Source organism: Methylibium sp., from assembly GCF_031393925.1.
Lineage (GTDB): Bacteria > Pseudomonadota > Gammaproteobacteria > Burkholderiales > Burkholderiaceae_C > Methylibium.
Window position 1 is genome coordinate 1 of record NZ_JANMWL010000293.1, and the last position, 51871, is coordinate 51871.

The window sequence follows — 51871 nt, forward strand, 5'->3', positions numbered from 1 at the left end:
GCATCGGCCATCAGCAGCGCGGCCTCCAGCTCCTCGTAAAGCGCATCGTCGATGCGCGTGCCGGTAAACACCTGGGTGATGCCGGCGCCGGTGCGGCGCAGCCCCAACTTCAAGCGGTCGAGCCAGGGGCGGCGCGCCGGGGCGACCTCCTCGGGCGGCGGTGCGCTGAACGCGGGCGTGGCACTGACCGGCGCGGGCCGGGGCGGCGCCGTTGCAGCGGGAGGCACAGGCTGCGGCGGGGGCAGCGCGATCGACGGGGATGGCGTGAACTGCGGCGCGGGCGCGGCGGGAAGGACCGGGGGCAGCGCGGATGCGAAGTCACGCAGATCGGGTGCGGTGGGCGTGGCGGGAGACGGCGCCTTCTTCTTGAAGAAACTGAACATGAGGCGCGGATTCTAGGGACAGCCCCGAGGCACCCCGCCGACGGCCGCACACGCGACGGCACCCGTCAAGCGGCCGTCCCTAGAATCGCGCGATGGCAGCCCCCATCCGACCCGGTCCCGACCCCCGAGCGCAAGGCAGCGTGCGCTTGATCGGCGGGCAATGGAAGCGCAGCAAGCTGCCGGTGCTCGAAGCCGCCGGCCTGCGACCGACGCCCGACCGGGTGCGGGAAACGCTGTTCAACTGGCTCGGCAATGACCTCGCCGGCTGGCGCTGCCTCGACGCCTTTGCGGGCAGCGGCGCACTCGGCTTCGAGGCCGCCTCGCGCGGCGCGGCGGAGGTGCTCTTGCTGGAGCAAGATGCCCGGCTGGTGGCCAACCTCAGAGCCGTGCAACTGCGGCTCGACGCGCGGCAGGTGCGGGTCGAGGCGGCCGATGCGTTGCGCTGGATGTCGCACCATCGCACAGGCGCGTTTGACCTGGTCCTGCTCGACCCGCCTTTCGACGCCGGCTTGGCCGAACCCGCGCTTGCTGCCGCAGTGCCGCTGCTCGCGCAGGGCGGTCTGCTCTATCTGGAAGCGCGTGCGGCGCTCGACACCGCCACGATCGACGCGCAGGGACTGAGCCTGCACCGGCACACGCGCGCCGGCCACGTGCATGCGCATTTGTTCAGGCGCTCGGACACTGCGGCCAGCGCGGCATAAACTGCCCGCCGAACCGCTCAGCGAGGACCGTGCCGTGACCGCAAACACCCTCCTCACCGCCGTCTATCCGGGGACTTTCGATCCGATGACCCTCGGGCACGAGGATCTCGTGCGCCGCGCCAGCACGCTGTTCGAGCGGCTCATCGTGGCCGTCGCTGCGGGCCACCACAAGCGCACCATGTTCACCATTGCCGAGCGGCTCGAAATTGCCCAGGAATTGGCTGCGCCCTACGCCAACGTACAAGTGATCGCGTTCAGCGGCCTGCTGCGCGACTTCGTGGTCGGCCACGGCGGCAAGGTCGTGGTGCGTGGCCTGCGCGCCGTGAGCGACTTCGAGTACGAGTTCCAGATGGCCGGCATGAACCGCCAGCTCATGCCCGAGGTGGAAACCGTGTTCCTCACGCCGAGCGACCAGTACCAGTTCGTGAGCGGCACCTTCGTGCGCGAAATTGCCACCTTGGGCGGCGATGTCTCCAAGTTCGTGGCACCGTCCGTACTCCAGCGCTTGAAGGCGCGCGTGAGCCAGGCGACCCGAGATGAATCCCCGCAATAAGCCGACACCGATCTACGCTCCGGGAGTCTTCATGGCACTCATGATCACCGACACACAGCGCGGGAGTCCGCAACGCATGCGTTGCGCCGCGCTGTGCCGTCTTCGCATGCAGGCGAAGGCGGTGTTCGTCGCCGAGCAGGAGGGCCCATGGCACTCATGATCACCGACGAATGCATCAACTGCGATGTCTGCGAGCCCGAGTGCCCTAACCAAGCCATCTCGCTCGGCCCGGAAATCTACGTGATCGATCCGGCCCGCTGCACCGAATGCGTGGGGCACTTCGACGAACCGCAGTGCGTACAGGTTTGCCCGGTTGCCTGCATTCCGGTCGACCCGGCACGCGCGGAGAGCAAGCCGCAGTTGTGGGCCAAGTTTCGCGCCTTGGTCGGCGATGCTGCCGATGCCGTGCCACCGCGCGGCGCAGCCGGCGACTGACAGCGCTTCAGTGCGCCGCCGCGACGGCGGCGGGTTTGCGCTGCTTGCGGCGCCCGGGTTCGGCCGGCTCGACCGCCCGGAAGTCGGTTGACGCATCCTTCGCCCGCGCTCCAGTGCGCTTGGGCGCTTTGCTGGCCGATGCCGCCGCGCTCGGCGGCGTTGCACTCAGGCTCGTGGCCGGCGCCGCCACCGCACGCTCGCGTTGCTGGCGTTCGCGTTGCAGCGCCGCTGCTACCCGGGCGTCGCGCCGCACGGCCGCTTGAGTCTGGGCCTGCTGCTCGGGGCTGCGCGCGTCGCCCGCATCGATCACGCGGCCCTGCGGGCACGGCTGCTGCGAATAGACCGCGCCCTCGGTGCCGCATCGGTAGACGGTCTGCGCGCCACACAGGCCGGCACCGCACGCCAGGCAGACCGAAATCACCACATCGCGCAGAGTCATACCGTGTCCTTTCGCACCACCGCGGACGAGGCCGCTTCGGTGGTCGTCGTGAGTGCCACCAATGGCCGCGGCGGCTTGGGCCGCGGCGGCTTGCTCGTGTGCAAGCGCAGTGTGGCCTTGGCCATGTCGCCCGCGAGCAATGCATCGAGCGCGTCGAGCGAACGGGCGATGCAGGCTTCGATCGCCTCGCGATGCTCGGCCATCGGCCGGCCCAACACGTAATCGGCAACCTCCGTCTTGACGCCCGGGTGACCAATGCCCAGGCGCAGGCGCCAGTAGTCGGGCGAGCCGAGCTGCGCATGAATGTCGCGCAGCCCGTTGTGCCCGGCATGGCCACCGCTGAACTTGAGTTTCATCTCGCCCGGCGGCAGGTCCAGCTCGTCGTGCGCCACGATGATTTCGCCGGGTTCGATCTTGTAGAAACGCGCCAGCGCAGCGACCGCCTTGCCCGAGAGATTCATGTAAGTCTGCGGCGCGAGCAACCACACCGCGTTGCCCTGCACGTTCGCGCGCGCCACGCGCCCGTGGTAGCCGCGCTCGGGCTGCAACGTGGCCTTCAGGCGCACCGCCACGGCGTCGAGCCACCAGAAGCCCGCGTTGTGCCGGGTGGCCTCGTATTCGGAGCCCGGGTTTCCCAGGCCGACCAGCAGTCGAATCATGATGGGGCGGATTATCGCGACGGCGCACGAAAAAAAGCCCCGCCGAGGCGGGGCTGGCTCGACCGACCTCGGGGTCGACTTATTTCTTGTTCTGCTTCTCGGTCTTCTTGGCCTTGGTGGCAGCGGCCGGCGCCGCGACGACCACCGCTTCCGCAGGCGCTTCTTCCGCCGCTTGCGACACCACGGTGGCGATCACCGGATTCTTCTTGCCACGCAGCACCACCTTGATGCCGGCGCCGAGCTTCAAGTCGTTGACGTGCAACGACTGGCCCTTGGCCAGCTCGCCCAGATCGACCTCGAAGAACTCGGGCAACTGCGAGGCCAGGCATTGAATCTCCAGCTCGTTCATGACGTGGGACATCACGCCTGAATCGACCTTCACGCCCGGCGCGTTTTCTTCGTTGATGAAGTGCAGCGGCACTTTCTTCTGGACGCGCGTGGTGGCGTCCACGCGCTGGAAGTCCACGTGCAGCACGATCTGACGAAACGCGTGCATCTGCAGGTCGCGCAGCAGGACCTGCTGCGTCTGGCCTTGCAAATCCATGTCGAGGATCGACGAATGGAATGCTTCTTTCTTGATCGCGTGGTACAGCGCGTTGTGGTCGAGCTCGATCTTCACCGGCTCACCGCCGCCGTAGACGATGCCCGGCACCTTGCCGGAAATACGCAGGCGGCGGCTCGCTCCGGTCCCCTGCAGTTCGCGCGGGAATGCGACGAATTTCATGTGTTTTCTCCGTTAAGGAAGGTGCCCGCGACCAGGCACCTTTGATGACGGCGCGCACGCCCCATGCGAGCGCACCGGTTGATGCCGGATCAGAAGTTGTTGTTCTGTTCCGAGAAAAGAGAAGTGACCGATTCGCCGTCCGAAATGCGGCGGATGGTTTCGGCAAACAGGAAGGCCACCGACAGCTGGCGAATCTTCGGCGTGGCCTTGGCGTGCGCATGCAAAGGAATGGTGTTGGTGATCACCACCTCGTCGATCTGCGAGTTCTTGATGCGCTCGATCGCCGGCCCGGAGAACACCGGGTGCGTGCAGTAGGCGAACACGCTCTTGGCACCGCGCTCCTTCAGCACCTCGGCCGCCTTCACCAGCGTGCCGGCGGTGTCGATCATGTCGTCCATGATCACGCAGTTGCGACCGTCGATCTCGCCGATGACGTGCATCACTTCGGACACATTGGCCGCGGGGCGCCGCTTGTCGATGATGGCGAGGTCGCAATTGAGCTGCTTGGCCAGCGCGCGCGCGCGCACCACGCCGCCGACGTCGGGCGAAACCACGATGAGATCGTCGTAGCGCTTGCCCTTGAGGTCCGACAGCAGCACCGGCGAAGCGTAGATGTTGTCCACTGGAATGTCGAAGAAGCCCTGGATCTGGTCGGCATGCAGGTCCATCGTCAACAAGCGGTTGACGCCCACCGCTTCGAGCATGTTGGCCACGACCTTGGCGGAGATCGGCACGCGGGTCGAGCGCGGCCGGCGGTCTTGCCGCGCATAGCCGTAATACGGAATCACCGCGGTGATGCGCCCGGCCGACGCGCGCTTGAGCGCATCGACCATGATGAAAAGCTCCATCAGGTGTTCGTTGGTCGGCAAGCAGGTCGGCTGCAGCACGAAGATGTCGCGCGCGCGCACGTTCTGCTGAATCTCGACGGTGACTTCGCCATCGGTGAACCGCCCGACCATCGCCTGGCCGAGTTCGATGCCGAGCGAGCTGGCGATCTCCTGCGCGAGCGCCGGATTTGCATTGCCGGTGAAGAGCACGGTGTTGGCGAGCATCACGCCTCCGCAATGGGAGCTGTTGGGACCATCATTCAAACGACACGGCGCCCGCTGCGGGCGCCGTGCGTTCACACACCTTGGCAGGGGAGGAAGGACTCGAACCCTCGCATGTCGGAATCAAAATCCGATGCCTTGACCAACTTGGCGACTCCCCTACACGGGACGCGGCTCGCGCCGCGACCTCGAAAACGCCTGCCGCCGATTCCACACCTCAGGTCGCCCACTGCGCCAGCGGATGCCCAGGCAGACCGCGGCACATGCGCCCCACCCACGACGGCGCAAGCTCCTGGGCTTGCAGCATCGCGATGCTCGGCGAGTCACCGCTGCCCGCATCGGCAAACACCGCGCTGCCTGAGCCCGACATGCGACTGGCACCGAAGCGGCCGTGCAGCAGCGCCAGGGCTTCGGCCACCTCGCCGCAGTAAGCAATGGCGCCTGCCTGCAGATCGTTGCGGCCAAACCAGAGAGGGTTTGCAGCGAAGTCCGGGAGTGTAGCAGCGGCGGTGTTGCGGGCCAAGGTCGGGCTGCCAAAGATCGCTGCGGTCGGCACCACGGCCGCAGGCTTGAGCACGGCCCACCAACGCGGCGCCAGCTCGATCGGCGTGAGGCGCTCGCCGATGCCTTCGACCCAGGCGTTGCTGCCGGCGACGAAAAACGGCACGTCGGCCCCGAGCCGCAATGCCAGGGCGAGCAACCGCTCGCGCGACCAGTGCAGCTCCCACAGTCGGTTCAGGGCCAGCAACGTGGTCGCGGCGTCGGAGCTGCCGCCGCCCAGGCCGGCACCCCAGGGCACCTGCTTGTCGATGGTGATGTCGACACCGTGGCGGCTACCGCTCTCGGCCTGAAGCAAGCGCGCCGCCCGCAGGCACAGATCGTCGGCCGGCAGCGCCGCGGCACTGTCATGGCGCGCCAGCCGAGCGTCCTGGCGACGCTCGAAATGGAGCGTGTCACACCAGTCGATCAGCGCGAACACCGATTGCAACAGGTGGTAGCCGTCTTCTCGCCGACCGATCAGGTGCAGGAACAGGTTCAGCTTGGCTGGCGCCGGAACATCGTAGAGGGCCGCGATCATCGCGCCGCAGTCTCGCCCGGTGCGTCGAGCTTGGCGCGCACGCTGATCACCGGCGCGGCCAGCCGCTCGGCCACCACCCAGCCGTCGACGTGCCGGGACAGGTCGACCTGCCAGCCGAGTTGCTCGAAACCCCCGGGCCGTGCGCGGCTGGAGGCGCCGGGCCAGGGGCGCCCGCGCAACCAGTCGACCAGGGCCGCCAGGGGAATGCGCTCGCCAAACGCATCGCCGGCGAGGCTCTCGAGGTCAGGATAGCTGCGCTCGCCCTCGCGCGAACGCAGCGTCACCTGCTGCGGCGACCACTCGGCCCGCGCGAGCTGCGTGCCCAGCGGTGTGGCAAGCACCAGCCGCCCGCGCTCGGCCGAGCCTTCAAGCTCGAAGGCTGCGTTGAACGACCGCGCGGAATCGCCTTGAACGCTTACCGACAAGCGCCCTGCCAGCACGTCGACGGCCGGTCGGGACACGAGCCCCGCGCAGCCGGCAAGGAGCGCGGACGCGATCACCACAGCGGCGACCGCGCGGGCCGTCACAACTCGACCTTCAGGCGCGCGAGCGTCTCCTTGAGCACATCATTGCCGGCGTCGCGGGCGCGCGCCTCGGCCCAGACACGCCGCGCCTCGTCGCGCTCGCCTGCCACCCAGAGCACCTCGCCGAGATGGGCCGCGATCTCGGCGTCGGGACGCGCACGGTAGGCCTGGCGCAGCCAGCGCAAGGCCTGCTCGCTGCTGCCCAGGCGGTACTCGACCCAGCCGAGGCTGTCGAGCAGGAAGGGGTCGCCCGGCGCGAGTTCGACCGCCTTGGCGATCAGCTGCCGCGCCTCGGACAGGCGCTGGTTGCGATCGGCCAGGGAATAGCCCAGCGCGTTGTAGGCCTGCGCCTGTTGCGGCTTGAGCGCGATCACGCGGCGCAGCAACTGCTCCATGTCGGCCAGCCGGTCGAGTTTCTCGGCCATCATCGCCTGCTCGTACAGCAGGTCGCTGTCGTCACGATAGCGCTGGTTGGCATCGGCGAGCACGCGCAGGGCAGCGTCCCATTGCTTATGGTCACGCAGCAGTTGCGCTTCGGCGAGCAACTTGCCGCGCGCGTCGTCGGGTGTGCGCTCGGGGAGCTTGCGGATCAGCGCTCGCCCTTCGTCGAGCTTGCCCTGCTGCGCGAGCAGCGAGGCGCGACGCGACTGCACCGCCAGGGCTTGCGGACTCTCGACCTTGGACAACCAATCTTCCGCGGTCTTGAAGTCGCGCCGCTGCTCGGCTGCCTGGGCCAACAGCAAATAGGCCTGCGTCTTGCGCTGCGTCGGCGTCACGGCGTCTTCGTCTTGCAACTCGGCGGCCGCGGCGGGCTCGCCGGCTGATTCGATGCGCGTCAAGTATTCGCGCAGTGCGACCTCGGCCTCGGCAGGCCGCTTGAGCTCGAGCCGCAACGCGCCCAGGGTCAGCCACGCGTCGATGAACTGCGGCGCGTCGCGCGTGACGGCCTCGAGCTGCGGCGCCGCATCCGCATAGCGCTGGCCAACCGCCAGCGCACGGGCGTAGACCAGTCGCACGGCGCTGCGCGTCGTCGCGCTGCCAGCGGGCGCTGCGGCGAGGTAGGTGGTGACCACCTCTTCGGCTTGCGCCTGCACGGGCATCAACTCGATGGCCAGCAACGCCACGGCCTCGCCGTTGACGCCACTCGCTTGGGCTCGACGCGCGGCGTCAAGCGCACGCTGCGGTTCACCGGCGGCAAGCCGGCTTCTACCCAACGCGACCCATGCGGCAACTGCGGACGCCGAGGGCTCGTCGACGACACGTCCTTCGGCGTAAGGCAGCAGCACCTGCTCGAGCGCCTGCGCGGTCGCCTTGCGATCGGTGCTGCGTGCGAAATGGGCTGGCAGGGAGGCGATCGCCGCGGCGCGCTGCGACGGCAGCACCGAACCGAGCGTTGCGCGCAGCGGCTCCACCGTCTCGGCGCCGCGGCCCAGCGCCACGAGCAGCTTCACTTCGTAGAGTTGCGCATCGATCGATGACGGCACGGCCACGCGCCAGGCGCGCACCGCGGCCAACGCCTGCTCGCCGGCCTGGGCTTGCAAGGCCACGTCGGTGGCACGCCGAAACAGCCGCTCGTCGCGCGTCTTGCGCGCCGCGTCGAGCAGCACCTGGTAGCTGCTGCCGGCCTCGCCCTGGCCGAGCTCGATCTCGCCGACGAGCAATTGATAGAACAACTGCGCATCGATGCTCGAGTTGTCGACCGGCTCGGCGCTGCGCACCTCCGGCGGTGTCTGCGGCATCAAGGAAGGCGGCACCGGGACAGTCTGGGCGTGCGCGCAAACGGCAAGCGAACCGCCGGCCAGCAGGGTCAACGCGGCGAGTCGGTAATCGGGCATTTCGACAACTCCGGAATCGAAATCCATTCTATGCACCCCAACATAATCTCCCTCATGCCCGAGTTGCCTGAAGTGGAGGTCACCCGCCTGAGTCTGGTCGAACGCCTGCGCGGTGCAAGGATCGGTGAGGTGCGGCTTGGCAAGCCCCTGCGCTGGCCGTTGGGGGTCGACTCACAAAGTCTCATCGGTCGACGCGTGCTCGACGTGACGCGGCGCGCGAAGTACCTGTGGTTTGCGCTGGGCGGCCCCAACGCCGCCGAGGCAGCCCCTGCCGGCGGCCTGCTCGTGCACCTGGGCATGTCGGGCTCGCTCAGCCTGTCGGTGTCGGCGCAGATCGCGTCGCCCGGACCCTGGGACCACTTCGATCTGCTCACCGACCGCGGCTTGCTGCGGCTGACCGATCCGCGTCGCTTCGGCGCCGTCGTGTGGGCACCGTCGCCCACCGAAGGCACCGCAGGCAAGCTCCTGGCCGGCCTGGGGATCGAGCCTTTCGATGCGGGCTTCACACCCGCATTCCTGCACCAGCGCCTGCGCGGAAGGCGCGTGGCGATCAAGCAAGCGCTGCTGGCCGGCGACATCGTCGTCGGCGTGGGCAATATCTATGTCTGCGAGGCGCTGTTCCTGGCGGGCATCGACCCGCGGTTGCGCAGCGAGCGGCTGAGCCTGGCGCGCTGTGCGAGGCTCGTCGACGCCGTCAAGCAAGTGCTGTCGCGAGCGCTCGAACTCGGCGGCTCGACCTTGCGCGACTTCCGCGACGCGCACGGCGCCGACGGTCGCTTCCAGCTTGAAGCCGGCGTTTATGGGCGCGAGCATCGGCCGTGCCCGGCGTGCGCCCAACCCGTGCGTCGCGTCGCACAAGCCCAGCGCTCGACTTACTTCTGCGCGACGTGCCAACGTCGCTGATCCCGCACGAGTCCACAAGAGCGCGCACCGACACAATTGCACACGCCTGAAGCGGCCCAAAGCGTGGCGCCTGACACGCACACGTCGCGCGGCGCGAAGGCCTTGCGCTACCATGAATTTCCCTCGATTCGAGAACCATTCGGTCACGTATGTCTGTCTCGTTTGCCCACAGCGTCGACGCCCTCGGCAACTGGCGTAGCGCGCTTGAATCGAGGGTGCGCGAGCTGACGCGCTTCCTGCGCGAGCACGAACTGCTCGACCAGCCCAACGCCGACCTGCTGGAGTCCCTGCGCCACCGGCTCGCTGGTGAAAAGCTGGTCGTCGCCTTCGTCGCCGAGTTCTCGCGCGGCAAGTCGGAGTTGATCAACGCCATCTTCTTTGCCGACACGGGTCGACGCATCCTGCCGGCCACGCCCGGGCGCACGACGATGTGCCCGGTGGAGATCGGCTACGAGGCCGATGAGCCGATCGGCCTGTCGCTGCTGCCGATCGAAACACGGCTGCAGAGCCAGTCGCTGGCCGAACTGCGCCACCAGCCACGCGCCTGGACGCGCACGCCGCTCGACATGGACGACACCGAAGGCCTGGCCGAGGCGTTGACGCAAGTGATGCAAACGCGCCAGGTCAGCATCGCCGCCGCTCGCGACCTGGGGTTCTGGAGCGACGACGCGCCCGACGACAACCCGCCGCTCGACGAGCAGGGCCGCGTCGAGGTGCCGGCTTGGCGCCACGCGCTCATCAATCTGCCGCATCCGCTGCTCGAACGGGGCCTGGTGGTGCTCGACACGCCGGGGCTCAACGCGATCGGCGCCGAGCCCGAGTTGACGCTCGGTTTGCTGCCTTCAGCGCACGCGACCGTGTTCGTGCTGGGCGCGGACACCGGCGTGACGAAGTCCGACCTCGCCATCTGGCGCGACCATCTCGCGGCGCAAGGCGTAAGCCGTTACGTGGTGCTCAACAAGATCGACACGCTCGCCGACCCCTTGAGCTCACGCGCACAGACCGACGCGCAGATCGAACGGCAGCGCGTCGACGTCGCGCGCACGCTGCAGCTGCCGCTGGCGCGCGTGTACCCGCTGTCGGCCAAGCAGGCGCTGGCCGCGCGCGTGGCCGGCGACGCCGCCGGGCTGGCGCTAAGCCGCCTGCCCGAGCTCGAGGCGGCGTTGACCGAGCGCTTGCTCCCGGCGCGCCGCCATGTGCTCGCGCAGGTGGGCGTCGACGGTATCGCACAGGTCGAGCTGCAGGTCGGCCGGCGACTCACCGACCGGCGCCGCCAGCTGGCCGAGCAAATGCTCGAGCTGCGCGGCCTGCGTGGCAAGAATGCGGCCAAGGTGCGGATCATGCTCGGCCGCGTCGACGCCGAATCCAATGAGTTCGAGCAGTGCATCGCACGCCTGCAGGCGATGCGCGCAGTACACGGCCGCATGCTCAAGGACGCCATGCTCGACCTCGCCAGCGACCGGCTGCGCGAACACGTCGACGAAATGCAAGACGGCATCCGCAGCTCGCTGCTGCAGCTCGGCGCCAAGAAGGCCTTTCTCACGCTGTGCGCCCGGCTGCGCGAGCGCATGACCAAGTCACAGGCGCGCAGCACCGAAATCCACGCCATGCTCGGCGCGTCGTTCGAGATGCTCAACACCGACTTCGGCTTCAGCCTCATGATCGCGCCCGCGCCCAACCTTGGTCGCTTCACCGCCGACCTCGATCTCATCGAACGCAACTACGTTCAGTACCTCGGTCTCACGCAGTCCTTGAAGTTGTCGCAGGCACGCTTTCTGGAACAGTTCCGCCGCATGCTCGTGTCGCGCTTGCGCGTGGTATTCGAGAGCGCCAGCGTCGAGCTCGAACTTTGGAACAAGACCGCGTCGGCGCAGATCGATACCCAGCTGCGCGATCGTCGCCGGGGCTTCAAGCGCCGCCGCGAAGCGCTCGAGCGCATCCGCTCGGCAGCCGGCGAACTTGAATTGCGGCTCACCGAGTTGGAGGCGCAGGACGGGCAGCTGCAGCTGCTGCAACACCGCGTCTCCGAGTTGGCGCTGGCGGCCCGCACTCAGGCCGATCCGCAGGCGGCCATTGCGCCGCCGGTGACCGCGACACCGGGCAGGTTGATCGACGCGATCGACCTGCTGCTCGATCTCGAGCCGGTGCAGGCGCGCGCTTGAGTCGCGTGGCGCCCGCGGCGCCGGTGCCGGGCGCCGTGCCCGATTTCGCGGCGCGCGTGGTGGCCTGGCAGCGTCACGCCGGCCGCCACGGTCTGCCCTGGCAGGCCAGCCGCGACCCCTACCGCGTGTGGCTCTCAGAAATCATGCTGCAGCAAACGCAGGTGACAACCGTGCTCGCCTATTACGCGCGCTTCCTCGAGCGCTTCCCAGGCGTGGCCGCCCTCGCTGCGGCGCCGCTGGACGACGTGCTCGCCGCCTGGAGCGGGCTGGGCTACTACAGCCGCGCACGCAACCTGCACCGCTGCGCCCAGGTCCTGATGACCGAACACGCGGGGCGTTTTCCGTCGGACGCCGAGCAGCTCAGCACCCTGCCCGGCATCGGCCGCTCGACGGCCGCGGCCATTGCGGCGTTCTGCTTCGACCAGCGTGCAGCGATCCTCGACGGCAACGTCAAGCGCGTGCTCACGCGCGCACTCGGTTTCAGCGACGACCTTGCCGTGGCGGCGCACGAACGCAGCCTGTGGCAACGCGCCTGCGCGCTGCTGCCGCAGGACGCGCTCGACATGCCGGCCTACACGCAAGGACTGATGGACCTGGGCGCAACGGTGTGCCTCGTGCGTCGGCCGAACTGTCTCGCGTGCCCGCTGGACGAGGTCTGCGCCGCACGTCGTCAGGGCCGGCCCGAGGCCTACCCGGTGAAGACGCGCAAGCTCCGGCGCACGCGGCGCGAGAACTGGTGGCTGTGGCTCGAGTGCGCGGATGGCGTGTGGCTACAGCAGCGCCCCTCGGCTGGCGTGTGGGCGGGCTTGTGGAGCCTGCCGATGTTCGACAGCGAAGCGGCGCTCGACGCAGCCGCACTCGCGATGGGCACGCGTGCCGAAGTGCGGCCCGTGGTGCGGCATGCGCTGACCCACTTCGACTGGACCTTGCACCCGCGTCGGGCGCTGATCGGCAGCGTCACGATCGCGCAGGACGTGCCGCGTGTGATGGGCGCCGGGCGCTGGGTCGAGCTCGACGCACTGCCCACGCTGGGCGTGCCCGCACCGCTGAGCAAGCTGCTGGGCGCGGCTAGCGCGCGAGCGACTTCAGCGCCTGCTTGATGCCCTCGCTCACGCCGAGGTCCGGCGCCAACGCCTTGACGGCCGCCTGCGCTTCGCGTTCGCTGTAGCCAAGCGCGACGAGCGCCTGGAGGATGTCGGCCTGCGCCAGGCTCACCGCGGTGCTGCCGCCTGTGGTACCGAGGTCCGCACCGAGCTTGCCCTTGAGTTCGAGCAGCAGCCGCTCGGCGGTTTTCTTGCCGATGCCGGGCACCTTGACGAGCCGGCTGGCGTCTTGCGCGGTCACGGCCTGGGCCAGGTCGGCCACGCTCAGGCCCGACAGGATGGACAAGGCCGTGCGCGGGCCCACGCCGGAGATCTTGATGAGTTGCCGGAACGTACCGCGCTCGGCCGCGGTGAGAAACCCGAACAACACCTGCGCGTCTTCGCGCACGACGAAGTGGGTGAGCAAGGTGACTCGCTCGCCGAGCGCCGGAAGGTTGAAGAAGCTGCTCATCGGCACGTCGACCTCGTAGCCGACGCCGGCCACGTCGAGCAGCACCTGGGGCGGGGACTTGTCGGCCAGAAGGCCGGTGAGCCGGCCGATCACTGGCGCCGGAACAGGCCGAGCCGCTGCGCCTCGAGCGCCACTTCGGCCCGCGAACTCACGTTGAGCTTGCGGTAGATCTGCTTGACGTAGTCGGCGATCGTGTGGCGCGAGAGATTGAGCTGCACGCCGATCTCGGGCAAGGTGTAGCCCTTGGCCACGCGCAGCAGCACCTCGTTCTCGCGGTCGGTCAAGGTCACGCCGGGCATGAGCGGCTGGGCCTCGCGCACCTGGCTCTTGGCCTGGGCGGCGAAATACTGGATCACGCGACGCGCGATCGAGGGCGACAACGGCGGCTCGCCCTGGCTGATGCGTTTGAGCTGTTCGGCCAGCTGCTCGCGCGACTGCTCCTTGAGCAAGTAGCCGAAGGCGCCGGCCTGCAGTGCCGGGAAGAGGTGGTCGTCGTCGTCATGGATGGTCACGACCACCGACTGCGCCTCCGGCTGGGCCTCGCGCAGTGCGGCGACGACGTCGACGCCAGAACCGTCGGGCAGGCCCAGGTCGACCAACGCCAGGTCAAAGCGCTGCGCGCTGATGTGCGCGCGCGCATCGTGTACGCGCGCCGCCTCGGTGATGTGGGCCCCCGGAAACACCTGCAGCGCCAGCGCCTTGAGCCAGACACGGATCTCCGGCAGGTCTTCGAGCAAGAGAATGTGGGTCATGGCAGTCATGATTTCATAGTAGCAGTCTGCGCAGCGGCGTCCAGAGCCACCAGCCCCGGCGCGGGCCCGCTTACAGCGGCAGCGTGAGACGGATCACGGTTCCGTAGCCCGGGCCGGACTCGACCAGGCACTGGCCGTGCATCTGCTTGGCGCGATGCTTCATGCTCGCCATGCCGTGGCCACGGTCAAGCTTGCCATCGAGCTCGAGCGGGATGCCCCGCCCGTTGTCGCGAATGACCAGGCGGAAATCGTCGGCGATCGTGCAACTGATCACGGCGCGCGAGGCACCGCTGTGCTTGATGAGGTTGCTGGTGGCCTCGCGCAGCACGCGCGTGGTCTGCACGTAGGAGCGCGCCGCCAGGGTGCGCTGCTCGGGCGGCTCCACGCTCGACCAATCGATCTCGATGCCCGCCTCGCCAAGGCGCGACACCGTTTCGGCGCGCCAGTCGGCCAGCGCGTCGGCCAGCTGAACCGGTTTGCCGGCGATGCCCCGCACCGACAGCCGCATCTCCTCGAGCGCCTCGCGCGCCAGCGTCGAGATGCGGTCGTTGTCGCTCGTATGCACGATGGTCAGCAGCTTGGCGCCCAGGTCGTCGTGCAGGTCGGCGGCGATGCGCTTTCTTTCTTTTTCCGCCACCTGCTCGACGCGCACCTCGGCAAGGTGGGCGAAATTGCGCTCGATGTCGGCCGAGATCTGCTGCACGCGCTGCTCGAGCTGCTGGCGCGCACCTTCGGCGCTGGCCAGGGTCAGCGCGAAGGTCTGCACCAGCCGGAACGCGAGCGCGCACAACAGCAGGGGAATGACGAAATGGACGAGATGCATTTGTGGCAGCTGCAGCAACCGGTCCTGGATGGCGATCTCCAAGCCCACCATCAGCGCCACGAAGGCGAACGTCGAGCCCAGCAGCCAGAACTCCTCGCGGCGCACGCGCCACGCATGGGCAAGAAAGTAGCCGATCGCAGCGAACACCTCGAATGCCAGCACCGTGTAGCAGGCCGTGGCCGTCGCGAACAAACGCTCGGGGCCGGCCAGCCATAGCGCGAGCGGCAGGACGAGGCACTGGCTCCACAGCAGCACATCGAGCCAGCGTCGGCGCACGCGGCAATAGCGCAGCAGGAACAACACGCCGCACACCGCGAGCGGCACGAACGCCACGCAAACCAGCAGTTCGAGCGTGGCGCTGTCCAGTGGCACGCTGCGCCACCAGGTGCGCGCGCTGAGCAAGGCCCAGCCGATGGCGACCACGGCGAAGTAGACGAGATAGTGCAGGCGCCGCACCCAGGCCAGCGCAAGCAGGATCACGCCGATCATGACCAACATCGCCGCCATCACCTGCGCGAGCGTGACGTTCCAGAGCAACTGGCTCTCGTGCATCGCGGCAAGCACCGGAAGCGCTCCCACGATCACCTCGGACAGGCCACCCGCGCGCTGGCGTGCCGACACGCGCGACAGCGGCTGGCCGACGACCTGGATGTCGAGCCGGTTGCCCGTGGGCAGCAGCACCGCGCCGGGCAGGGTGAGAAGCTGCGAGGCATAGCAGTTGCGTGTGAGCGGCTCGCGCATGTTGCCGCCGCGGTGCAAGAGCTGACCGTTGAGGTAGACCTCGAGGTTGCTGCACACGCGCGGAATGTAGGCGCCAGTGAGCGTGCCAGGCGCAACGGCCGGCGCGTCGAATGCCAGCCGGTACCAGCGCGCCGGTTCGCGCGCATCGCCGGGCGCCGCCACCCATTCGTCGGGCAGCTTCACGGGCGTGAAGACGGCCCCGTCCGGTGGTGCCGGCGTGGGCGCCGCAAGCGTGAGCGAGAGCGCGTCGCGCAAGCTCACTGGCAGGGCTTGCTGCGCCGGACTCGCACTGGGCGACAGGGCGAACCACAGGCCCAACAGCAGGCGAGAGAGCACGGGAAAGAGGCGCGGCATCGCGGGCGATTGTGCAGGAAGGCCAGGACGCGTCCCGGCACGAACAGGCACGAACGGGGCGTGAAACGGGGCGCGACAATCACGCCCTACCGGAGCTTGCCCGTGATCCTGCGCCACGCCTTCATCCCGCTCGACAACACCCGCCTGGCCCGCCTGTGCGGCGCGCTCGACGCGCATCTGCGCGCCATTGAAGAGGCGTTCGACGTGAACATCACGCGACGCGGCGAGTCGTTTCGCGTCGAAGGCGCCAAGACCCAGGCCGAGCGTGCCACGGCGCTGCTGCAAACGCTCTATGACCGCGCCAAACGGCCGATCGCGCCGGAGGCGTTCGCGCTCGCCCTGGTCGAGGCCGGCGCCAACCAGCCCCGCGGCCGTGCGCCAGCACGCCAGCGCGCCGATGACGGCGAACCTGCCGGCGACGCCGACGCCGACGAGATCGTGCTGCGCACGCGCCGCTCCGACCTGGCCGGCCGCACCCCCAACCAGACCGCCTACCTGCGCCACATCCTCGGCCACGACATCACCTTCGGCATCGGCCCGGCCGGCACCGGCAAGACCTTTCTCGCCGTGGCCTGCGCGATCGACGCACTCGAGCGCAGCGCGGTGCAACGCATCGTCCTCACCCGCCCGGCCGTCGAGGCCGGCGAGCGCCTGGGCTTCCTGCCCGGCGACCTGGCGCAGAAGGTCGACCCCTATCTGCGCCCGCTTTACGACGCGCTCTACGACTTGATGGGCCAGGAGCGCGTCACCAAGGCGTTCGAGAAGGGCACGATCGAGATCGCGCCGCTGGCCTTCATGCGTGGTCGCACGCTCAACCATGCCTTCGTGATCCTCGACGAGGCACAGAACACGACCGCCGAGCAGATGAAGATGTTCCTCACGCGCATCGGCTTCGGCGCCAAGGCCGTGGTGACCGGCGATGTGAGCCAGATCGACCTGCCCAAAGGCACCGAAAGCGGCTTGGTCGAAGCCGAGCGGGTGCTCAAAAGCGTGCCGGGTATTGCAATCACGCGCTTTACCTCGGCCGACGTGGTGCGCCACCCGCTGGTGGCGCGCATCGTCGAAGCCTACGAAGCGGCCACGCCGCGTGACGCCTGAAATGGCCGCCCCCACGCACCTGCGGTGCTACCCCTCAGGGGGACACTCAGCCCGCTTGGAGCGGCCCGGCGCGGGCTGAGGTCATGCAACCCACGCTCGCCTTGTCGCTGCAGTTCGCCGACGCGCGCCACCGCGCAACACTGCCGCGGCACAAGGTCGTGCGCTGGATTCGCGCCGCGCTCGACGCGCCCGCCGAAATCACCGTGCGCCTGGTCGGCGCCGACGAAGGGCAGGCGCTTAACCGCGACTACCGCAGCAAGGACTACGCGACCAATGTGCTGACCTTCGACTACGCGCGCTCGCCGTTGGTGGTGGCGGACCTGGTGCTGTGCGCGCCGGTGGTCGAGCGCGAAGCCGTCGAGCAGGGCCGCAGCCTCGAGGCGCACTACGCGCACCTGCTGGTCCACGGCGCCTTGCACGCGCAGGGGCTCGACCATGAGGACGAGGAAGAGGCGCGCGTCATGGAAGCGCGCGAAACCGACGTGCTTCGCGCACTCGGCTACGCCGATCCTTACGCCTGAGCGAGCGGGCGCGGAGCGTGACGCGCGCCGCCTCGTGATGCCGTGGCGAGATGCGGCGCGCCGCTTCTTCATGCCGTGACGAGGCGCCCTCGCGTACTCACGCCCTCACATGCCCACATGCCCGCGTACCCGCGTGCTCACATCCTCTTGCTATCAAGCCTTCACGATCGCCAGCCCCTTGAGGTACTCGCCTTCGGGGAAGGTGATCGTCGTGGGATGGTCGGGCGCGGCTTCGAGCCGCTGGAGCAGGTAGCCGTCCGCCCCTGCATCGAGGCCGGCGCCGGCAACGATCTTGTGGAACAGCTCGGCACTGACGCCGCCCGAGCAAGAGAAGGTGAGCAACAGCCCGCCCGGCTCCAGCAGCACCAGCGCCAGCCGATTGATGTCCTTGTAGGCACGCGCCGCGCGCTCGGCATGCGCGGCGCTGGGCGCGAACTTCGGCGGGTCGAGCACGATCGCGTCGAAGCGCCGCCCTTCTTGGGTGAAGCGGCGCAGCGTCGCATTCACGTCGGCGTCGAGCGCTTCGTGGCGCGCCGCATCAAAGCCGTTGAGCGCCACATGCGCGGTGGCCCGCACCAGGGCGGGCGCCGATGAATCCACGCTCACCACCTGCTCGGCGCCGCCCGCCAGCGCCGCGACCGTGAAGCCGCCGGTGTAGCTGTAGCCGTTGAACACGCGGCGGCAGCCGAAGCGGCGCACCCACTGCGCGAACAGGTGGCGGTTCTCGCGCTGGTCGAGGTAATAGCCGGTCTTGTGGCCCTCGGCCACGTCAAGCGTGAGCTGCCAGCCGTGCTCGCGGATCGCAACCGCGGTGGCGCCGCCGTCGCCCGCGGGCAGGCGCAGCCAGCCGCTCACCGCGCCCAGGCCTTCCCGGTCGCGCACGCTCGCGTCGGAGCGTTCGTAGAGCCGCACGCAGCCGCTGGCGGCCAGCAGGGCGTCGGCGATCACCGGCTTCCAGCGTTCGACGCCGGCAAAGAGGAACTGCGCGCACAGCGTGTCGCCGTAGCGGTCGACGATCAGACCCGGGAGCCCGTCGGCTTCGCCGTGGATCAGCCGCACGGCGTCGCTGTCGATCGCCAGTCGCTGCCGAAAAGCAATGGCGCGCTCGATGCGCCGCGCGAAGAACGCCGCGTCGATGCGCTCGGCCTGCTCGAAGCTCCAAGCCCGCACCCGTATCTGCGAGGCCGGGCTGCAGGCGCCCCAGGCGAGGAATTCGCCCTCGTGCGACTCCATGCGCACCGTCTCGCCGGCATCGCCCGAGCCCTTGGCAATGCTGCCCTCGAACACCCAGGGGTGGCGCTTGTGCAGCGAACGCTCCTTGCCCGCACGCAGCTTGATCACTTTCATGCGGCGATTGTCTCAGCGCCGATTCGCAGCGCCCCTTAGCCACGCTCTGCAAGCACGCCGCAGTGCGGACTCGGCGGCGCCGGGGCTTCAGGGCGCCGGCAGCATCTGGGCCTTCCAGCGCATCGCGTTTTCAATGCGCCGACGCGTGCCAGGGTGGGTGAAGAACAGCGCCTCCTCGAGCGCGCCGGGGTCGGCCTTTCGGTATTGCACCAACTTGAGCAGCACCTCGGCCTCGCCGTCGGGTTCGCGCGCGAGGTTCAGGCCGTAGAGGTCGGCCTCCAGCTCCATCGTGCGGGTCATGGTGTTGAGCAGCGGCGTCGCGAAGTACAGGTAGACCGACAGCACCGCGGCCAGCAGCGGCAGGCTGCCCGGCTCCTGCACCGCACCGACGCCCCAGCGCGCACCGAAGCGCGCGAGCAAGCCCTTCACCGCTGCTGCCGTGAACCCAAAGCCCACCAGGATCACGAGCCCGATCTGCAGCAGGCTCTTGGGGATGTGGTTCATCGCGTAGTGGCCGATCTCGTGGCCGACCACCGCCAGGATCTCGGGCTCGGACGAGCGCCGCAGCAGGTTGTCGTTGAGCCGTACCGCCGCGGTGCCGAACAGCCCCGACACGTTGGCGCTCACGCGCGTGGTCTGCCGCGAGGCGTCGAACTCGTAGACGTTGGCGACCGGCACGCCGTTGGCCTGCGCCATCGCCACGATCTTGCGCTTCAGCGGCGTGTCCGCCAGCGGCTTGTAGGTGTTGAAGAGCGGCTCGATGTAGACCGGCGCCAGCGCCACGCCGACCACGGTGAACGCCATCACGACCGCCGCCCCGCCGATCCACCAGCGCTGCGGCGCGCGCCGGATCACCGCGTACACCGCGGCGATCAGCAAGGCACCGAGCACGACCGACAACGCCAGGCCGATGAGTTGTTCGCCGAACCAGGCCGCGAGCGTCTGCGTCGCCATGCCGTACTGGTGCTCGCGCACGAAGCCTTGGTAGACCGTCAGCGGCAGGCCGAGCAGCCACCCGGCGGCCACGTAGAGCGCGCCATAGCTCAGCGCCTGAAGGAACGGCCGGGTCGTCCAGGCGGTGCAGCGCCTGCGCAGGGCCTGTGCCCAGCGCGCCTGCAGCAGCACCCACGCGATCGCCAGGCCGAGCAGCAGGTTCCACAGCTGCAGCCACTGGCCGCCTTCAAAGTAGGCGTCCGAGCGTGCCCCCGCTTCGGGCTCGATGCGGTCAAGGTAGGCCTGCGTCGCGGCGGCCGGATCGCGCGGCAGCGCGGCACGCCAGGCGTCGCCCTCGGCACGCACGTCGCTGGCCGACGGCGCGCGCGCGGCGCTCTCCTGGGCGCTGGCGCGCTGCGGCAGTGCGACGGTGAGCAGGGCGGCGCACAGGAAGGCGAGCGCGAACCAGGCTCGCCAGACGGCGTGACCGGCCTCGGGCGCCATCACTGCGCCTGCGCGCTCGACCAGCAGCGCGAACGGGCGCGCCAGACGGTGTGAGTGGCAGGCGCGCACCGAGGCCAACCGCGCAAAGGCTGCGCCGGACCGGCCGAGGCGCGCAGCACCCCGCCGCGCACGGCCCCCGCGCAGGGCGCTCGCTCGCGCCACGCCGCGCGCGATTCATTGCTGCTCATGCCGTCCCTTTTTCAAGCTTTTTCTTGGCGCGCGGATGCGCCGCGTCGTAGACCTTGGCGAGGTGCTGGAAGTCGAGCTTGGTGTAGACCTGCGTGGTGGTGATGTTGGCGTGGCCGAGCAGCTCCTGCACCGCGCGCAAGTCGCCGCTGGACTGCAGCAGGTGCGAGGCGTAGCTGTGGCGCAGCATGTGCGGCGACACGTGGGTCGGCAGGCCCGCGCCGAGCGCGCGCTCCTTCAGGCGCGTGCGCACCTGCGAGGCGGTGAGACGACGTCCGTGGCGGCTCACGAACAGCGCCGTTTCATCCGGCTTGGCCATGCGCTCGCGCAGCGCCCGCCAGGCGTCGAGCGCCTTCAGCGCCGGGCCGCCCACCGGCACGCTGCGCCGCTTGCTGCCCTTGCCCAGCACCTGCGCCTCGCCGCCCTGGCGGTCGATCCAGCCGCGCGCATCGCCGCCCGGCGTGATGTCCAGCCCGACCAGCTCGGCCACGCGCAGGCCGCAGCCGTAGAGCAGCTCGACCATGCAGTGGTCGCGCGCCTCGAGGCGCGGGTCGGTGTCGGCGCGGCGGTGCTCGGCCAGCGCCACGGCATGGTCGACCGACAGCGCCTTGGGCAAGGGGCGCGGCGCGCGCGGCGCACGCACGCCTGCGGCCGGGTTGACCGCCACCAGGCCCTCTCGACCCAGCCAGCGGTACAGGCCGCGCCAGGCGCTCAGCACGATGGCGATGCTGCGCGGCGCCAGGCCACTGCCGTGCAACTGCGCCGCCCACCGGCGGATGTGATGCGGCTGCACCGCGTCCAGCGCGATGCCGCCTTGTGCGGCCATGTCGCGCAGGGCTTCGAGCGCGTCGCCGTAGCTCCTGAGCGTGGCGGCCGCGAGCCGACGCTCCACGCGCAGGTGCTCCAGGTGGCGCTCGATGACGCCGGCTGCCGCGGCGGCGCCGGTTGGCGTCACCACAGCGTCACCACCTGCGCCGCCTCATACGACCGGCAGCAGCCGCGCGAGGCCGGCGCTGGCGATGTCGCCGATGCGCACCAGGAACTCGGTGCCCATGTCGGCGGTGTAGCGGGTCGGGTCGGGCGAGCCCAGCACCAGCATGCCGAACGCCGGGCTCGACGCCTCGCGGCGCAACGGGACGAGCGCCAGCGACACCACCAGGCTCGCCTCGGGGAACCAGCGCACCGCCTCGAAGCCCGAGTTCACGCCGCAATAGGGCTGCGTCAGGCTCGATGCGAAGCTCTTCACGTCCTCGCTCACGCCCTGCGCAAACGGCAGGTGTTCAAACACCTCGGCAGCGCCCCAGACGCGAAGGCCCGCCTGCGGTATCTGGAACTGGTGGCGCAACTCCTCGACCAGGACGCCGGGCAGCTCGCCCGCGTTGGTGGTGAGCATGATGGCGCGGGTCCAGCGGTGCAGCTTGTCGGCGATGCCGACGTTGTCCTGGCCGTGGCGGATCATCTCCACCAGCTTGAATTCAAGGCCGCGGATCTTGTCGCGCAGCATCTCCATCTGCCGCTCCTGCAGCGACACCGCGCGGTTGCCGTGCGGGCTGGTGAGCTGCACGCCGGCCAGCAGCTCGGCATGGCGCTCGAAGAAGCCCGGCGTGTTCAGCAGGAAGTTGGCGATGTCGTCTTCGGTGATGCCCTGGATGCTCATCTCGTGTGGCTCTTTCTGTTGATTTCAATCGGGTAGATCAATCTCGCCGTCGAACACGCGCTCGGCCGGGCCGGTCATCAAAACGCTGTCACCGGCCACGCCGCTCCACTGCACGTCGAGCCGGCCGCCGGGTGCGTCGACCCGGACGAGCACGCCGCCGTCGAGCCAGCCCGCGCGCACGCCCACCACCACCGCCGCGCAGGCGCCGGTGCCGCAGGCCAGCGTTTCGCCGACGCCGCGCTCATGCACGCGCAGGGCAATGTGGCGCTTTGATACGAGCTGCATGAAGCCGGCGTTGACGCGCTGGGCAAAGCGCGGGTGCGACTCGAGCGCCGGCCCCACGCGCTCGACCTCGGCGCGAGCAAGGTCATCCACGCGTTGCACCGCATGCGGATTGCCCATCGACAGCACCGCCACCTCGACGCGCACGCCCGCCACGTCGAGCGGCCAGAACGGCATGCCAGCAATCTCGCGCGGCACCAGACCCGTGGCGTCGAAGGGCACGCGCGCCGGCTCGAACACCGGGCTTCCCATGTCGACCGTGACGCGGCCCTCGCCGAGCCAGCGCGGCTCGATCACACCACCGGCCGTGCGCACGCGAATGCGGTCCTTGGTGGTGAGGCCGGCCTCGCGCACGTAGCGCACGAAGCAGCGCGCGCCATTGCCGCACTGTTCGACCTCGCCGCCGTCGGCGTTGAAGATGCGGTAGCTGAAATCGATGCCGGGCTCGGCGGACGGCCCGACGATGAGCACCTGGTCGGCGCCCACGCCCAAGCGCCGGTCGGCCAGCCGGCGGACCTGCGCCGCGCTCAGGGCCAGCGGCGCGCGCGTGGCGTCGAGCACGACGAAGTCGTTGCCGGCGCCTTGCATCTTGGTGAAGCGCAACTTCATGGGGCGCGATTATCGGCGCTGCGTGCCCAGGCAGACGGCGCGATCCGCTACGCTGGCGGCCATGACCTCCCCCCCATCGAGCCCGCGCGATCAGTTCTTCGGCGAAGTGCGCGCCGCCCTCGCGAGCCAGTCGCTCACCAAGCTCGTGCTGGCCGGCGCGCGCGGCCCCAGGCCCGACCTGCAACGCGTGCTGGTGCGCCCGCTCACGCTCAAGGGCCGCGCCTGCCTCTCGCTCACCTACAACCACCGCACGCGCGACGTGACCAAGAACCTGCCCGTGGAAGAAGGCCTGGCCACGATTGCGGCGCTCATCGACGACAGCTTCGACAACCTGCACCTGCTCACGCCCGAAGGCGAGCTGCAGCTCGCCATCAGCCGCAAGGGCAAGGCCACACTGCGTCGCAGCCGCGCGGGTGCGGCGTCCGCGGGCGGCGACACGGCGCGGGTCGGCGCCAAGGTCGATGTTCGCTTGGGCACCGAGGGCATCGGCACCCCGGCCACGCCGCCGCCGGCATCGCCTGCCAGCGCGCACGACCGCGCAAAGCGGCGCTTCGTCGACATCGCCGCGCCCTTTCTCGTCGAGCTGGGTGTGACCGATGCCGAGCACCGGCTCATTCCTTCGATGGCGCGCAAGTGGAAGCAGATCAACAAGTTCATCGAGGTGCTCTCGCATGCCTTCGAGGCCGCCACGTCCCTGCAAGGCCAGCCGGTGCGGGTGCTGGACTTCGGCTCCGGCAAGGGCTACCTCACCTTCGCCGTGCACGATCACCTGCGCCGCACGCTCGGCCTCGAGGCCGAGGTGAGGGGCGTCGAGCTGCGCGAAGACATGGTGCGGCTGTGCAACGACGCCGCGCGCCGGCTCGACTTGGCGGGCCTGGCCTTCGAGCAGGGCGACGTGCGCGGCCATGCGCCGGGCGCGGTCGACATCATGATCGCGCTGCACGCCTGCGACACCGCCACCGATCACGCCATGCACATGGGCATCCGTTCGGGCGCGCAAATCATCATGTGCTCGCCGTGCTGCCACAAGGAGATTCGCCCGCAGCTGCAAAGTCCGCCGCCCTTGCTGCCGATGTTGCAGCACGGCATCCACCTGGGCCAGCAGGCCGAGATGCTCACCGACAGCCTGCGCGCGCTGCTGCTCGAAGCCGAGGGTTACGACACGCAGGTGTTCGAGTTCACCTCGCTCGAACACACCAGCAAGAACAAGATGATCCTGGCCGTCAAACGCGCGGCACCGCGCCCTGCGGAAGTGGCGCGCGCCCAGGTCAAGGAGATCAAGGCCTTCTACGGCATCCGCGAGCAGTGCCTGGAGGTCTTGCTGGACGCGACACGGTAGCGCGCGCCCGGCGTGAGCCGAGCGAAGCGCACAGTCAGGTCGAAGCGGCCTGGGCGCCGACGCCGCAGCTCGGACAGTAGTGGAAGAACGCGTTCTTACGCGTCGCGCAGCTGCCGCAGCGGTCGAACAGCTTGAGCCCGCAATGCACGCAGAAATTGAGCGCAACGCCAACGGCCGCCTGCGCGATGGCCCGCTCGCATCCCGGGCAGACATTGACCGCCATCTGTTTGAGTGCGTGCTCGTAGCCGAGCGACTTGCGCCGCTCGGCCTCGCTCTGGGCCGCCGCCACCTCGCGCTTGGCCAGGTAGCGGCGCATGGCCTGGATGACGTAGTGCCCCGCGACCGCCGTGAGCACGATGCCGACCGCGTAGCGCACATAACCGCCGTAGCTCGGAAGGTAGGGCACCAGCTCGAAGAAGAAGGTGAAGGCCGCGAACACGACAAAGCCGCGCATGAGCGGCCAGTAGTCGCTCTTGCGCTTCCTCGCCACCAGCCAGGCGGCGATCAGCAACAGCGGCAAGGTCAGCGCCAGACGTGCGCCGAACACACGCAGTTGCTGGCCGAACAGCGCGCGCTCGTAGCCGGCACGCGCCGCGTCCAGCAGCTCGGCTTCGCGTTCGCGCTGGTGCGCGAGTGCCTGCGAGGCATCGAGCAGGCTGCGGTCAAGCCGCTCAACCCCCGCCTGCGCCGCGCGTTCCGTGGCCTTCAGGCCGTCGAGCTCGCGCGTGCGGCTCAGCACTTCCGGGTCCTGGGTCGGGTCGGTGGTCACGGCACGCGTGTTGAGCCAGTTGCCATACGCGGCGTACGACGCCCTGTACGCGTTGGCTGCGGCAGTGAGTGCGAGCTGCGCTCGAGCCTGCTCGTCACGCGAGGCGCGCTCGCGCTTGTCAAGCGATGCGATCTCACTGCGCGCCCCGGCGAGCGCCTGCCGGTCGGCGAACTGCTCCAGTTCGAGCCGGCTCTCGATGCGCGGCATGTCGGCAACCAGCTTGCCGCCCAGGCCGATCAAAAAGGCAGCGAAGACGAAGGACATCGCCCACATCCCGACGCTGAACATCTTCTCTGGCACGCGCAGGCTTTTGAACATGAATCCCCCTCGTTGGTTTGGGCGCATTCTTGTCGGCCGCGCACGCCAAGGCAACCGCCCTGTCGACGCGTGCCCGACGCGGCCCGGGGAACGCATCCCCCGCGAGCGGCAGTCACTTGCACTTCGATTGCGACAATCGCGGCGATCGGGGAACTGAAGCCGTCCTCGCGAACACCCATACACAGGGTGTCGATCCGGCGCTCGAAAGGAGCACGCAGGCGATGCGAAAGTCAATCCGAGCGGCGCTGGCCGTGTGTGGGCTCGGGCTCGCTGCGATGTCGGCCCATTCGCAGCCCGGCACGGCGGTGGATTCGGCGCGCTGGAAGGAGAGCTTCGACGCCTTTGCGGCAGCCGACGAGGCGCGCGCGCCCGCGCCGGGCGGCGTGGTGTTCGTCGGCAGTTCTTCGATCCGCCTCTGGAACAACCTGGAGCAGCAATTCGAGGGGCCGCTGGCGATCACCAAGCGCGGCTTCGGGGGTTCGCGCATGCTCGATTGCGCGGAACATTTGCAACAACTCGTGTTGCCGTACAAACCGCGCTGGGTGGTGGTCTATGCCGGCGACAACGACCTTGCCGAAGGTCGCTCTCCCGCGGAAGTGCTGGCGAGCTTTACCGCCTTCGTGGAAGGCGTGAAGCGCGAATTGCCCGCCACGCGCATTGCCTACCTGTCGATCAAGCCCAGCCCGCTGCGCGAGGCGATGATGCCGCGGGTGCGCGAGGCCAACGCGATGGTCGAGGCCTACAGCCGCGCCACACGGAACCTCGACTACATCGACGTCTACACACGCATGCTGGGCGCCGACGGCAAGCCGCGCGCCGAATTATTCTTACCCGACCGGCTGCATCTCAATGCGGAGGGCTATGCGCTCTGGAAGTCGGTGATCGCCGCTCACCTGAAGTAGCGGCGAGCCGTGCAAGACGCGCTGCTCGGCGCTCCTTGAAGCGCTTTTGCACCGCGGCCGCACGGCAGTCGAGCTGCTGGCTGATGAGAGCCACCGCATACAGCACCGCGAAGCCGCCGAACAGGATGCCGAGGTCGATGCCGATCGAGCGCTCTTTGTCCGGCTCACCCCACAGCGCCAACGCCAGCAGCGCCACCACGAGGTGGGCGCAGAACACCGGCAGCGAGGCCGACCCAAGCGTTTCCAGGAATCGCAGGCGTGGCAGCCGCTGCTTCAGCCAGGGGCCGAAGTGCAGCACGAGCAGGAGCAGCGCAAACAGGTCCAGCATGCGCAGCGGGCCGAGCCGCCATTTGTCGAACAGCATGTTGGGTATGGCCGTGCCCGGCAGCGTGGGGAAAGCCGCCTGGCCGACGGCATGTCGCCACACCGTGCCGGCCACGCCGATCGCCACCGCCGCGAGCACCGCCCAGTGCGGCAGCCCTTGCGGCACCGCCGGGCGCTTGGCCGCCTGGCTCGAACCCATCCACAGGCCCAGCACCCACAGGAACTGCCAGGCCAGGATGTCGAACGCGCCGCCCTGCTGCGGCGGCACCGGCAGGCCGGTGAGCGCGATCAACTGCGCCTGCAGCACGCGCCCGAGCCCGAACTGCGCACCGAACCAACCCGCCACGCTGAGCGCGAGAACCGGCGTCCAGCCCCGGCGCAAGCCCCGGCGCAAGCCCAACACCAGCAGCACCGGGCTCGCCAGCATGAAGACGATGTACATCGGCAGGATGTCGAGCAGCGGCGGGTTGTAGAGCAGCAGCAAGGAGCCGACCACGGCGACAACCGGCCGCTCCAGATAGAACGACATCAGGTTCTTGACCGCGTCCTGGTCGGCCAGCAAGCCGATGCCCGCGATGAAACTGAACAGGAACACGAGCAGCGCCGCCTGGCAGAGGTAAATCTTGAACGCGCGCTGCAGCAAAGCGCTGCGCATCGGCTCCTCGCCGTCGCGCTGCTCGCGCTGTGTGTAGACCACGCCGCACATGTAGGCCGACAGCAGCACGAAACCCTCGGCGGCAGAGACAAAGCCGAAGGGCTGGCCGAACGGGCTCGAGAACAGCGTGGGCAGGTGCGTGAGCGTCATCAGCACGAGCATCACCCCGCGCAATGCGTCGAGTTCCCAGCGGCGTTCCATCGCCCGAGGGAGCAAACGCAGTGCCTGAGTGCGCGCAACGCTCCCGCACAATGCCCCCATGAGCATCCAGACCGACGACTTCGCGCCCGCTGCACCCGCGCCGCGTCGCATGGTGAGCGCGGCGGCGGGCTCGCCGCATGAGGAGGCGGTGGAACGCGCGCTGCGGCCCAAGGGGCTGGCCGAATACGTGGGCCAGGTCAAGGCGCGCGAGCAACTTGAAATCTTCATCGGCGCGGCCAAAAAGCGCGGCGAGGCAATGGATCATGTGCTGCTGTTCGGCCCGCCCGGCCTGGGCAAGACCACGCTCTCGCACATCATCGCCATCGAGCTGGGCGTGAACCTGCGCCAGACCTCGGGGCCGGTGCTGGAGAAGCCCAAGGAACTGGCGGCGATCCTGACCAACCTCGAGAAGAACGACGTGCTCTTCATCGACGAGATTCATCGCCTCTCGCCGGTGGTCGAGGAGATCCTCTACCCGGCGCTGGAGGATTACCAGATCGACATCATGATCGGCGAAGGCCCGGCGGCGCGTTCCATCAAGCTCGAGCTGCAGCCCTTCACCTTGATCGGCGCCACCACGCGCGCGGGCATGCTGACCAACCCGCTGCGCGACCGCTTCGGCATCGTCGCGCGGCTGGAGTTCTACACCGTCGAGGAGCTGGCGCGCATCGTCACGCGCTCGGCCGGCCTCTTGAAGGTGCCGCTCGACGCGGCCGGCGGCGCCGAGATCGCCAAGCGCTCGCGCGGCACCCCGCGCATCGCCAACCGGTTGCTGCGCCGAGTGCGGGACTTTGCCGAGGTCAAGGGCTCGGGGCACATCGACCAGGCCACGGCCGACAAGGCGCTGGTGATGCTCGACGTCGACCCGCAGGGCTTTGACGTGATGGACAGAAAGCTGCTCGAAGCCGTGATCCACCGCTTTGACGGCGGACCGGTCGGCCTGGACAACGTGGCCGCGGCGATCGGCGAGGAGCCGGGCACCATCGAAGACGTGATCGAGCCCTACCTCATCCAGCAGGGCTACCTGCAGCGCACGCCGCGCGGGCGCATCGCCACGCTGGCGGCCTACCGGCATCTGGGTGTCACGCCGCCGGCTGCTGCGGGCGGACTTTTCAGCGCCTGAACGCGACGCGCGTGCGGCGCCGCACGCACTGCATCCCAGGCGGCACCGCAAGCGCTGGATTCGCTGGAAGGCACGCCTGCGCCGCCTCTCGTGCAGCGCGCGCTGCACGATCTTCAGTGATGGTGCGGTGTCGCGCTCGCCGCCGGGGCGGCTGCCGGCATTTCGACCTTGACGTCGACCATGACCTCGCCCGCCTTTTCGAACCTGAGTTTGAGCGGGAAGCTGCTGCCCAGCTTCAGCGGCGCCTTCAGGTCCATCAGCATCAGGTGGTAGCCGCCGGGCTCGAGCGCCACGGCCTGGCCAGACGGCAGCGCAATGCCACGCTCGACCTCGCGCATGCGCATCACGTCGCCTTCCATCGTCATCGAATGCATCTCGACCCGGCCCGCCACACCCTCGGCGCTGGCGGCGACGAGCCGGTCAGCGACCGAACCGCGGTTGTCGAGCCTGAGATAGCCGCCACCGGCCTTCTGGCCTGCCACGGTCGGGCGCGCCCAAGGGTGGCCGATGTGAATGCCACCGGCTTGAAAGTCATGCGCCAGAGCGAGCGGCGCGGCGAGCGCGAGCGCAGTGGCCGCAAGGATTTGTCGTGTGATCTTCATGCCGAAGATTGTGCCCCTGCGGTCTTCGCCGCGAGGCGCCACGGCCTTGCCGCACAAGGCGCGGCCGCCCGGCGCGCGGCGCGCGGCGGTCCCCTAGAACGGCTGACGGCGTGCCGAGCGCGCATCAAATCACTATGGCGCCGCGTCGACCGAACGACTAGCCTTGTTGTCTTTCAACCTCTGGAGGACGCGATGGCCATCGACATGGACAAGCTCAATGCATTCATGGGCCGCTTCGTCGGCGACATCGGCGCGGCAATGCATGCCGGCACGGTGCTGCTGGGCGACCAGCTAGGCCTGTACAAGGCGCTGGCGGTCGGCCCGATGAGCGCCGAGCAGCTGGCGCGCGCCACCCAGACCGACGCGCGCTACGTGCGCGAGTGGCTCAGCGCGCAGGCCGCCTCGGGCTACGTGGAATACGACGCCGCCGCCGACCACTTCCACATGACCGAGGAACAGGTCTTCGCGCTGGCCACCGAGGGCAGCCCGGCGTTCATTCCGGGCGCCTTCCAGGTCGTGCTTGGCGCGCTCAGGTCGGTGCCGCGGCTGGCGGGTGTATTCCGCACCGGGCTGGGTTACGGATGGCATGAGCACGACGCGATGCTGTTCCAGGGCACCGAGCGCTTCTTCCGCCCTGGCTATGCGGCCAACCTGGTGTCGAGCTGGATTCCCGCGCTCGACGGCGTCGACAGCAAGCTCGAGTCCGGCGCACGCGTGGCCGACGTGGGCTGCGGCCACGGCGCCTCGACCGTGCTCATGGCGCAGGCCTACCCCAAGACGAGCTTCGTCGGTTTCGACTACCACGCACCCTCGATCGAATGGGCACGCAAGGCCGCCGCCGAGGCCGGCGTTGCCGACCGTGTGACGTTCGAGGTGGCAGCGGCCAAGAACTTCCCCGGCAAGGACTACGACCTGGTGGCGTTCTTCGACTGCCTGCACGACATGGGCGACCCGGTGGGCGCCTCGCGGCACGTGCGCGCCGCGCTCAAGCCCGACGGCTGCTGGATGATCGTCGAGCCGTTCGCCAACGACGCGCTGCAGGACAACCTCAACCCGGTCGGGCGCCTCTATTACTCGGCCTCCACGCTGGTCTGCACGCCGGCCTCCAAGTCGCAGGAAGTCGGGCTGGCGCTGGGCGCCCAGGCGGGCGAGAAGCGCTTGCGCGGCGTGGTCACGGAGGGTGGTTTCAAGCACTTCCGACGCGCCACCGAGACGCCGTTCAACCTGGTGTTCGAGGCGCGGCCCTGAGGCGCGGGGATCCCCCCAACCGCCGCGGGCCGCTAGCTCGCCCGTTTGAGGTGGAGGGTTGGGGTTGCTCCCTCTCCCGCTTGCCGGAGAGAGTTGGGTGAGGGTGCTTTTCTGTTGCCAACCGACGGCGGATCGGTGCTTGCGGGCGGCGCCCTCACCCTGCCCTCTCCCTTTGGAAGCGGGAGCGGAACACCATCGACTGCTTCGGCTCCGCTTGGCCGCTAGGCCCGGCTCAATATCAGTCCAACGCACCGCGGGCGTCGACGCGCCACACTGCCTCGACCACGCCGCCGTCCAGACCGCCGCGCAGCGCCACCAGATGGTCATGCAGGTTGACGGTCGGGTCGATGTGGCCGGGCACCAGCCACACCGTCTCACCAAGGGTCGGCAGTGCCTCGCGCCCGCGCAGGCGCACGCGCAGCAGGCCGTGCTCGTCGCCGCCGTTAGTGAACTCCAGGTCGTCGCGGCCCCACACCGTGGGCAGGCCGGAGTCGATGGCATGCGACTTGTGGCCGGCGTCGAGCACGGCATGCGCGAGGCCTCGACTCATCACCTGGCTCTTGACGAAGAGGGCCTGCTCGAAGCGCGGCGCGTTCGGATCGGCGGTGTTGCGGGCGTAGTCGGCGTCGAGAAACACGTAGCTGCCGGGTTGGATTTCACCGTAGACGCCGCTGGCCGCTTCGAGCATGAAGGTGCCGCTGCCAGCGCCCGTGACCAGCGGGCAGGCGATGCCAACCGAGGTGACCGCGGCGCGCGCCGCGAGCGCCACCGCCACGGCATGGCGGATCGCCGTTTCGCGCTCGGCGGGGCTGCGAAAGTGCTGGGCCGGGCCGTGGTAGGCGTGCAGGCCGGCAAAGCGCAGCCCGGCGTGCGCGACCACCTGGCGCGCCAGCGCACCCGCCTCGCCCGGCGCGACGCCGCAACGGCCGTGGCCGACGTCGACCTCGACCAGCACGTCGATGCTGCTGCCCGCCGCGCGCACCGCCGCCGCCAATCGCTCGATGCCTTGCACGCTGTCGACCGCGATGGCGAGCTTGACCTCGCCCGCCAGCGCCGCCAGCCGCGCCAGCTTGTGCGGTGCGATCACCTCGTTGCTCACGAACAGGTCGCGCACGCCGCCGGCCACCAGTGCCGCCGCCTCGCCGGTCTTTTGCACGCACACGCCGACCGCGCCGAGCGCGATCTGTTGCAGCGCGATGGCCGCGCACTTGTGCGTCTTGGCATGCGGACGCAGCCGCACGCCGCGCTCGCGCGCAAACGCGGCCATCCTGGCGAGGTTGCGCTCAAAGGCGTCGAGATCGATGACCAGCGACGGGGTGTCGATGGCAGCGATGGCGTCGCCAACGCGAGCAGGTGCCAGGCGCATGCGAAGTCACTTCAGGCCGTGTGGCCAACCCGGTCTGCGCCGGCATCGATGGCCGAAACATCGTCGGCGGACGCGTCGCTCCACGCGAGCCGTGGCGAGATGTTGCTTGCGAAGGCCACGGCGCTGGCCGCGTCGCGCCGACCGGCGGCATAAGGCTCGGGAATCGAGGCGCCATCGGCCCGGCTGCAGCTCGTGAGTCTCATGCTCAGACGCCCCAGACGATTTCCTGGCCGGCCGCTTGCGCCCTGCGCATCATTTCGATCAGCGGCCAGGCGCGCTGGCGCAGCGTGACGCCCTCGCGCGGGCCGGGCGCGTGGCCGGCCTGGCGCGCCTGGGACTCGGCCGCATCGCGCGCCGTCTCGTCGGTGGCGATCGCGGCCTCTAACGCGGCGATCGTCGCCGGCAGGTCGGCCGCCTCGAAGATGCCTTGGGGCGCGGGCTCGCGGCCGATGCGGCGCAGGATCGCGTCGCCCACCGGGGCGGTCATGATCACGTCGCCGGCCGCTTTGGACTTGAACTTGTAGAGCATGTTCGAAGCACTTTCAGTGAGGGGAGAACAGGGAAGAACGTGGTCGCGCTGGAAGGGGTAAACCGATTGTGCGCCGCGCAATCGCGTGCCCTCGACACGCCCGGTGGGGCGCGTTGCGAGCATCTGGTGCAGCGCCATCCAGCCGCGCTCGAAGCCCATCGCGCTGCCCGCGAGGTAGAGCCGGTAGGCACGCAGCACGCGCTCGGAGGTGAGCGCGCGCGCGGCGTCCAGGCGCTGCTCGAGCGCGTCGCTCCACGCCCACAAGGTGCGCGCGTAGTGCGGCCGGAGGTTCTCCATGTCGAGCGTCTCCAGCCCGGCTTCGGCCATGGCCGCCAGCACCTGCGCGGCATGCACGAGTTCGCCGCCGGGAAAGATGTAGCGCTCGACAAAATCACCGATGCCCGCGCCGAGCTGCGGGTTGTGTACGCCAGCGGCGGTGATGCCGTGGTTGAGCAGCAGGCCGCCGGGCGCGAGCAGGCGCCAGAGCTTGCCGAAATAGATGGGCAGTTGCGCATGGCCGACGTGCTCGAACATGCCCACCGAGGCGATCTTGTCGTAGGGCTCGGTCTCGGGCAGCTCGCGGTAATCGCACAGGGCCACGCTCACGCGGCCGCGCAGGCCGCGCGCGTCGATCAGCTGCTGCACATGGGCGTGCTGCTCGCGCGACAGCGTGATGCCATGGGCCTGCGCGCCATGCCGTTCGGCCGCCCACACCAGCAAGGCGCCCCAGCCGGCGCCGACATCGAGCAGGCGATCGCCGGGTGCGAGCATGAGCTTGCGGCAGATCAGCTCGAGCTTGGCCTCTTGCGCCGCCGCGAGGCTGTTGACGCCCTCGGGCCAGTAGGCGCACGAGTAGACGCGCCGCTCGTCCAGCCAGAGCGCATAGAAATCGTTGGAGACGTCGTAATGGAACTCGACCTGCGCGCGATCGCGCTGCGGGCTGTGGCGGGCCAGCGAGCGACTCGCGCGCAACAGGCCCGACCAGCCCTTGACCAGCGCGCCCGGCGGCGTGGCGTCGGTGACCGGATCATCGGCCCCCAGCAACGCGGCGGCCACGTCGCAGAGATCGCGCGGCGTGCCGTCGAGGTCGAGCCGGCCTTCCACGTGCGCCTGGGCCAGTACGCCGATGCGCCCGCGAAGCAGCGGGGCCAGCAGCCACAGGTCGCGCAAGGTCAAGGTCACGCGCGCCGGATCGGCGCCGAGCCTGCTGCCGTCGGGCAGCACGATCGCGCAGGGCAGCCGCAGCGCGGCGAGCCGCGCCGCCAACGGCGCGACGAGCCGCTGTGCCACGCGACGCATGGAGCGTGTGGCGCGCGGCGCCGTGGGCAGCGATGGCAGGATGAGCATGAGTGGCGTCTTCCCGAGACGTGGCGAGGTAGGTGCGACACACTCTAGCCAAAACCGTCACTTAGGTGCAGGAGAGACACGATGAAACTTGTTCGCCATGGACGCATGGGCCGCGAGCGGCCGGGCCTGATCGACGCGAGCGGCGCGCTGCGCGACCTCTCGGGCGTGATCGATGACCTGCACTTGCCCACACTCGGCCTGGCCGGTCTGGGCCGCCTCTGCCGCCTCGATCCGCTGTCATTGCCGCGCGTGCGCGGCACGCCGCGCCTGGGCCTGCCCTTCACCGGCATCAGCAAGTTTGTCGGCATCGGTCTGAACTACCGTGACCACGCGGCCGAGACGGGCATGCCGGTTCCCACCGAGCCGATCATCTTCATGAAGGCGACCACCTGCCTGGCCGGGCCCGACGATGACGTGCAGTTGCCGCCCGACTCGCACAAGACCGACTGGGAGGTCGAACTCGGCGTGGTGATCGGCAAGACGGCGCGGCGCGTCAGCGAGGCCGAGGCGCTGAAGCACGTGGCCGGGTATTGCGTCGTCAACGACCTGAGCGAGCGCGCCTGGCAGCACGAGCGCGGCGGCACCTGGGACAAGGGCAAGGGCTTCGACGGCTTCGGGCCCGTCGGCCCCTGGCTCGTCACCGCCGACGAGCTGCGCGACCCGCAATCGCTCTCGCTCTGGCTCGACGTGAACGGCCTGCCGCGCCAGCGTGGCACCACCGCCACCATGGTGTTCGGGGTGGCGCGGCTGGTGAGCTACGTGAGCCAGTGCATGACCCTGCTGCCCGGCGACCTCATCGCCACCGGCACACCGCCGGGCGTGGGCATGGGCATGAAGCCGGCGCCGCAATTCCTGAAGGCCGGCGACGTGGTGACGCTGGGCATCGAAGGACTCGGTGCGCAGCGTCAGCGGATCGTGGCTTGAGGGCGCGGATGGTTGCCCACCGTCGTTGCAGCCTGCGCTCTCCAACTTGCCTGCAGCCCGAGGCGCCGCTTCGATGAAGACACCGATACGACGCATTGGTGCGCTGGTGCTGCTGGCCGTTGTGGCCCTGGCAGCGCTCGGCTGGTGGTGGCAGAGCGGTGAGCCCGAGCGCCAGCGCAACGCCGAAAATTTGCGCATGCGCGACGCCTTGCGGCGCAGTGCCGAAGGCGCGCAGCGCGCCTGGGTCGAGGGCACACCAGCCCCGGTGCGCGAGGCACAGCGCGAAGCCGCGATGAAGGAATTTCGGGCGACCGAAGACGAAACACGGGGCCGTCACGCACTCGCCGAGCTGCAGCGCAGGGCCGCGAGCGCTGCGAGCGCCGCATCGGCACCCACAGCCCCCGGCCCGCCCACGCGGCGCTGAGGGCGACTCGCGGGCGGGCCGGGGCTCGACGCGCCTACTGGTAGGGCGTGAGCGGCGACGAGGCATCCATCGTCGCCTGGGTTTGCGCGATGTCGGTCGTGCCGCTCAGCGTGCCCGCGTCGAGTGCGAGCTGGGCATCAAGGATGTTGCCGGGGCTCGGTCTGCCGCTGATCGCCGGCCCGGCAGCCCCGTCCATCGCTTGCTGGGCGCTGGCGATCTGGGTCGAACTCGGCGTGTTTTGCGGTGCGGGCGCCGGTGCGGGCGCCGGTGACGGCGCCGCAGCCACCGGGCCGTCCGACCCGCCGCAGGCGGCCAGGCTCCAGGCTGCGCTGAGCACGAGCGCGCCCAGTCGCGCGCGGTTCGTGAAGGTGCGGTTCATGAGAACCTCCTTCAGTTGAGGGCCGGCAGCGTCTGTGCCGGCTCGGTGCCGCCGCACAAGGCGTGCTGGAAGCCGGTGCTGCCGTACATGATGCCGTCGTCGCCCTGACCGGAGACGGCCACCGGCTGGGTGGTGGTGCCGACCTGCGCGGTGCGCAGACCGGCCGGCACGCTGTTGGTCACCGTCACGGTACCGCCGACCTTGGAAAGCTCGTTGCGCACGCGCCAGGCGATGTTGTGATCGGCGCAGGAGGAGTCGCCGCTCACGCCCACCGCGCCGAGCTTGGTCGCACCGGCGTAGAGCGCCAAGCCGCCGCCGAACACATTGATGCCGCCCGGCTTGAGCCCGAGCATCGGATCGGTCGTCGTGCCGTACTTGGTGGAGTCGCCGCGGTAGACGACGCGCGGGTCGACCGGGTTGCTGTGCTGCAGGCCGTACAGGGAGCCGCCGGGCTGCACCGCCGAGAACAGCTGCGCGCTCGCGATGGCCAGGCCGGGCAGGCTGAAGCCGTTGGCGGTGTAGGCCTTCTGGGCCGAGATGACGCGGCTGTTGAGCCAGGCGCCGTCCATCGTGGAAGCGGTGGTCGCGACGGCGCACACGACGCCGTAGCGGTTGACCACGGTGCCCCACATCGGCAGACCGAAGCCGCCGTTGGTGGCGGCCGCCGCCGCCTTGAGGGCGGTTTCGAGCGTGGCGCTGTCGGGCAGGCCGGCACAGTCGTTGGGCGGGTTGGTCGGCGCGGCCTGCGCGGCAAAGACAGTAACGAGCGAAGCCAGCGCGATGGCGCTGCGGATGAAGGGGTGGCGATGCATCAGTGTTCTCCTTGAAGTTTGCTGTGACGGTCGAACGCTGCCGGGCAGCAGCGCGGATGTTTCAACTGCCGATGCCTTTTGTACATCCCACGTTTCGCAGTGTCCGCGGCAGCGAAAACCCTGCCCGATCCGCGCGGGCTGATGCCGCACAGCGAGGCGGGGGCCCACCCGCCCCGGCAAAGCCATGCGCTCGTCAACGATCGATGCGCGTGGACAGCACGATCGCCGACGTGGTGCGCTCCACGCCACCGAGCGCGCCGATGCGGTCGATCAGCGCGTCCAATTCGGCGATCGAGGGCGCCGCCAACACTGCCAGCAGGTCGAACGCGCCACTCACCGAATGCAGACTGCGCACCGCCGCGATCTTGCGCAGCGCCGCTTCGATCGCGCCGGTCTGCTTGGGGCCCACCGTGATCATCACGTGGGCGCGCACCAGCGCGGCTTCGACGCCGTCGTCGGTCGTGACCGTGTAGCCGGTGATCACGCGCGCGCGTTCGAGCCGCGCGATGCGGCTTTGCACCGTGGTGCGCGAGAGGCCGAGTTCGCGCGCGAGCTCGGCGGTGGCCCGGCGGGCGTTTTCACGCAGCAGGTTCAGCAGCACACGGTCGGTGGCGTCGAGACTGATCATTTCGTTGGCTCCTGCACGTCGTATTGCCGAAGTGTGACCTTTGATTCGGCATTATTTCAGCTGCTTTCGACGACGCCGCCGCGCAAGCTGAAGGCATTGATCGGTATTTCCAAGGAGCGCGCCATGCAGTCCATCCTCGTGCTCGGCGGCGGCAAGATTGGCTCGGTCGTGGCCGAGTTGCTGGCGCACGCCGAAACCGGCGGTCGCAGCGACTACCGCGTGAGCTTGGCCGATCGCAGTGCAGAGGCGCTGTCGGGCGCGCCGCGCCATGCTCAGATCGACACCCTGGTGCTCGACGTGAACGACCCCGCCGCGCTGGGCGCCGCGCTGCACGGCCGCTACGCCGTGCTGAGCGCACTGCCCTACAGGCTCACGGTGAAGGTGGCCGAGGCGGCGCGCGGCAACGCCGCGCGGCCCGGTTGCCACTACCTCGACCTCACCGAAGACGTGGCAAGCACGCGGCGCATCCGCGAGATCGCCACCGGCGCCCCCCACGCTTTCATACCGCAGTGCGGCCTGGCGCCGGGCTTCATCAGCATCGTGGCGGCCGACCTGGCGCGGCGTTTCGAGCCGCTCGATTCGGTGCGCATGCGGGTCGGCGCGCTGCCCACCTTTCCTAGCAACTCGCTGAACTACAACCTCACCTGGAGCACCGAGGGCGTGATCAACGAATACTGCGAGCCCTGCGAGGCCATCGTCGATGGTCGCCGCACGCAGGTGCCGGCGCTGGAGGAGCGCGAGGAGTTCTCGCTCGACGGCGTGCTGTACGAAGCCTTCAACACCTCGGGCGGACTCGGCACGCTGTGCGAGACGCTCGAAGGCCGCGTGCGCACGCTCAATTACCGCACCATCCGCTATCCCGGGCACGCTGCCGTGATGAAGACGCTGCTGCACGACCTGCGCCTGAAGGACCGCCGCGAGCTGCTCAAAGACATCCTGGAGAACGCGCTGCCGGCGACCACGCAGGACGTGGTGATCGTGTTCGCCACGGCCGCCGGCGTGCGCGACGACGAGCACGGCCAGCGCCGCTTCCTGCAGGACAGCGTGGTGCGCAAGATCTACAGCCGCTCGCTGCACGGCACCACGCACAGCGCCATTCAGATCACCACCGCCTCGGCGTTGTGCGCCATGCTCGACCTGCTGCGCGAGGGCGTGATTGCGCAGGCGGGATTCGTGAAGCAGGAGGACGTGGCGCTCGACGCGTTCTTAGGCAATCGCTTCGGCGCGGTCTATGCCGACGAAGCCTCGGCGCCGCGCCGGCTCGCCGCCTGATCAGAAGGTGCCACGCACCATGATCGCCAGGCCGCCCCGGCGCGGGCGCAGCGACATGCGGTAGCCCGAGTCGAACTGCACCGCGAAACTGCCCTGGTCCAGGCCCATGCGCGATTGCGTCACCTTCCACGGCACACCGTTCCTGGCGAAATCTTGCTGCAGGCCGTCGCGCGCCGCGAAGTAACCGGCCGAGGTGTCGGCATACACGGTCGTCGTGCCCAGACGCCACCTCCAGCCCAGCGTGAGCACCGGGCCGACCATAGGGTTGAAGGGCCGTGACGGGTCGAGTGCCAAGCCGGCCGGCGCCGCGAAGCTGTAGCTGACGGCGCCGACACCCGCGCCGAAAGCGACGCGCTCGTTGCCGGCCCACCAGCGATAACCCACGCTCGTGCGCTGGGCGTGCGGCGCGATGTCTTCCGATTGCGCCTCGAGTCGGGGATGGAGTCGCCACTCGCCCGCTGCGTTCTCACCGTTCGAGGGCACCTGCTCGAGCCCGAACACCGGGCCAGCGACCAAGAAGGCCAGCAACAGGGCGATCGAAGGGTTGGGGCGCATGCACGACTCCGTGCATTAAATGTCGCCCTCTGCCGAGCTTTGCGCTATCGGACGTTTGGGGGGGTCGCTGTAGGACGGTGCCGCGAAAACGGCGTCAGGCCTGCGCCGGGTCGCCCCAAGAGGGCTGAGCGCCCCAACGGCGGGCAGCCCCGCAGGGGCGTTGGTTCGTCAACTCAGGCCACCGCCATCACCTTCACCGCAGTCACCTTGAAACCGGGAATCTTGGCCACCGCATCGAGTGCGTCGCCGGTGAGCTTGTTGGCGGCCGCTTCCCAGAAGGCAAACGGCAGGAACACCTGGCCCGGCTGCACGTCGTCGCTGATCTGGGCGCGCGCCTGGACCGTGCCGTGGCGCGTTGCCAAGGTGAGCGCCTTGCCGTCGCCGATACCCAGCGCCAGCGCGTCGGCCGGATGCAGCGAGACCAGCGCCTCGGGCGCGAGCGCGTCGAGCATGCTGGCGTGGCGCGTCATCGCGCCGGTGTGCCAATGCTCGAGCACGCGACCGGTGGTCAGCACGAACGGGAACTCGGCGTCGACCTGCTCGGCGCCGGGTTTGAAGCTGGTGGGCACGACCGTGGCGCGGCCGTCGGGCGTGGGAAAGCTGTCGATGAAGACAATGCTGTCGCCGGGTGTGTCTTCGCGCGCGGCCGGCGTGACCACCGCGTCCTGGCGCACCAGGCGCGACCACGGCACGCCCGCCAGCGGCTCCATCACCACGCGCATTTCTTCATAAACGCGCGCCACCGGCGCCTCGGCCGCGCTGCGGCCGTCACCGTCGTCGGCACGCCAATAGTTCCAGCCGGCGCCCAGGCGGCGCGCGATCTGCTCGATGGCCCACAAATCCTGTCGCGCGTCGCCGGGCGGCACGAGGGCGGGTCGGCCGATCTGGATCAGGCGGTCGGTGTTGGTGTAGCTGCCCCACTTCTCGGGTTGCGCCGAGGCCGGCAAGACCACGTCGGCCAGCACCGCTGTTTCAGTGGCGAAGATGTCCTGCACGACCAGGTGCTCCAGGCTCGCCAGCGCCTTGCGCGCATGCCCGAGATCGGGGTCGCTCATGGCCGGGTTCTCGCCTTCGACATAGAGGCCACGGATGCGGCCCTCGGTCACGGCATGCATGATCTCCACGACGGTCAGACCCGCCCGCGAATCGATGGTCGTGCCTCCCCACAGCGCTTCGAATTGCGCGCGCACCCCGGCGTCGGAAACCCGCTGGTAGTTGGGCAACATCATCGGGATCAGCCCGGCGTCACTGGCGCCCTGCACGTTGTTCTGGCCGCGCAGTGGATGCAGGCCGGTGCCCGGCCGGCCGATCTGGCCGGTGAGCAGCGCCAGCGCAATGAGGCCGCGCGCGTTGTCGGTGCCATGGACATGCTGGCTGATGCCCATGCCCCACAGGATCATCGAAGACTTGGCTGTGGCGAAGGCGCGCGCCACGGCGCGAATCGTGTCGGCATCGATGCCGCAGATTTCGCTCATGCGCTCGGGCGTGGCCTCGGCCACCGACGCCTTCAGCGCCTCGTAGCCATTGACTCTGGCGGCAACGAAGGCCTGGTCGACCAGGCCATCGGCGATGACGACGTGCAGCAGGCCGTTGAGCAGCGCCACGTCGGTGTCGGGGCGGAATTGCAGATGCCAGGCGGCACGCCGCGTCAGCGCCGTGCGGCGCGGATCGCAGATCACCAGCCGGGCGCCGCGGTCCACCGCGTTCTTGATCCAGGTCGCGGCGACCGGGTGGTTCACCGTCGGGTTGGCGCCGATCAGGAAGATCAGTTCGGCTTCGGCCACATCGGCCACCGGGTTGCTCACCGCGCCGGAGCCGATGCCTTCGAGCAGTGCTGCCACCGAGCTGGCGTGGCACAAGCGCGTGCAATGGTCCACATGGCTGCTCGCCATGCCCTGGCGCACCAGCTTCTGGAACAGATAGGCCTCTTCGTTGCTGCCCTTGGCCGAGCCGAAGCCGGCCAGCGCCGAGCCGTAACCGTGCTCGGACGAATCGCGAATGCGCCGCAGGCCGTCGGCGGCAAGGTCGAGCGCCTCGTCCCAGCTCGCTTCACGGAACAGCGTGTCGAGCGGCAGTTCGCCGAGCTTGAACCGCTCGATGTCGTTCGGGTCCTTCTTCACGCCTTCGCGCCGCACCAGCGGGCGCATCAGTCGCTTGGGGTTGTGGATGTAGTCGACGCCGTAGCGGCCCTTGACGCACAGGCGCCCATGGTTGGCCGGGCCGTCGCGGCCGGTCACGAACTGGATGCGCTCTTCGCCGCGCTCGTTGGGTCCGACGTTCCAGGTGAGCTGGCAGCCCACGCCGCAGTAGGGGCAGACCGAATCGACCTTCTTGGTGATGGTGGCCAGGCCCGCGCCGCGCGCCGGCATGAGCGCGCCGGTCGGGCAGGCCTGCACGCATTCGCCGCAGGCCACGCAGCTGGAGTCGCCGAGCGTCGCGTCGGCATCGAAGGTGATGCGCGCATGGGCGCCGCGCAGCGCCAGGCCGATCACGTCGTTGCCCTGCTCGTCGCGGCAGGCGCGCAGGCAGCGCGTGCACTGGATGCAGGCGTCGAGGTTGACGGCGATGGCCGGGTGGCTGGTGTCGGCCGCGGCGTAATGAGCGTCGCGTCGCGGCAGGCGGCCACGCGGCACGTCGAGCGTCTGCGCCCAGCCGCTCAGCTCGGATTCATGCGTGTAGTCGTCGGTGGTGGCACCGGCGTCGCTCATCAACAGCTCGACCACCATCTTGCGCGCCGCCACCGAGCGCGGGCTGTCGGTGCGCACCTTCATGCCCGCCGCCACGCTGCGGCAGCATGACGCCGCCAGAGTGCGCTCTCCGTCCACCTCGACCATGCAGGCGCGGCAGTTGCCGGCCGGCACCAGGCCTTCCTTGTGGCACAGGTGCGGGATGGTGGTGCCCTCGCGCTTGGCGACGGCCCAGATCGTCTCGCTGGCGCGCGCCTGCACGTTGCGTCCGTCGAGCGTGAATTCGACCGTTGCGGTCTCGGGAGCCAGCAGCCTGGACGTCAAAGGGGCATTCATGCGTCAAGCTCCTGCGCAAAGTACTTCACCACGCAATCGATCGGGTTCGGCGCCGCCTGGCCCAGCCCGCAGATCGAGGCGTCACGCATCACCTGGGACAGCTCGGCGAGCAGGCCCACGTCCCAGCGGTCGGTCGCGATCAGCTCGTTGACCTTGGCCGTGCCCGAACGGCAGGGCGTGCACTGGCCGCAACTCTCATGCTCGAAGAACTTCATCAGGTTGCGCGCCGCATCGGTGGCGCGGTCGCGGTCAGACAACACCACCACCGCGGCCGAGCCGATGAAGCAGCCGTGCGGCTGCAAGGTGTCGAAGTCCAGCGGCACGTCGGCCAGGCGCTCGGGCAGGATACCGCCCGAGGCGCCGCCGGGCAGGTAGGCGTAGAGCGCGTGGCCCTCTTGCATGCCGCCGCAGTATTCGGCCACCAGCTCGCGCAAGGTGATGCCGGCCGGCGCGAGGTGGACACCGGGCTTCTGGACGCGCCCCGAGACCGAGAACGAACGCAGGCCCTGGCGGCCGTTGCGGCCCTGGCCGGCAAACCAGTCGGCGCCTTTTTCGAGGATGTCACGGACCCAGTACAGCGTCTCGAAGTTGTGCTCGAGTGTCGGGCGACCGAACAGGCCCACCTGCGCCACGTAGGGCGGGCGCAGCCGCGGCATGCCGCGTTTGCCTTCGATCGATTCGATCATGGCCGACTCCTCGCCACAGATGTAGGCACCGGCGCCGCGCCTCAGCTCGATGGTGGGCATGTCGCGCATCGGCGGGTCGGCCTCGAGCGCCGCGAGTTCGCGCTCCAGGAGTGCGCGCGCACCGTGGTATTCGTCGCGCAGGTAGATGTAGATCGCGTCGATGCCGACCGCCCAGGCGGCGATGAGCATGCCTTCTAAAAAGCGATGCGGGTCGCGCTCGAGGTAGACGCGGTCCTTGAAGGTGCCCGGCTCGCCCTCGTCGATGTTGACCGCCATCAGCCGCGGCGCCGCTTGGCCGCGCACGATGCGCCACTTGCGCCCGCTGGGAAAACCGGCGCCACCCAAGCCGCGCAAGCCCGAGGATTCCATCGTCCCCAGCACCGACTCGATGTCGCGCTCGTTGCGCAGGCATTGCCGCAGCGCGCGGTAGCCGCCTGCTGCGCGGTAGGCCGCGAGGTCGATGGTCGGCGCCGGCTCATGGTGCGTGAGCTTGGCCACGACTGCGGCCTGCACCGACTGCGGCGTGGCGTGGGCGATCGGGTACTGATGCACGGCCACCGCCGGCGCTTGTTCGCAGCGGCCGATGCACGGTGCGGCAACGACGCGCACCTCGGTACCGAGCAGCGCGGGCAGCCGCGCCAGAAGGTCGGTGGCGCCCGCGAGTTCGCAGGCGATGCCGTCGCACACGCGCACGGTGAGCGCCGCAGGCGCTGCGTACGAACCGTCGGCGCCTTCGCGAACGACATCGAAGTGGTGGTAGAAGCTGGCCACCTCGTAGACCTCGGCCTGCGACAGCCGCAGTAGCTGCGCCAGCGCGGCCAAGTGGTCGGTGCGCAGCTGGCCGTGGCGGTCGTTGAGCGTGTGCAGGTGCTCGATGAGCAGGTCGCGCCGCAACGCGAGGCCGGGGCGGCTCGCCAGCGTTTCGCGCACCGCCGCCACCAGTTGCGCATCGACCGGCCGCTCACCGGATGAGCGGCGCGGCTTGACGGACGGGTCGCGCAGCACCTGAATAGGAATCACCGGGGCATTCATCGTTTTCGAGGAGTTGGCCGGGCCCAAGCTCATGCTCCAATGAACATATCTCGACCCGGAGTCGAACTGCGGAAGGTTAGCGCCGCAACCCCCCAGATATATGTATAGGCCCGCCGAATGATGAGGATTCAGATCACGCCTCACTGGGGCGTGTCTCACGACGCCGAAGAGCCGGTCGACACCACCGGCCTGCTGTCGCTGCTGGCCGCGATCCAGGAAAGCGGCGCCATTGCGCAAGCCGCGCGCAGCGTCGGCCTGTCGTACCGGCATGCGTGGGGCCAGGTCAAGCGCGCGGAGGTGCTGTTCGGCCATGCCTTGGTCGATGCCGGCCGCGGGCGCGGATCGACGCTCACGCCGCTGGCAGAAAAGCTGATCTGGGCCGACCGGCGCATCACCGCGCGCCTCGCGCCGCTGCTGTCGTCGCTCGCCTCCGAGCTGGAGCACGAACTCGACCGTGCCTTGCCGGCGCGCCCGACCGCCGTGGCGGCACTGCGGCTGCACGCAAGCCACGGTTTCGCGGTCGCCGCGCTGGTTGAAAAACTCGAGGCCGCAGCGCTGTCGGTCGAGCTGCGCTACCGCAACAGCCTCGAGTCAGTCGCGGCGCTGGCGCACGGCGAATGCGACCTGGCGGGCTTTCATGTGCCGATCGGCGAGTTCGAGGCGCAGGCCGCGCAGCGCTACATGCGCTGGCTCAAGCCGCAGGTCCACAGCCTGGTGCACCTGGCCGTGCGCACGCAGGGCCTGTTCGTCGCGCCCGGCAATCCCAAGCGCATTCGCGGCCTGGCCGACCTGAAACGCGCCGACGTGCGCTTCGTCAACCGGCCTGAAGGTTCGGGCACGCGCATGCTCACCGAATTGCTGCTGGGCAAGGCCGGCATCCTGCCGGCCGAAGTGGTGGGCTACGACAGCACCGAATTCACCCACGCCGCGATCGCCGCCTACATCGCCAGCGGCATGGCCGACGTGGGCATCGGCGTGCAGACCGCGGCGCAGCGCTTCGGGCTGCAGTTTCTTCCGCTCGTGCGTGAGCGCTATTTTTTCGCGGTGACCAAGGCGGCGCTGACCGAGCCGACCATGCGCACGGTGCTCACGCTGATGCAATCACCCGCCTACCGCTCGTCGGTGGCGTCGTTGCTCGGCTACGAGGCGGCCGAAACCGGTAAGGTGCTCAGCGTCGCGGACGCCTTCGACCGCTGACAAGGGCAGGAGTCTCATGGACGCGATTCGACGCCGCGCATGCACCATAGTGCATGGTCATCGCGTTGAACCGGATGCCCTCTCGAGCGCGCCTTCACTGCGGCGCGGGAGTGGCCCGCGCCGAGCGCAATGCCGCGCCGAGCCGGGCGCAGGTCTCGTCCAACGGCAGGCCGGTCGTTGCAAATTTCAGGTCAGCCTTGCCATAGAAGGCCGCGCGGCCCAGCAGGATGCGGCGCAAATCGTCCATCGCCTCCTCGTTGCCGCCGCTGCCCGCCATCGGCCGCAGGTCGCCTTGGTCGATCACGCGCTGCATGTGCTCTTCGGGCGAAGCCTGCAGCCAGACGGTGAAGCACTGCGCCAGCAGCAGGCCGAAGGTGGCCGGGTCGGAGACGATGCCGCCCGGCGTGGCGATCACCGCGTCGGGCTGGCTGGCGATCGTCTCCTCGAGGGCGCGCCGCTCGTAGCGGCGGTAGGCGCTGGGTCCGTAAAGGTTGTGAATCTCGGCGAGCGAACACCCCGCCAGGCGCTCGATTTCGCGGTTGAGCTCGATGAAGACCAGCCCGAATTCGTCGGCCAGCATCTGACCGAGCGTGGACTTGCCGGCGCCACGCAGCCCGACCAGCGCAATGCGCCGCGCCCGCTCGGAACCGACCCGCGCCGTGCCGCCGAACAGCGGCATCAATGCGCCGCGCGCGCGCTGCAGTTCGGCTTCGCTGCGCCCGGCCAGCAGGTCGCGCATGAGCAACCACTCGGGCGATGCCGTGGTGGGGTCGCCCAGCAGCTCGGCGAGCGAACACGACAAGGCATGAGCCACTTGGCGCAGCACCAGGATCGAGGCGTTGCCGACACCCAGCTCGAGGTTGGCCAGGTGGCGCTCCGACACACCCGCGCCCTGCGACAAACCCTTGCGCGTGAGGCCTTTGCGGGCGCGCAGGGTGCGCACGCGCTCGCCGAGCGCCATCAGAAAAGGCTCGCGTGCCGCGGCGGCATCCGGCACGGGGGCCTGCCAAGGAGAGATCAGGAGTCGATCCATTCGTCCCTCGGAAAACATGCAATATAGTGCTTGACGATGTGTTTCGCTTGCGTTAATTTTCAAGCCGTTTGCCGACGCAACCCAACGGCAGCCACGAAGAACTGCTCATGAGCATCGCGCTGAATCCGCCGCCCGAACGCCTGAACTTCGCCGACTACTTGTTCGCATTGAACATCGGGCGCGCCGGCAAGCCCGCCTACATCGACGATGCCGGCACGCTGAGCTACGGCGCCCTTGCCGAGCGCAGCCGGCGCTTCGCGAGCGGGCTCACGGCCCTTGGCCTGCGCCGCGAGGAGCGCGTGCTGCTGCTGATGCACGACTGCACCGACTGGCCGGTGGCCTTCCTCGGCTGCCTTTATGCCGGCGTCGTCCCGGTGTGCGTGAACACCCTGCTCACCCCCGCCGACTACGCCTTCATGCTCGCGCACAGCCGTGCGCAGGCCGCTCTCGTCTCCGGCGCGTTGCTCGCCACGCTGCAGGCGGCGCTCGACGCGGGCAAGCATGCGGTGCGCGAGATCGTGGTGTCGCGCGCGGCGCAAGAGCTGCCGGGCCGCTGCCGCAATTTCGAGGGCCTGCTCGACGCGAGCCCGATGGCCGCGCCCGCCGACACGGCCGCCGACGACATCGCCTTCTGGCTCTATTCCTCCGGCTCCACGGGCCGCCCCAAGGGCACGGTACACAGCCATGCCAACCCTTACTGGACGGTGGAAACCTACGCGAAGAACGTGCTGCGGCTGAGCGAGAACGATGTGGTGTTCTCGGCCGCCAAGCTGTTCTTTGCCTACGGCCTGGGCAATGGCCTGAGCTTTCCGCTCGCCGCTGGCGCCACCACGGTGTTGATGGCAGAGCGGCCGACGCCCGCGGCCGTGTTCCAACGCCTTTGCCAACACCAGTCGACCGTCTTCTACGGCGTGCCCACGCTCTATGCCGCGATGCTGGCCGCGCCCGAGCCGCCCGCGCAGGGCCAGCTGGCACTGCGCGTCTGCACCTCGGCCGGCGAGGCGCTGCCGCGCCAGATCGGCGAGCGCTTTCGCAAACAGTTCGGCTGTGACGTGCTCGACGGCATCGGCTCCACCGAGATGCTGCATATCTTTCTGTCCAACGCACCGGGCGACGTCCACTACGGAACGAGTGGTCGGCCGGTCCCCGGCTACGAGATCGAGCTGCGCGGCGACGATGGCCACCCGAGCGGCAATGACGAGGTCGGCGACCTGTTCGTCAAGGGCGCCAGCGCCGCACTCATGTACTGGGCGCAGCGAGAAAAGTCGCAGGCCACGTTCCAGGGCAGCTGGACGCGCAGCGGTGACAAGTACTCGCGCGACGCTGCCGGCGTCTACACCTACGCTGGCCGCAGCGACGACATGCTCAAGGTGAGCGGCCAGTACGTCTCGCCCTTCGAGGTGGAGGCGGCGTTGATCCAGCATCCTGCGGTGCTGGAGGCGGCGGTGGTCGGCGTCATCGACGCCGACGGTCTTACCAAGCCCAAGGCCTACGTGGTGCTCAAGAATGGCCACTTGGCGGCCACCGAGACCGAGGCCGAACTCAAGGCCTTCGTGAAGGACAAGCTGGCCCCCTTCAAGTACCCGCGACGCATCGAGTTCATCGCCGAACTGCCGAAGACGGCGACGGGCAAGATCCAGCGCTTCAAACTGCGCGAGCTCGGCCAAGCATGAGGCACCGCCACCGACGCGGACCCAAGCCCGAATGAGTGAACAAGTCCGTATCGAAGCCGCCGGCCGCATGCTCGACATCGAGCACGCCTTCGTCGGCAGCAGCGCGCCGGCAGCGCCCTTGCTGGTGTTCCTGCACGAAGGCCTGGGGTCGCTCGCGATGTGGCGCGACTTTCCTTCGCGCCTGTGCGAGGCCACCGGCCACCGCGGCTTGGTCTACTCGCGTCCGGGCTACGGCCGCTCCACGCCGCGCGCGCCCGACGAGCACTGGGGCGTGGACTTCATGCACCAACAGGCGCGCGACGTGTTGCCAGCGCTGCTGACCGCGCTACAGGCGCCGCCACGCTATGCGCTCTTCGGCCACAGCGACGGCGGCTCGATTGCCCTCATCCATGCGGCCACATTCCCCGAGCGCGTGACGCGCGCCATCGTGCTGGCGCCGCACATCGTCGTGGAGACCTTGTCGGTGGCCAGCATCGCGGCGGTGCGCGAAACCTATCGCAGCACCGACTTCAGAGCCAAACTGGCCCGTCACCACGACGACGTGGATTCGGCGTTCTGGGGCTGGAACGACATCTGGCTGAACCCAGCATTCGCTCGCTGGAGCATCAAGGCGCTGCTGCCCGACATCCGCTGTCCGTTGCTGGCGATCCAGGGCGAACAGGACGAATACGGCACCATGGCCCAGATCGATGGCATCGCCGAAGCACTGCCTGGGGGACAGTGCCGATTGCTCGAGCTCGAGCACTGCGGACACTCGCCGCATCGCGACCAGCCGGCGGCGGTGATCGCCGCCTCCGGCGCCTTTTTCGCGCTCGACGCGCAGCCGTAAGTCACCGTGGTCGTCGCTCACGCCACCGACTTTTTTCGCCAGCGGTTCACGCACCACACGGCGCCGAGCCGATCGGGAGCGATCGCCGCCGCGGTCAGCGAACCGGGCAGGATGGAGCCGGGCTCGGCCTTCGGTCGAGCCCCCGGTGGGGTGGACCGCGACCCGCGCAGCAAAGCGGGGTCGGCTCGCCTATAAACGAACCATCGAGCGACTCGAAGGCACGCCATGCGTTTTTCTCCGTGGGACAACCCGATGGGCACCGACGGCTTCGAGTTCATCGAATACGCGGCGCCCGACCCGGTCGCGATGGGTGCGTTGTTTGAGCGCATGGGCTTTCGGCCCATTGCCCGGCATCGCCACAAGGCGGTGACGTTGTACCGCCAGGGCGAGATCAACTTCATCGTCAACGCCGAGCCCGATTCGTTCGCGCAGCGCTTCGCGCGCCTGCATGGGCCGAGCATTTGCGCGATCGCATTTCGCGTGCAGGACACGCGGCGGGCCTACGAGCGCGCGCAGTCGCTGGGCGCCTGGGCCTATGCCGGCACGGCGGGGCCGGGCGAGCTGAACATCCCGGCCATCAAGGGCATCGGCGACTCGCTGATCTACCTTGTGGACCGCTGGCGCGGCAAGGGCGGTGCCCAGGCCGGCGCGATCGGCGACATCGGCTTTTTCGACGTCGACTTCGAGCCGCTGCCGGGTGCAAGCCTCGAACCCAAGGGCAACGGCCTGACCACGATCGACCACCTCACGCACAACGTACACCGCGGACGCATGGCCGAGTGGGCCGAGTTCTACGAACGCCTGTTCAACTTTCGGCAGCTTCGCTACTTCGACATCGAAGGCCAGGTCAGCGGCGTGAAGAGCAAGGCCATGACCAGCCCCTGCGGCAAGATCCGCATTCCCATCAATGAAGAGGGCAACGAAACCGCCGGCCAGATCCAAGAGTACCTGGATCGCTACCACGGTGAGGGCATCCAGCACATTGCGCTCGGCTCGAACGACCTGCCGGCCACGGTCGATGCGATGCGCGCCGCAGGCGTGACGCTGCTCGACACCATCGACACCTACTACGAGCTGGTGGACCAGCGCATTCCCGGTCACGGCGAAGACGTGGCGGCGCTGCGGCGCCGCAAGATCCTCATCGATGGCAAGGCCGGCGAGCTGCTGCTGCAAATCTTCAGCGAGAACCAGCTCGGGCCGATCTTCTTCGAGTTCATCCAGCGCAAAGGAGACCAGGGCTTCGGCGAGGGCAACTTCAAGGCATTGTTCGAGAGCATCGAGCTTGACCAGATGCGCCGCGGCGTGCTGCGCCGACCATGACCGCGTCGGGCCGCCCCAAGCGGGCAAACGCCCCCCGCGGGAGACCGGCGCACGGCGCCGTGGAGGCCACATTGAACAGCGACAAGGGCGTCAATCAGGGTGTCGCCCCGGTCACCTATGGGCAGGGCGATCGAGCGCCTCGCGGCAACTACTCGCGCGCGCGCGCCGACTACACCTGCGAGCAGGATTTCTCGCAGTACACCGAGCAGGATCACGACACCTACCGACGTCTGTACGCCCGCCAGTTGCAGCAGTTGCCGGGGCTGGCATGCCACGAATTCATCGATGCCGTTTCGCAGCTCGGCGCACCCGAGCGCATCCCGCGCTTCGACGACATTTCCGAGCGCCTGCAACGGGCCACCGGCTGGCAGGTGGTCGGCGTGCCGGGACTGATTCCGGAGGAGGCCTTCTTCGCACTGCTTGCCGAGCGCAAGTTCCCGGTCACCGACTGGATGCGCAAGCCCGAGGAGTTCGACTACGTGGTCGAGCCCGATGTCTTCCACGACCTGTTCGGCCATGTGCCGCTGCTGTTCAACCCGGTGTTTGCCAACTACATGCAGGCCTACGGCCGGGGCGGCTTGAAGGCTTCACGACTCGATGCCTGCGAGTTGCTGGCGCGCCTTTACTGGTACACGGTCGAATTCGGCCTGATCGCCACGCCCGAGGGCTTGCGCGCCTACGGTGCGGGCATCCTGTCGAGCGCGGGCGAACTGCACTACGCGGTGACGAGCCCCGAGCCGAACCGCGTCGCGTTTGGGCTGCAGCGGCTGATGCGCAGCCTCTACAGGATCGACAGCTTCCAGGGCAGCTATTTCGTGATCGACAGCTTCGAGCAGTTGTTCAACGCGACGGCGCCAGACTTCACGCCGCTTTACGCGGCGGTTCGGCAGCAAACGACGGTCGGGGTCGGTACGGTGCTTGACGGCGAGCGCGTTTTCGGCCCCGGCCCGGATCCGCGCTAAGCGGGCGCGTCACGCGACAGCAGCGCCGCCGCCGATCCGCCGCGCCACCTCGGCGACCACCTGCGGGTGGAACGCCATGGCCATATGCGCGGTGGCGCGCAGATGGCGGTTGTCGGCACCGGCCATCGTGGCAGCGCGGGGTGGAAACACGATGTTGTCTGCGTGGCTGTAGAAGCAAGTGAAGCGCGCCGCCAGCGTGGCCGCCTCACGCGCCTTCAACGCGGCCAGCCAGTCACTGCTGCTGCGCATGTGCAGCACATTGGCGGTACGGCCAAGCCGCGCCAGCCAAGTGCCACGATGGGGCGTTGCGATCGTCACGACGTGATCCACGCGCTTGTCGGCCCCCGGCGTCGCCGCCAGCCAAGCGCGAACCACGAGCCCACCCATGCTGTGGCAGACCACGAGCGGCGGCAGTCCGGTCTCGCGCTCCAGACGGGCGACCGCTTGCTCGATCTGCGGCACGTAGACATCGAGTTCGCTGAACACCGGCTCCAGGCTGACGGCCACGCAGGGGCGGTGCTCGGCAGTACAGCGCTCGAGCCACGGCGACCACAGACCGCGGTTGCAGACATAGCCATGCACGAACACGATGCCACGCACGCCAGAGCGCCCCGGCACGTCGGGCCAGCGGTCGGCGCGGAAAGGCTGGCGCCACACGAAGACCTGCCAGGCCACGACGCACTCGCTTAACCAGGCCCGCACCAGTTCGCCGCACCGCGCGCGCGGCGTGGGGTCGCCGCCATGCACGCACACCAGCATTGCGAACTCGGCCGCCAGCACAACGGTGTAGCCGAACGAAATTAGCATGACGCCCAGCACGCCGATGACCGGATGTCCGGCGCTCCACCCGATCAGGAGCCACGTCGCAGCGACCAGCGCCAGCATCAGCATCACGCCACGCTGAAGTCGAGCCAGCATCGGCGCTAAGTCGGTGGCGCCGCGCACCCGGCGAGGCGCTGCGGGAGGCTGCTGTCGAGTCGGTTGATGGTGCCGGCCGCAAAGGCGCTGCCGCCAGCCGCGCGCGCGCACATCGCGCGGGGGGTCGGCGTCGTCGTCGAAGCCATTGGGGCGCGGCTGCTCGGCGCCATTGGTGTAATCGTTCGGCCTGAAGAGTTGACGGCGGGCAAGGTAGCGATCCCGGGCGATGCGTGTTGCATCATTCAATTGACGCCCTTTGCCGGGGCGTGCGTTTGTCCTCCAGCGTAACCCGACGCATCCATACCTCCAGGCCGCCTCGTCGCCGATCGCGTCCAGTACGTCAGCGCTGGTTTGTCTGAGCGCCCGGGCGAGCGGTGTCGCCACACGCCACGTCCAGCACGCGCTCGCCGTCGCGCGAGTCGACAATGGCCAGCAGATCGCGAGCCCAGGGGCCGAAGAGAACGGAAGCATGTGCCGCTCGTATGCCTCGGCAGCTTCGGCCGGATACGTCGAACCGTCGTACTTGCTTGCATGAGACGATGCGTCCACGGTGGCTCACGGTGGGTTCGTGGACGGGGGCGAGGCTAGCCCCCTGCACGGCGATTCGCTTGCTCGGAACAGAAAGTCGACCCCCGCACCCCTAGCCGTTGACCCCACGACACCGCCGCCATGAGC

At 69.1% G+C, this 51871-nt stretch carries 49 protein-coding genes, 1 tRNA gene and 1 pseudogene; 20 read left to right on the forward strand and 31 right to left on the reverse strand.

Features of this window, described 5'->3' with window-relative positions; all coding sequences use genetic code 11:
- Positions 1–383 (reverse strand): annotated as a pseudogene (locus RMO12_RS15045) (signal recognition particle-docking protein FtsY); the annotation flags it as partial.
- 92 nt (positions 384–475) lie between these two features.
- Here RMO12_RS15045 and rsmD point away from each other — a divergent pair.
- From rsmD to RMO12_RS15060, 3 genes are all read left to right on the forward strand, one after another.
- Positions 476–1084, forward strand: coding sequence for a 16S rRNA (guanine(966)-N(2))-methyltransferase RsmD (rsmD, locus tag RMO12_RS15050; RefSeq protein WP_309639895.1), 609 nt, complete (start codon positions 476–478; stop codon positions 1082–1084).
- Positions 1085–1118: 34 nt separating this feature from the next.
- Positions 1119–1637, forward strand: a complete 519-nt coding sequence (coaD, locus tag RMO12_RS15055; protein ID WP_309639896.1) for a pantetheine-phosphate adenylyltransferase — start codon at positions 1119–1121, stop codon at positions 1635–1637.
- A 147-nt stretch (positions 1638–1784) separates the two neighbouring features.
- Positions 1785–2072, forward strand: a complete 288-nt coding sequence (locus tag RMO12_RS15060; RefSeq protein WP_309624231.1) for a YfhL family 4Fe-4S dicluster ferredoxin — start codon at positions 1785–1787, stop codon at positions 2070–2072.
- Between the two features lie 7 nt (positions 2073–2079).
- Here the strand turns inward: RMO12_RS15060 and RMO12_RS15065 are convergent, their stop codons facing one another.
- From RMO12_RS15065 to RMO12_RS15100, 8 genes are all read right to left on the reverse strand, one after another.
- Positions 2080–2511, reverse strand: a complete 432-nt coding sequence (locus tag RMO12_RS15065) for a hypothetical protein (RefSeq protein WP_309624230.1) — start codon at positions 2509–2511, stop codon at positions 2080–2082.
- Positions 2508–3170 carry an aminoacyl-tRNA hydrolase gene (pth, locus tag RMO12_RS15070; RefSeq protein ID WP_309624229.1) on the reverse strand — a complete coding sequence of 221 codons (663 nt, stop codon included), beginning with the start codon at positions 3168–3170 and terminating at the stop codon, positions 2508–2510. Before pth ends, RMO12_RS15065 begins: the two co-directional genes overlap by 4 nt.
- Before the next feature lie 79 nt (positions 3171–3249).
- On the reverse strand, positions 3250–3894 hold the full coding sequence (locus RMO12_RS15075) for a 50S ribosomal protein L25/general stress protein Ctc (protein ID WP_309624228.1): 645 nt from the start codon (positions 3892–3894) through the stop codon (positions 3250–3252).
- A gap of 89 nt (positions 3895–3983) precedes the next feature.
- A complete protein-coding gene (locus RMO12_RS15080; RefSeq protein ID WP_309639897.1) occupies positions 3984–4946 on the reverse strand; it encodes a ribose-phosphate pyrophosphokinase in 963 nt (320 codons plus the stop codon).
- Between the two features lie 81 nt (positions 4947–5027).
- A tRNA-Gln gene (locus RMO12_RS15085) sits at positions 5028–5104 on the reverse strand.
- Positions 5105–5160: 56 nt separating this feature from the next.
- Positions 5161–6021 (reverse strand): 4-(cytidine 5'-diphospho)-2-C-methyl-D-erythritol kinase, encoded by an 861-nt coding sequence (gene ispE / locus RMO12_RS15090; protein WP_309624226.1) that lies wholly within the window; start codon positions 6019–6021, stop codon positions 5161–5163.
- Entirely contained in the window at positions 6018–6482 is a 465-nt protein-coding gene (locus RMO12_RS15095) for an outer membrane lipoprotein LolB (protein WP_309639898.1), read from the reverse strand. The genes ispE and RMO12_RS15095 overlap by 4 nt, the downstream gene beginning before the upstream one ends.
- Positions 6483–6544: 62 nt before the next feature.
- Positions 6545–8380 carry a tetratricopeptide repeat protein gene (locus RMO12_RS15100; protein WP_309639899.1) on the reverse strand — a complete coding sequence of 612 codons (1836 nt, stop codon included), beginning with the start codon at positions 8378–8380 and terminating at the stop codon, positions 6545–6547.
- A gap of 54 nt (positions 8381–8434) precedes the next feature.
- On the opposite strand from RMO12_RS15100, the gene mutM reads away from it, so the two are divergent.
- The 3 genes from mutM to mutY all read left to right on the forward strand — a co-directional run bounded on the left by mutM (position 8435) and on the right by mutY (position 12545).
- Positions 8435–9283 (forward strand): bifunctional DNA-formamidopyrimidine glycosylase/DNA-(apurinic or apyrimidinic site) lyase, encoded by an 849-nt coding sequence (gene mutM, locus RMO12_RS15105; RefSeq protein WP_309639900.1) that lies wholly within the window; start codon positions 8435–8437, stop codon positions 9281–9283.
- Positions 9284–9432: 149 nt separating this feature from the next.
- Positions 9433–11445: a dynamin family protein gene (locus tag RMO12_RS15110; protein ID WP_309639901.1), complete on the forward strand. Its 2013-nt coding sequence runs from the start codon at positions 9433–9435 to the stop codon at positions 11443–11445.
- Positions 11442–12545 carry an A/G-specific adenine glycosylase gene (gene mutY / locus RMO12_RS15115; protein ID WP_309639902.1) on the forward strand — a complete coding sequence of 368 codons (1104 nt, stop codon included), beginning with the start codon at positions 11442–11444 and terminating at the stop codon, positions 12543–12545. The genes RMO12_RS15110 and mutY overlap by 4 nt, the downstream gene beginning before the upstream one ends.
- On the opposite strand, the gene ruvA is transcribed toward mutY, so the two are convergent.
- The 3 genes from ruvA to RMO12_RS15130 all read right to left on the reverse strand — a co-directional run bounded on the left by ruvA (position 12514) and on the right by RMO12_RS15130 (position 15669).
- Complete coding sequence (gene ruvA / locus RMO12_RS15120) at positions 12514–13092, reverse strand: Holliday junction branch migration protein RuvA (RefSeq protein WP_309624220.1); 579 nt, start codon at positions 13090–13092, stop codon at positions 12514–12516. The genes mutY and ruvA overlap by 32 nt on opposite strands.
- Positions 13089–13751: a response regulator transcription factor gene (locus RMO12_RS15125; RefSeq protein WP_309624219.1), complete on the reverse strand. Its 663-nt coding sequence runs from the start codon at positions 13749–13751 to the stop codon at positions 13089–13091. The genes ruvA and RMO12_RS15125 overlap by 4 nt, the downstream gene beginning before the upstream one ends.
- A gap of 70 nt (positions 13752–13821) precedes the next feature.
- Positions 13822–15669, reverse strand: a complete 1848-nt coding sequence (locus RMO12_RS15130; RefSeq protein WP_309639903.1) for an ATP-binding protein — start codon at positions 15667–15669, stop codon at positions 13822–13824.
- A 102-nt stretch (positions 15670–15771) separates the two neighbouring features.
- Between RMO12_RS15130 and RMO12_RS15135 the strand changes: the two genes are divergently transcribed.
- Together RMO12_RS15135 and ybeY are read left to right on the forward strand one after the other, a co-directional pair.
- On the forward strand, positions 15772–16767 hold the full coding sequence (locus RMO12_RS15135; protein WP_309639904.1) for a PhoH family protein: 996 nt from the start codon (positions 15772–15774) through the stop codon (positions 16765–16767).
- Between the two features lie 83 nt (positions 16768–16850).
- Positions 16851–17288, forward strand: a complete 438-nt coding sequence (ybeY, locus tag RMO12_RS15140; RefSeq protein WP_309624216.1) for an rRNA maturation RNase YbeY — start codon at positions 16851–16853, stop codon at positions 17286–17288.
- Between the two features lie 153 nt (positions 17289–17441).
- Here ybeY and RMO12_RS15145 read toward each other — a convergent pair whose 3' ends face one another.
- From RMO12_RS15145 to dapF, 5 genes are all read right to left on the reverse strand, one after another.
- Positions 17442–18635, reverse strand: coding sequence for a class I SAM-dependent methyltransferase (locus RMO12_RS15145; RefSeq protein ID WP_309639905.1), 1194 nt, complete (start codon positions 18633–18635; stop codon positions 17442–17444).
- 87 nt (positions 18636–18722) lie between these two features.
- A complete protein-coding gene (locus RMO12_RS15150) occupies positions 18723–20141 on the reverse strand; it encodes a M48 family metallopeptidase (RefSeq protein ID WP_309639906.1) in 1419 nt (472 codons plus the stop codon).
- 115 nt (positions 20142–20256) lie between these two features.
- The gene (locus RMO12_RS15155) at positions 20257–21216 is read right to left on the reverse strand and encodes a tyrosine recombinase XerC (RefSeq protein ID WP_309624213.1); all 960 of its coding nucleotides are present in this window, start codon (positions 21214–21216) and stop codon (positions 20257–20259) included.
- A gap of 21 nt (positions 21217–21237) precedes the next feature.
- A complete protein-coding gene (locus tag RMO12_RS15160) occupies positions 21238–21915 on the reverse strand; it encodes a DUF484 family protein (RefSeq protein WP_309624212.1) in 678 nt (225 codons plus the stop codon).
- A 24-nt stretch (positions 21916–21939) separates the two neighbouring features.
- A complete protein-coding gene (gene dapF, locus RMO12_RS15165) occupies positions 21940–22806 on the reverse strand; it encodes a diaminopimelate epimerase (RefSeq protein WP_309639907.1) in 867 nt (288 codons plus the stop codon).
- A 61-nt stretch (positions 22807–22867) separates the two neighbouring features.
- On the opposite strand from dapF, the gene RMO12_RS15170 reads away from it, so the two are divergent.
- Positions 22868–24145, forward strand: coding sequence for an SAM-dependent methyltransferase (locus RMO12_RS15170; RefSeq protein ID WP_309639908.1), 1278 nt, complete (start codon positions 22868–22870; stop codon positions 24143–24145).
- Positions 24146–24179: 34 nt separating this feature from the next.
- Here the strand turns inward: RMO12_RS15170 and RMO12_RS15175 are convergent, their stop codons facing one another.
- Complete coding sequence (locus tag RMO12_RS15175) at positions 24180–25232, reverse strand: zinc ribbon domain-containing protein (RefSeq protein ID WP_309639909.1); 1053 nt, start codon at positions 25230–25232, stop codon at positions 24180–24182.
- A 275-nt stretch (positions 25233–25507) separates the two neighbouring features.
- On the opposite strand from RMO12_RS15175, the gene RMO12_RS15180 reads away from it, so the two are divergent.
- Positions 25508–26134 carry an SGNH/GDSL hydrolase family protein gene (locus RMO12_RS15180; protein WP_309639910.1) on the forward strand — a complete coding sequence of 209 codons (627 nt, stop codon included), beginning with the start codon at positions 25508–25510 and terminating at the stop codon, positions 26132–26134.
- Here RMO12_RS15180 and opgC read toward each other — a convergent pair.
- A complete protein-coding gene (gene opgC, locus RMO12_RS15185) occupies positions 26079–27314 on the reverse strand; it encodes an OpgC domain-containing protein (protein ID WP_309639911.1) in 1236 nt (411 codons plus the stop codon). The two genes, RMO12_RS15180 and opgC, sit on opposite strands and share 56 nt — an antisense overlap.
- Before the next feature lie 58 nt (positions 27315–27372).
- Between opgC and ruvB the strand changes: the two genes are divergently transcribed.
- Positions 27373–28437 carry a Holliday junction branch migration DNA helicase RuvB gene (gene ruvB / locus RMO12_RS15190; RefSeq protein ID WP_309639912.1) on the forward strand — a complete coding sequence of 355 codons (1065 nt, stop codon included), beginning with the start codon at positions 27373–27375 and terminating at the stop codon, positions 28435–28437.
- 113 nt (positions 28438–28550) lie between these two features.
- Here ruvB and RMO12_RS15195 read toward each other — a convergent pair whose 3' ends face one another.
- Positions 28551–29039, reverse strand: coding sequence for a copper chaperone PCu(A)C (locus RMO12_RS15195; protein WP_309624205.1), 489 nt, complete (start codon positions 29037–29039; stop codon positions 28551–28553).
- A gap of 192 nt (positions 29040–29231) precedes the next feature.
- On the opposite strand from RMO12_RS15195, the gene RMO12_RS15200 reads away from it, so the two are divergent.
- Complete coding sequence (locus RMO12_RS15200) at positions 29232–30287, forward strand: class I SAM-dependent methyltransferase (RefSeq protein WP_309639913.1); 1056 nt, start codon at positions 29232–29234, stop codon at positions 30285–30287.
- Between the two features lie 238 nt (positions 30288–30525).
- On the opposite strand, the gene RMO12_RS15205 is transcribed toward RMO12_RS15200, so the two are convergent.
- Genes RMO12_RS15205 through RMO12_RS15220 form a run of 3 tightly spaced genes read right to left on the reverse strand, consistent with a single transcriptional unit; the run spans position 30526 to position 33529 of the window.
- Positions 30526–31653 (reverse strand): DSD1 family PLP-dependent enzyme, encoded by a 1128-nt coding sequence (locus tag RMO12_RS15205; RefSeq protein WP_309639914.1) that lies wholly within the window; start codon positions 31651–31653, stop codon positions 30526–30528.
- A gap of 11 nt (positions 31654–31664) precedes the next feature.
- Complete coding sequence (locus tag RMO12_RS15210; protein WP_309639915.1) at positions 31665–31856, reverse strand: hypothetical protein; 192 nt, start codon at positions 31854–31856, stop codon at positions 31665–31667.
- 2 nt (positions 31857–31858) lie between these two features.
- Positions 31859–33529: a class I SAM-dependent methyltransferase gene (locus tag RMO12_RS15220; RefSeq protein WP_405029692.1), complete on the reverse strand. Its 1671-nt coding sequence runs from the start codon at positions 33527–33529 to the stop codon at positions 31859–31861.
- 81 nt (positions 33530–33610) lie between these two features.
- On the opposite strand from RMO12_RS15220, the gene RMO12_RS15225 reads away from it, so the two are divergent.
- Positions 33611–34453 (forward strand): fumarylacetoacetate hydrolase family protein, encoded by an 843-nt coding sequence (locus tag RMO12_RS15225; protein ID WP_309639916.1) that lies wholly within the window; start codon positions 33611–33613, stop codon positions 34451–34453.
- Positions 34454–34526: 73 nt separating this feature from the next.
- Positions 34527–34877, forward strand: a complete 351-nt coding sequence (locus RMO12_RS15230; RefSeq protein WP_309624200.1) for a hypothetical protein — start codon at positions 34527–34529, stop codon at positions 34875–34877.
- A gap of 34 nt (positions 34878–34911) precedes the next feature.
- On the opposite strand, the gene RMO12_RS15235 is transcribed toward RMO12_RS15230, so the two are convergent.
- The 3 genes from RMO12_RS15235 to RMO12_RS15245 form a co-directional block, all read right to left on the reverse strand.
- A complete protein-coding gene (locus tag RMO12_RS15235; RefSeq protein ID WP_309624199.1) occupies positions 34912–35256 on the reverse strand; it encodes a hypothetical protein in 345 nt (114 codons plus the stop codon).
- A gap of 11 nt (positions 35257–35267) precedes the next feature.
- Positions 35268–36068, reverse strand: a complete 801-nt coding sequence (locus RMO12_RS15240; RefSeq protein WP_309624198.1) for a heme-binding protein — start codon at positions 36066–36068, stop codon at positions 35268–35270.
- Positions 36069–36261: 193 nt separating this feature from the next.
- On the reverse strand, positions 36262–36696 hold the full coding sequence (locus RMO12_RS15245) for an Lrp/AsnC family transcriptional regulator (RefSeq protein ID WP_309624197.1): 435 nt from the start codon (positions 36694–36696) through the stop codon (positions 36262–36264).
- Between the two features lie 123 nt (positions 36697–36819).
- Here RMO12_RS15245 and RMO12_RS15250 point away from each other — a divergent pair, with 123 nt between their 5' ends.
- Positions 36820–37968: a saccharopine dehydrogenase family protein gene (locus RMO12_RS15250; RefSeq protein WP_309639917.1), complete on the forward strand. Its 1149-nt coding sequence runs from the start codon at positions 36820–36822 to the stop codon at positions 37966–37968.
- Here the strand turns inward: RMO12_RS15250 and RMO12_RS15255 are convergent, their stop codons facing one another.
- The 3 genes from RMO12_RS15255 to RMO12_RS15265 all read right to left on the reverse strand — a co-directional run bounded on the left by RMO12_RS15255 (position 37969) and on the right by RMO12_RS15265 (position 43264).
- Positions 37969–38523 (reverse strand): hypothetical protein, encoded by a 555-nt coding sequence (locus RMO12_RS15255; protein WP_309639918.1) that lies wholly within the window; start codon positions 38521–38523, stop codon positions 37969–37971.
- Between the two features lie 173 nt (positions 38524–38696).
- Positions 38697–41546 (reverse strand): formate dehydrogenase subunit alpha, encoded by a 2850-nt coding sequence (fdhF, locus tag RMO12_RS15260; RefSeq protein WP_309639919.1) that lies wholly within the window; start codon positions 41544–41546, stop codon positions 38697–38699.
- Complete coding sequence (locus RMO12_RS15265) at positions 41543–43264, reverse strand: NADH-ubiquinone oxidoreductase-F iron-sulfur binding region domain-containing protein (protein ID WP_309639920.1); 1722 nt, start codon at positions 43262–43264, stop codon at positions 41543–41545. Before RMO12_RS15265 ends, fdhF begins: the two co-directional genes overlap by 4 nt.
- Before the next feature lie 117 nt (positions 43265–43381).
- Between RMO12_RS15265 and RMO12_RS15270 the strand changes: the two genes are divergently transcribed.
- Positions 43382–44461 carry a substrate-binding domain-containing protein gene (locus RMO12_RS15270; protein WP_309639921.1) on the forward strand — a complete coding sequence of 360 codons (1080 nt, stop codon included), beginning with the start codon at positions 43382–43384 and terminating at the stop codon, positions 44459–44461.
- 94 nt (positions 44462–44555) lie between these two features.
- Here the strand turns inward: RMO12_RS15270 and RMO12_RS15275 are convergent, their stop codons facing one another.
- Positions 44556–45494, reverse strand: a complete 939-nt coding sequence (locus RMO12_RS15275) for a helix-turn-helix transcriptional regulator (protein WP_309639922.1) — start codon at positions 45492–45494, stop codon at positions 44556–44558.
- A gap of 107 nt (positions 45495–45601) precedes the next feature.
- Here RMO12_RS15275 and RMO12_RS15280 point away from each other — a divergent pair, with 107 nt between their 5' ends.
- The 4 genes from RMO12_RS15280 (at position 45602) to phhA (ending at position 50278) form a co-directional block, all read left to right on the forward strand.
- On the forward strand, positions 45602–47167 hold the full coding sequence (locus RMO12_RS15280; protein WP_309639923.1) for a benzoate-CoA ligase family protein: 1566 nt from the start codon (positions 45602–45604) through the stop codon (positions 47165–47167).
- Positions 47168–47198: 31 nt separating this feature from the next.
- The gene (locus tag RMO12_RS15285; protein ID WP_309639924.1) at positions 47199–47996 is read left to right on the forward strand and encodes an alpha/beta hydrolase; all 798 of its coding nucleotides are present in this window, start codon (positions 47199–47201) and stop codon (positions 47994–47996) included.
- Positions 47997–48221: 225 nt separating this feature from the next.
- Positions 48222–49316, forward strand: a complete 1095-nt coding sequence (gene hppD, locus RMO12_RS15290) for a 4-hydroxyphenylpyruvate dioxygenase (protein WP_309639925.1) — start codon at positions 48222–48224, stop codon at positions 49314–49316.
- 71 nt (positions 49317–49387) lie between these two features.
- On the forward strand, positions 49388–50278 hold the full coding sequence (gene phhA / locus RMO12_RS15295) for a phenylalanine 4-monooxygenase (protein ID WP_309626292.1): 891 nt from the start codon (positions 49388–49390) through the stop codon (positions 50276–50278).
- Between the two features lie 9 nt (positions 50279–50287).
- Here phhA and RMO12_RS15300 read toward each other — a convergent pair whose 3' ends face one another.
- Positions 50288–51196, reverse strand: a complete 909-nt coding sequence (locus RMO12_RS15300; protein ID WP_309639926.1) for an alpha/beta fold hydrolase — start codon at positions 51194–51196, stop codon at positions 50288–50290.
- Positions 51197–51871: the final 675 nt, after the last annotated feature.

Excerpts from the sequence above, each read along its gene's own strand:
- rsmD (WP_309639895.1), top strand. The coding sequence starts at position 476 with ATGGCAGCCCCCATCCGACCCGGTCCCGACCCCCGAGCGCAAGGCAGC.
- RMO12_RS15060 (WP_309624231.1), top strand. The coding sequence starts at position 1,785 with ATGGCACTCATGATCACCGACGAATGCATCAACTGCGATGTCTGCGAG.
- RMO12_RS15065 (WP_309624230.1), bottom strand. The coding sequence starts at position 2,511 with ATGACTCTGCGCGATGTGGTGATTTCGGTCTGCCTGGCGTGCGGTGCC.
- pth (WP_309624229.1), bottom strand. The coding sequence starts at position 3,170 with ATGATTCGACTGCTGGTCGGCCTGGGAAACCCGGGCTCCGAATACGAG.
- RMO12_RS15075 (WP_309624228.1), bottom strand. The coding sequence starts at position 3,894 with ATGAAATTCGTCGCATTCCCGCGCGAACTGCAGGGGACCGGAGCGAGC.
- RMO12_RS15080 (WP_309639897.1), bottom strand. The coding sequence starts at position 4,946 with ATGCTCGCCAACACCGTGCTCTTCACCGGCAATGCAAATCCGGCGCTC.
- ispE (WP_309624226.1), bottom strand. The coding sequence starts at position 6,021 with ATGATCGCGGCCCTCTACGATGTTCCGGCGCCAGCCAAGCTGAACCTG.
- RMO12_RS15100 (WP_309639899.1), bottom strand. The coding sequence starts at position 8,380 with ATGCCCGATTACCGACTCGCCGCGTTGACCCTGCTGGCCGGCGGTTCG.
- mutM (WP_309639900.1), top strand. The coding sequence starts at position 8,435 with ATGCCCGAGTTGCCTGAAGTGGAGGTCACCCGCCTGAGTCTGGTCGAA.
- RMO12_RS15110 (WP_309639901.1), top strand. The coding sequence starts at position 9,433 with ATGTCTGTCTCGTTTGCCCACAGCGTCGACGCCCTCGGCAACTGGCGT.
- RMO12_RS15125 (WP_309624219.1), bottom strand. The coding sequence starts at position 13,751 with ATGACCCACATTCTCTTGCTCGAAGACCTGCCGGAGATCCGTGTCTGG.
- RMO12_RS15130 (WP_309639903.1), bottom strand. The coding sequence starts at position 15,669 with ATGCCGCGCCTCTTTCCCGTGCTCTCTCGCCTGCTGTTGGGCCTGTGG.
- ybeY (WP_309624216.1), top strand. The coding sequence starts at position 16,851 with ATGCAACCCACGCTCGCCTTGTCGCTGCAGTTCGCCGACGCGCGCCAC.
- RMO12_RS15145 (WP_309639905.1), bottom strand. The coding sequence starts at position 18,635 with ATGAAAGTGATCAAGCTGCGTGCGGGCAAGGAGCGTTCGCTGCACAAG.
- RMO12_RS15160 (WP_309624212.1), bottom strand. The coding sequence starts at position 21,915 with ATGAGCATCCAGGGCATCACCGAAGACGACATCGCCAACTTCCTGCTG.
- dapF (WP_309639907.1), bottom strand. The coding sequence starts at position 22,806 with ATGAAGTTGCGCTTCACCAAGATGCAAGGCGCCGGCAACGACTTCGTC.
- RMO12_RS15170 (WP_309639908.1), top strand. The coding sequence starts at position 22,868 with ATGACCTCCCCCCCATCGAGCCCGCGCGATCAGTTCTTCGGCGAAGTG.
- RMO12_RS15175 (WP_309639909.1), bottom strand. The coding sequence starts at position 25,232 with ATGTTCAAAAGCCTGCGCGTGCCAGAGAAGATGTTCAGCGTCGGGATG.
- RMO12_RS15180 (WP_309639910.1), top strand. The coding sequence starts at position 25,508 with ATGTCGGCCCATTCGCAGCCCGGCACGGCGGTGGATTCGGCGCGCTGG.
- opgC (WP_309639911.1), bottom strand. The coding sequence starts at position 27,314 with ATGGAACGCCGCTGGGAACTCGACGCATTGCGCGGGGTGATGCTCGTG.
- ruvB (WP_309639912.1), top strand. The coding sequence starts at position 27,373 with ATGAGCATCCAGACCGACGACTTCGCGCCCGCTGCACCCGCGCCGCGT.
- RMO12_RS15195 (WP_309624205.1), bottom strand. The coding sequence starts at position 29,039 with ATGAAGATCACACGACAAATCCTTGCGGCCACTGCGCTCGCGCTCGCC.
- RMO12_RS15200 (WP_309639913.1), top strand. The coding sequence starts at position 29,232 with ATGGCCATCGACATGGACAAGCTCAATGCATTCATGGGCCGCTTCGTC.
- RMO12_RS15205 (WP_309639914.1), bottom strand. The coding sequence starts at position 31,653 with ATGCGCCTGGCACCTGCTCGCGTTGGCGACGCCATCGCTGCCATCGAC.
- RMO12_RS15210 (WP_309639915.1), bottom strand. The coding sequence starts at position 31,856 with ATGAGACTCACGAGCTGCAGCCGGGCCGATGGCGCCTCGATTCCCGAG.
- RMO12_RS15220 (WP_405029692.1), bottom strand. The coding sequence starts at position 33,529 with ATGCTCATCCTGCCATCGCTGCCCACGGCGCCGCGCGCCACACGCTCC.
- RMO12_RS15225 (WP_309639916.1), top strand. The coding sequence starts at position 33,611 with ATGAAACTTGTTCGCCATGGACGCATGGGCCGCGAGCGGCCGGGCCTG.
- RMO12_RS15230 (WP_309624200.1), top strand. The coding sequence starts at position 34,527 with ATGAAGACACCGATACGACGCATTGGTGCGCTGGTGCTGCTGGCCGTT.
- RMO12_RS15235 (WP_309624199.1), bottom strand. The coding sequence starts at position 35,256 with ATGAACCGCACCTTCACGAACCGCGCGCGACTGGGCGCGCTCGTGCTC.
- RMO12_RS15240 (WP_309624198.1), bottom strand. The coding sequence starts at position 36,068 with ATGCATCGCCACCCCTTCATCCGCAGCGCCATCGCGCTGGCTTCGCTC.
- RMO12_RS15245 (WP_309624197.1), bottom strand. The coding sequence starts at position 36,696 with ATGATCAGTCTCGACGCCACCGACCGTGTGCTGCTGAACCTGCTGCGT.
- RMO12_RS15250 (WP_309639917.1), top strand. The coding sequence starts at position 36,820 with ATGCAGTCCATCCTCGTGCTCGGCGGCGGCAAGATTGGCTCGGTCGTG.
- RMO12_RS15255 (WP_309639918.1), bottom strand. The coding sequence starts at position 38,523 with ATGCGCCCCAACCCTTCGATCGCCCTGTTGCTGGCCTTCTTGGTCGCT.
- fdhF (WP_309639919.1), bottom strand. The coding sequence starts at position 41,546 with ATGAATGCCCCTTTGACGTCCAGGCTGCTGGCTCCCGAGACCGCAACG.
- RMO12_RS15265 (WP_309639920.1), bottom strand. The coding sequence starts at position 43,264 with ATGAATGCCCCGGTGATTCCTATTCAGGTGCTGCGCGACCCGTCCGTC.
- RMO12_RS15270 (WP_309639921.1), top strand. The coding sequence starts at position 43,382 with ATGATGAGGATTCAGATCACGCCTCACTGGGGCGTGTCTCACGACGCC.
- RMO12_RS15275 (WP_309639922.1), bottom strand. The coding sequence starts at position 45,494 with ATGGATCGACTCCTGATCTCTCCTTGGCAGGCCCCCGTGCCGGATGCC.
- RMO12_RS15280 (WP_309639923.1), top strand. The coding sequence starts at position 45,602 with ATGAGCATCGCGCTGAATCCGCCGCCCGAACGCCTGAACTTCGCCGAC.
- RMO12_RS15285 (WP_309639924.1), top strand. The coding sequence starts at position 47,199 with ATGAGTGAACAAGTCCGTATCGAAGCCGCCGGCCGCATGCTCGACATC.
- hppD (WP_309639925.1), top strand. The coding sequence starts at position 48,222 with ATGCGTTTTTCTCCGTGGGACAACCCGATGGGCACCGACGGCTTCGAG.
- RMO12_RS15300 (WP_309639926.1), bottom strand. The coding sequence starts at position 51,196 with ATGCTGGCTCGACTTCAGCGTGGCGTGATGCTGATGCTGGCGCTGGTC.